This window comes from Streptomyces sp. HUAS YS2, from assembly GCF_033343995.1.
Lineage (GTDB): Bacteria > Actinomycetota > Actinomycetes > Streptomycetales > Streptomycetaceae > Streptomyces > Streptomyces solicathayae.
This window is the reverse complement of sequence record NZ_CP137573.1, coordinates 113674-168666: the sequence shown is the minus strand read 5'-3', so window position 1 is coordinate 168666 and position 54993 is coordinate 113674. Positions and strand designations below refer to the sequence as shown.

At 69.0% G+C, this 54993-nt stretch carries 50 protein-coding genes and 7 pseudogenes (1 of these 57 only partly in view); 30 read left to right on the top strand and 27 right to left on the bottom strand.

The window, feature by feature from the left end; translation table 11 throughout:
- A protein-coding gene (locus tag R2D22_RS00790; protein WP_318100144.1) for a M60 family metallopeptidase crosses the window boundary here: on the bottom strand, positions 1-1274 show its 5' portion. 100 nt of this gene lie to the left of the window's left edge; the window shows 1274 of its 1374 coding nt (coding positions 1-1274); its start codon is at positions 1272-1274; its stop codon lies beyond the left edge, outside the window.
- A gap of 178 nt (positions 1275-1452) precedes the next feature.
- On the opposite strand from R2D22_RS00790, the gene R2D22_RS00785 reads away from it, so the two are divergent.
- Positions 1453-2568 (top strand): LacI family DNA-binding transcriptional regulator, encoded by a 1116-nt coding sequence (locus tag R2D22_RS00785; RefSeq protein ID WP_318100142.1) that lies wholly within the window; start codon positions 1453-1455, stop codon positions 2566-2568.
- Positions 2569-2670: 102 nt separating this feature from the next.
- Here the strand turns inward: R2D22_RS00785 and R2D22_RS00780 are convergent, their stop codons facing one another.
- Together R2D22_RS00780 and R2D22_RS00775 are read right to left on the bottom strand one after the other, a co-directional pair.
- Positions 2671-3552 carry a crotonase/enoyl-CoA hydratase family protein gene (locus R2D22_RS00780; protein WP_318100140.1) on the bottom strand — a complete coding sequence of 294 codons (882 nt, stop codon included), beginning with the start codon at positions 3550-3552 and terminating at the stop codon, positions 2671-2673.
- 30 nt (positions 3553-3582) lie between these two features.
- Positions 3583-4557, bottom strand: coding sequence for an NAD(P)H-dependent flavin oxidoreductase (locus R2D22_RS00775; RefSeq protein WP_318100138.1), 975 nt, complete (start codon positions 4555-4557; stop codon positions 3583-3585).
- Positions 4558-4728: 171 nt separating this feature from the next.
- Here R2D22_RS00775 and R2D22_RS00770 point away from each other — a divergent pair, with 171 nt between their 5' ends.
- The 4 genes and pseudogenes from R2D22_RS00770 (at position 4729) to R2D22_RS00750 (ending at position 7476) form a co-directional block, all read left to right on the top strand.
- Positions 4729-4920 carry a hypothetical protein gene (locus R2D22_RS00770; RefSeq protein ID WP_318100137.1) on the top strand — a complete coding sequence of 64 codons (192 nt, stop codon included), beginning with the start codon at positions 4729-4731 and terminating at the stop codon, positions 4918-4920.
- A 167-nt stretch (positions 4921-5087) separates the two neighbouring features.
- Positions 5088-5920: pseudogene (locus tag R2D22_RS00760) on the top strand (IS5 family transposase).
- Between the two features lie 56 nt (positions 5921-5976).
- Positions 5977-6809, top strand: a pseudogene (locus R2D22_RS00755) (IS5 family transposase).
- Between the two features lie 160 nt (positions 6810-6969).
- Entirely contained in the window at positions 6970-7476 is a 507-nt protein-coding gene (locus R2D22_RS00750; RefSeq protein WP_318100135.1) for a DinB family protein, read from the top strand.
- A gap of 162 nt (positions 7477-7638) precedes the next feature.
- Here the strand turns inward: R2D22_RS00750 and R2D22_RS36070 are convergent.
- Positions 7639-7731 (bottom strand): annotated as a pseudogene (locus R2D22_RS36070) (IS5/IS1182 family transposase); the annotation flags it as partial.
- Between the two features lie 205 nt (positions 7732-7936).
- Here R2D22_RS36070 and R2D22_RS00745 point away from each other — a divergent pair.
- The gene (locus tag R2D22_RS00745; RefSeq protein WP_318100133.1) at positions 7937-9208 is read left to right on the top strand and encodes an alpha/beta hydrolase; all 1272 of its coding nucleotides are present in this window, start codon (positions 7937-7939) and stop codon (positions 9206-9208) included.
- A 139-nt stretch (positions 9209-9347) separates the two neighbouring features.
- On the opposite strand, the gene R2D22_RS00740 is transcribed toward R2D22_RS00745, so the two are convergent.
- The gene (locus R2D22_RS00740; protein WP_318100131.1) at positions 9348-10268 is read right to left on the bottom strand and encodes a hypothetical protein; all 921 of its coding nucleotides are present in this window, start codon (positions 10266-10268) and stop codon (positions 9348-9350) included.
- Between the two features lie 347 nt (positions 10269-10615).
- Between R2D22_RS00740 and R2D22_RS00735 the strand changes: the two genes are divergently transcribed.
- On the top strand, positions 10616-11344 hold the full coding sequence (locus tag R2D22_RS00735; RefSeq protein WP_318100130.1) for a GbsR/MarR family transcriptional regulator: 729 nt from the start codon (positions 10616-10618) through the stop codon (positions 11342-11344).
- An 85-nt stretch (positions 11345-11429) separates the two neighbouring features.
- Positions 11430-11713 (top strand): annotated as a pseudogene (locus R2D22_RS00730) (IS5 family transposase); the annotation flags it as partial.
- Positions 11714-11743: 30 nt separating this feature from the next.
- Here R2D22_RS00730 and R2D22_RS36065 read toward each other — a convergent pair.
- Positions 11744-12165: pseudogene (locus R2D22_RS36065) on the bottom strand (DUF6924 domain-containing protein).
- 307 nt (positions 12166-12472) lie between these two features.
- On the opposite strand from R2D22_RS36065, the gene R2D22_RS00720 reads away from it, so the two are divergent.
- The 3 genes from R2D22_RS00720 (at position 12473) to R2D22_RS00710 (ending at position 14523) form a co-directional block, all read left to right on the top strand.
- Entirely contained in the window at positions 12473-13324 is an 852-nt protein-coding gene (locus R2D22_RS00720) for an RCC1 domain-containing protein (protein WP_318100126.1), read from the top strand.
- A 173-nt stretch (positions 13325-13497) separates the two neighbouring features.
- Positions 13498-14199: a bleomycin resistance protein gene (locus R2D22_RS00715; RefSeq protein WP_318100124.1), complete on the top strand. Its 702-nt coding sequence runs from the start codon at positions 13498-13500 to the stop codon at positions 14197-14199.
- 96 nt (positions 14200-14295) lie between these two features.
- The gene (locus R2D22_RS00710; protein ID WP_318100122.1) at positions 14296-14523 is read left to right on the top strand and encodes a hypothetical protein; all 228 of its coding nucleotides are present in this window, start codon (positions 14296-14298) and stop codon (positions 14521-14523) included.
- 169 nt (positions 14524-14692) lie between these two features.
- Here R2D22_RS00710 and R2D22_RS00705 read toward each other — a convergent pair whose 3' ends face one another.
- Entirely contained in the window at positions 14693-15511 is an 819-nt protein-coding gene (locus R2D22_RS00705) for an SDR family NAD(P)-dependent oxidoreductase (protein WP_318100121.1), read from the bottom strand.
- A gap of 182 nt (positions 15512-15693) precedes the next feature.
- Here R2D22_RS00705 and R2D22_RS00700 point away from each other — a divergent pair.
- Positions 15694-15879: pseudogene (locus R2D22_RS00700) on the top strand (IS5 family transposase); the annotation flags it as partial.
- Between the two features lie 444 nt (positions 15880-16323).
- Here R2D22_RS00700 and R2D22_RS00695 read toward each other — a convergent pair.
- On the bottom strand, positions 16324-16908 hold the full coding sequence (locus tag R2D22_RS00695) for a DinB family protein (RefSeq protein ID WP_318100119.1): 585 nt from the start codon (positions 16906-16908) through the stop codon (positions 16324-16326).
- 739 nt (positions 16909-17647) lie between these two features.
- Positions 17648-18187: a GNAT family N-acetyltransferase gene (locus R2D22_RS00690; RefSeq protein WP_318100117.1), complete on the bottom strand. Its 540-nt coding sequence runs from the start codon at positions 18185-18187 to the stop codon at positions 17648-17650.
- A gap of 426 nt (positions 18188-18613) precedes the next feature.
- Here R2D22_RS00690 and R2D22_RS00685 point away from each other — a divergent pair, with 426 nt between their 5' ends.
- Entirely contained in the window at positions 18614-19645 is a 1032-nt protein-coding gene (locus tag R2D22_RS00685) for a hypothetical protein (protein WP_318100115.1), read from the top strand.
- 228 nt (positions 19646-19873) lie between these two features.
- Here R2D22_RS00685 and R2D22_RS00680 read toward each other — a convergent pair whose 3' ends face one another.
- On the bottom strand, positions 19874-20704 hold the full coding sequence (locus R2D22_RS00680; protein WP_318100113.1) for a class I SAM-dependent methyltransferase: 831 nt from the start codon (positions 20702-20704) through the stop codon (positions 19874-19876).
- 61 nt (positions 20705-20765) lie between these two features.
- On the opposite strand from R2D22_RS00680, the gene R2D22_RS00675 reads away from it, so the two are divergent.
- Positions 20766-21362 (top strand): TetR/AcrR family transcriptional regulator, encoded by a 597-nt coding sequence (locus tag R2D22_RS00675; RefSeq protein ID WP_318100111.1) that lies wholly within the window; start codon positions 20766-20768, stop codon positions 21360-21362.
- Between the two features lie 292 nt (positions 21363-21654).
- Here R2D22_RS00675 and R2D22_RS00670 read toward each other — a convergent pair whose 3' ends face one another.
- Entirely contained in the window at positions 21655-21882 is a 228-nt protein-coding gene (locus tag R2D22_RS00670; protein ID WP_318100110.1) for a hypothetical protein, read from the bottom strand.
- A 486-nt stretch (positions 21883-22368) separates the two neighbouring features.
- Here R2D22_RS00670 and R2D22_RS00665 point away from each other — a divergent pair, with 486 nt between their 5' ends.
- The 4 genes from R2D22_RS00665 (at position 22369) to R2D22_RS00650 (ending at position 30104) form a co-directional block, all read left to right on the top strand.
- The gene (locus tag R2D22_RS00665; RefSeq protein WP_318100108.1) at positions 22369-23559 is read left to right on the top strand and encodes an FAD-dependent monooxygenase; all 1191 of its coding nucleotides are present in this window, start codon (positions 22369-22371) and stop codon (positions 23557-23559) included.
- 511 nt (positions 23560-24070) lie between these two features.
- On the top strand, positions 24071-26404 hold the full coding sequence (locus tag R2D22_RS00660) for a discoidin domain-containing protein (protein ID WP_318100106.1): 2334 nt from the start codon (positions 24071-24073) through the stop codon (positions 26402-26404).
- Positions 26405-26517: 113 nt separating this feature from the next.
- Positions 26518-28953: a glycoside hydrolase family 84 protein gene (locus R2D22_RS00655; RefSeq protein ID WP_318100104.1), complete on the top strand. Its 2436-nt coding sequence runs from the start codon at positions 26518-26520 to the stop codon at positions 28951-28953.
- A gap of 176 nt (positions 28954-29129) precedes the next feature.
- Entirely contained in the window at positions 29130-30104 is a 975-nt protein-coding gene (locus R2D22_RS00650) for a GlxA family transcriptional regulator (protein WP_318100102.1), read from the top strand.
- Positions 30105-30122: 18 nt separating this feature from the next.
- On the opposite strand, the gene R2D22_RS00645 is transcribed toward R2D22_RS00650, so the two are convergent.
- From R2D22_RS00645 to R2D22_RS00610, 8 genes are all read right to left on the bottom strand, one after another.
- On the bottom strand, positions 30123-30536 hold the full coding sequence (locus tag R2D22_RS00645) for a nuclear transport factor 2 family protein (protein WP_318100100.1): 414 nt from the start codon (positions 30534-30536) through the stop codon (positions 30123-30125).
- Between the two features lie 2 nt (positions 30537-30538).
- Positions 30539-31021: a hypothetical protein gene (locus R2D22_RS00640; protein ID WP_318100098.1), complete on the bottom strand. Its 483-nt coding sequence runs from the start codon at positions 31019-31021 to the stop codon at positions 30539-30541.
- A 158-nt stretch (positions 31022-31179) separates the two neighbouring features.
- Complete coding sequence (locus R2D22_RS00635; RefSeq protein ID WP_318100097.1) at positions 31180-31968, bottom strand: SDR family NAD(P)-dependent oxidoreductase; 789 nt, start codon at positions 31966-31968, stop codon at positions 31180-31182.
- A gap of 15 nt (positions 31969-31983) precedes the next feature.
- Positions 31984-32361 carry an aminotransferase class V-fold PLP-dependent enzyme gene (locus R2D22_RS00630; protein WP_318100096.1) on the bottom strand — a complete coding sequence of 126 codons (378 nt, stop codon included), beginning with the start codon at positions 32359-32361 and terminating at the stop codon, positions 31984-31986.
- A 394-nt stretch (positions 32362-32755) separates the two neighbouring features.
- Positions 32756-33097 (bottom strand): cupin domain-containing protein, encoded by a 342-nt coding sequence (locus R2D22_RS00625; RefSeq protein ID WP_318100094.1) that lies wholly within the window; start codon positions 33095-33097, stop codon positions 32756-32758.
- A gap of 1177 nt (positions 33098-34274) precedes the next feature.
- Positions 34275-35333 carry a hypothetical protein gene (locus R2D22_RS00620; protein ID WP_318100092.1) on the bottom strand — a complete coding sequence of 353 codons (1059 nt, stop codon included), beginning with the start codon at positions 35331-35333 and terminating at the stop codon, positions 34275-34277.
- A gap of 207 nt (positions 35334-35540) precedes the next feature.
- Positions 35541-36830 carry an FAD-dependent monooxygenase gene (locus tag R2D22_RS00615; RefSeq protein ID WP_318100090.1) on the bottom strand — a complete coding sequence of 430 codons (1290 nt, stop codon included), beginning with the start codon at positions 36828-36830 and terminating at the stop codon, positions 35541-35543.
- 19 nt (positions 36831-36849) lie between these two features.
- Positions 36850-37707, bottom strand: a complete 858-nt coding sequence (locus R2D22_RS00610; RefSeq protein ID WP_318100088.1) for an alpha/beta fold hydrolase — start codon at positions 37705-37707, stop codon at positions 36850-36852.
- Positions 37708-37784: 77 nt separating this feature from the next.
- On the opposite strand from R2D22_RS00610, the gene R2D22_RS00605 reads away from it, so the two are divergent.
- Positions 37785-38633 carry an AraC family transcriptional regulator gene (locus R2D22_RS00605; RefSeq protein ID WP_318100086.1) on the top strand — a complete coding sequence of 283 codons (849 nt, stop codon included), beginning with the start codon at positions 37785-37787 and terminating at the stop codon, positions 38631-38633.
- A 133-nt stretch (positions 38634-38766) separates the two neighbouring features.
- Here the strand turns inward: R2D22_RS00605 and R2D22_RS00600 are convergent, their stop codons facing one another.
- A complete protein-coding gene (locus R2D22_RS00600; protein WP_318100085.1) occupies positions 38767-39648 on the bottom strand; it encodes a hypothetical protein in 882 nt (293 codons plus the stop codon).
- 262 nt (positions 39649-39910) lie between these two features.
- On the bottom strand, positions 39911-40756 hold the full coding sequence (locus R2D22_RS00595; RefSeq protein ID WP_318100084.1) for a YhjD/YihY/BrkB family envelope integrity protein: 846 nt from the start codon (positions 40754-40756) through the stop codon (positions 39911-39913).
- A gap of 442 nt (positions 40757-41198) precedes the next feature.
- On the opposite strand from R2D22_RS00595, the gene R2D22_RS00590 reads away from it, so the two are divergent.
- From R2D22_RS00590 to R2D22_RS00575, 4 genes are all read left to right on the top strand, one after another.
- Positions 41199-41939 carry a class I SAM-dependent DNA methyltransferase gene (locus R2D22_RS00590; protein WP_318100083.1) on the top strand — a complete coding sequence of 247 codons (741 nt, stop codon included), beginning with the start codon at positions 41199-41201 and terminating at the stop codon, positions 41937-41939.
- 136 nt (positions 41940-42075) lie between these two features.
- A complete protein-coding gene (locus R2D22_RS00585; protein ID WP_318100082.1) occupies positions 42076-43122 on the top strand; it encodes a hypothetical protein in 1047 nt (348 codons plus the stop codon).
- Positions 43123-43273: 151 nt separating this feature from the next.
- Positions 43274-43657 carry a hypothetical protein gene (locus tag R2D22_RS00580; protein ID WP_318100079.1) on the top strand — a complete coding sequence of 128 codons (384 nt, stop codon included), beginning with the start codon at positions 43274-43276 and terminating at the stop codon, positions 43655-43657.
- A 242-nt stretch (positions 43658-43899) separates the two neighbouring features.
- Positions 43900-44637, top strand: a complete 738-nt coding sequence (locus tag R2D22_RS00575; protein WP_318100077.1) for a dienelactone hydrolase family protein — start codon at positions 43900-43902, stop codon at positions 44635-44637.
- A 250-nt stretch (positions 44638-44887) separates the two neighbouring features.
- Here R2D22_RS00575 and R2D22_RS00570 read toward each other — a convergent pair.
- A pseudogene (locus tag R2D22_RS00570) lies at positions 44888-45254 on the bottom strand (transposase); the annotation flags it as partial.
- An 89-nt stretch (positions 45255-45343) separates the two neighbouring features.
- Between R2D22_RS00570 and R2D22_RS00565 the strand changes: the two are divergent.
- The 4 genes from R2D22_RS00565 (at position 45344) to R2D22_RS00545 (ending at position 48588) form a co-directional block, all read left to right on the top strand.
- A complete protein-coding gene (locus tag R2D22_RS00565; protein ID WP_318100075.1) occupies positions 45344-45847 on the top strand; it encodes a GNAT family N-acetyltransferase in 504 nt (167 codons plus the stop codon).
- A gap of 331 nt (positions 45848-46178) precedes the next feature.
- Positions 46179-47060, top strand: a complete 882-nt coding sequence (locus tag R2D22_RS00555) for an IS5 family transposase (protein WP_318100073.1) — start codon at positions 46179-46181, stop codon at positions 47058-47060.
- A gap of 53 nt (positions 47061-47113) precedes the next feature.
- Entirely contained in the window at positions 47114-47638 is a 525-nt protein-coding gene (locus R2D22_RS00550; protein ID WP_318100070.1) for a P-loop nucleotide/nucleoside kinase family protein, read from the top strand.
- A gap of 118 nt (positions 47639-47756) precedes the next feature.
- Positions 47757-48588, top strand: a protein-coding gene (locus tag R2D22_RS00545; protein WP_411977117.1) for an IS5 family transposase whose coding sequence is annotated in 2 segments (ribosomal slippage) — positions 47757-48094 and positions 48093-48588 — 834 coding nt in all. Because the reading frame shifts where the segments join, the coding sequence is not laid out codon by codon here.
- On the opposite strand, the gene R2D22_RS00540 is transcribed toward R2D22_RS00545, so the two are convergent.
- Entirely contained in the window at positions 48581-48937 is a 357-nt protein-coding gene (locus R2D22_RS00540; protein WP_318109518.1) for a transposase, read from the bottom strand. The genes R2D22_RS00545 and R2D22_RS00540 overlap by 8 nt on opposite strands.
- 59 nt (positions 48938-48996) lie before the next feature.
- On the opposite strand from R2D22_RS00540, the gene R2D22_RS00535 reads away from it, so the two are divergent.
- Positions 48997-50448: a hypothetical protein gene (locus tag R2D22_RS00535; protein ID WP_318100069.1), complete on the top strand. Its 1452-nt coding sequence runs from the start codon at positions 48997-48999 to the stop codon at positions 50446-50448.
- Between the two features lie 320 nt (positions 50449-50768).
- Here R2D22_RS00535 and R2D22_RS00530 read toward each other — a convergent pair whose 3' ends face one another.
- From R2D22_RS00530 to R2D22_RS00515, 4 genes are all read right to left on the bottom strand, one after another.
- Complete coding sequence (locus R2D22_RS00530) at positions 50769-51029, bottom strand: hypothetical protein (RefSeq protein WP_318100068.1); 261 nt, start codon at positions 51027-51029, stop codon at positions 50769-50771.
- Between the two features lie 396 nt (positions 51030-51425).
- The gene (locus R2D22_RS00525) at positions 51426-52223 is read right to left on the bottom strand and encodes a hypothetical protein (protein WP_318100067.1); all 798 of its coding nucleotides are present in this window, start codon (positions 52221-52223) and stop codon (positions 51426-51428) included.
- Positions 52220-52591, bottom strand: a complete 372-nt coding sequence (locus R2D22_RS00520; RefSeq protein ID WP_318100065.1) for a TraR/DksA family transcriptional regulator — start codon at positions 52589-52591, stop codon at positions 52220-52222. The genes R2D22_RS00525 and R2D22_RS00520 overlap by 4 nt, the downstream gene beginning before the upstream one ends.
- Before the next feature lie 67 nt (positions 52592-52658).
- The gene (locus R2D22_RS00515) at positions 52659-52991 is read right to left on the bottom strand and encodes a TraR/DksA family transcriptional regulator (RefSeq protein ID WP_318100064.1); all 333 of its coding nucleotides are present in this window, start codon (positions 52989-52991) and stop codon (positions 52659-52661) included.
- Positions 52992-53374: 383 nt separating this feature from the next.
- Between R2D22_RS00515 and R2D22_RS00510 the strand changes: the two genes are divergently transcribed.
- Both R2D22_RS00510 and R2D22_RS00505 read left to right on the top strand, forming a co-directional pair.
- Positions 53375-54325 (top strand): HAMP domain-containing sensor histidine kinase, encoded by a 951-nt coding sequence (locus tag R2D22_RS00510; protein WP_318100061.1) that lies wholly within the window; start codon positions 53375-53377, stop codon positions 54323-54325.
- A complete protein-coding gene (locus R2D22_RS00505; protein WP_318100059.1) occupies positions 54322-54987 on the top strand; it encodes a response regulator transcription factor in 666 nt (221 codons plus the stop codon). The genes R2D22_RS00510 and R2D22_RS00505 overlap by 4 nt, the downstream gene beginning before the upstream one ends.
- Positions 54988-54993 lie beyond the last annotated feature (6 nt).

Here is a 54993-nt window from a genome sequence, read left to right as displayed (position 1 = left end):
AGGAAGAACGCGGTGAGGTCGCGGCCGGCGACGCGGCTGGAGTACGTCGAGAGCGCGCGGTACCGCTTGGCCGTCTCCGTCCAGTCGGACTGCGGGTTCTCCTCGCGGACCAGCCGGTGCATGCGCGGCCAGAAGTCCTCGCCGAACGCCAGCTCCAGCTGACGCAGCGGGACGAGCTTCTCGTACGCGGAGAAGGACCTCTCGTACGCCAGCCCCGCGCTGCCGAACTTCGCCTGCGCCGACTGGAAGGGGTTCAGCCCGGTGGCGGGGTTGACGGTGAGCAGGTTCGAGGGCTGGCCGAGGGTGCGCTGGGCCGCCAGGGAGTAGATGTTCACGGTCACCTCGGTGAGCCCGCTGGGCTTGTACGCCATCTGCTGATGGAGGTGCCCGAGCTCGTGGTACAGCCCCCAGCCGCGGGTGCGCAGACCCTCGACGGTGGTGAGGCGGTCGAGATAGGCGCGCGGGAAGCCGTTGTAGCCGTGGGTGGCGTAGGCCCCGACGCCACTGGGCACGCGGGAGACCTCGGTGAAGTGGTACGGGCCTGCCTTGCGGCGGTGCACCGGGGCGGATCCGTCGAGGCCGCTGATCGCCGCGTGCGAGTCGATGACGGTCTCCAGGAGGCGCAGGAGCGCGTCGTGGTCCTGGTCGCGGTGGAGCAGCGCCCCCTCACGGGTGAGGGTGAGGATCGTGTGCGGGGCGGTCAGTTCGACGTACGGGACGTCGGTGAGCGTGTCGAGCCGGGCCTGGTACTCGGCCTCGGTGGTGCGGCCCAGGTCGAACGTGGCCATCGGGACCGCCCCGGACCGGAACATGACGGCAGCGCGCTGACCGGCGCCGGTCAGGGTCAGGTAGACGGGTCCGCCGTGCGGGTCGGCGACGGTGTTGGCGCCGGGCTTGAGCGGATAGGAGCGCGGCTCGGTGAGCGTGCCGTAGTAGTCCCACAGACCGACCCACAGGGTCGGCACGGCGTCGTCGTACGGGAGCACGTTGAGGGTGAGTTCGGCACCTGGGGGGACGTACAGGCCGGTCGCGGTGAACTCGCTGCCGCGCAGCGCCTGGGCGAGACGTAGCCGCTCGCTCTCCGCGCTGGGGACGGCGGTCACGGTGACGGTCACGGGCAGATCGGCGCTGCCGGCGGGGGAGGTGCCGGCGGGCGAGGTGGCGGCGCGGGGTGCGGCGGCGTGGGCCGGGGCGGCGCCCAGGAGGGCGGCCGTGCCGGCGCCGGCCAGGCCCGCGAGCACGGAACGACGGTCGACAGCGGGGCGGTTGGGCATCCGGTCTCCTCGGGGAGGGGGGCCTGAACAGACTGCCCGACAGGATGTAAGCGTTTGCTATCTCAGGCAAGGGCGGGACCAGAGTTTCTAAGATTTACTACGATGGTGAACGGGAGTTGCCGGAATGCGGAGCAGTAAACGCTCTCCGTCACAAGGCACACAGGGAGAGGCGGTACCGATGAAGGGGAGCGGACAGCAGGCGGCGGGGGAGCCGCGGCGCGCGACCATCCGGGACGTGGCCGCGCGCGCCGGCGTGTCGACGGCGACGGTGTCGCGCGTGCTGAACCGCAACTATCCGGTGGCGGAGGAGACCCGCGACCGGGTCGAGGGCGCCATGCGGGAGCTCGGCTACGTGGTGAACGCGCACGCGCGGGCGCTGGCCGGCACCTCCAACCGCACCGTCGGGATCATCGTCAGCGAGATCGTCGACCCCTTCTTCGCGTACATCGCCCGCGGTGTCGAGCGCGAGGCGGCCCGTACCGGACGGCTGTGCCTGGTCTGCTGCACGCAAGGCGACGCGAAGCGCGAGCTGGCCTTCGTCGACCTGCTGCACGAGCAGCGCGCGGACGCGGTCGTGCTGGTCGGCGGGAGCATCGTGGACCGCGCGTACACCGCCGAACTCACCCGCCGCGCCGAGGAACTGCACGCCGGCGGCTCGTCCCTGGTGCTGTGCGGCCGGCCCTCACTGGGTGGCCGGGTGCCCGCGGCGGCGGTGGAGTACGACAACGAGGGCGGCGCGTTCGCCATCACCGACCATCTGCTCACCCAGGGGCACCGGCGGATCCTCTACCTCGGCGGCCCGCCCGCCGTGTCGACCACCTTGGACCGGATCGCCGGCTACCGGCGCGCCCTCGACCTGCGCGGCGTCCCCTCGGACGACGCCCTGGTGCACACCGGCGCCTTCAGTAGGGCCTTCGGGTACCGCAAGACCCTCGAACTCCTCGGCGATCAGCTCGACTTCACGGCAATCTTCGCCGCGAACGACATCGTGGCGGCGGGTGCGGCGCAGGCGCTGGAGGAATCCGGGGCCCGCATCCCCGAGGACGTCTCCCTCGTCGGCTACGACGACGTGCCGGTGGCCCAGGAGATGCGCCCGAGGCTGACCACCGTGCACATCCCGCTGGAGGAGATGGGCCGGCAGGCCGTCCGGCTCGCCACCCCCGGCGAGGACGGTGACGATGCCTGGCGGGCGCCCACCACCGGCACCCACCGGGTGGGCACCCACATCGTCGTCCGCGACTCGGTGGCCCCACCGAAGACCCCACGCACCCGGCGTGCGCGCACCGCGGGCTGATCGGCGCCGGTCGGTACGACGCCGGGTTGGTATGGCGCCGATGGGTACGGCGCCGGGTCGGTACGGCGCCGATGGGTACGGCGCCGATCCCGTGCCGCCCGCTCAGGAGGAGGCGGTCCATTCGTCGTAGAACGGCGGCATGGTGGAGGCCTGCCGGGTGAAGTCCGGGGAGCGCTTGTCGCGGAAGGCCGCCACTCCCTCGGCGCCGTCGCCGATGCTCGTGTAGAACATGGCGAGTGATTCCACCCGGTGCGCGTCCTCGGGCCCGTCCAGGGACGCATGGCGGTACGTCATCTGCCGGATGAGCGCGGTCGACACGGGCGACCGCCCCAGGGTCCAGCGGTCCGCCAGCTCGCGTGCGCGCTTCAAGAGCTCGTCGGGGGCATGGAGTTCGGTCGCGAGGCCCACATCCCGTGCGGCCTGCGCGTCGAGGATCTCGGCGGAGTACAGCAGGTCAAGCGCCCGTGGAAGGCCGACCAGGCGCGGCAGGAACCAGGTCGAGGCGGCCTCGGGTGTGATGCCGAGGCGGCCGAAGACGAGGCCGAGCCGCGCGTCCGTGGACATCAGCCGGGCGTCCATGGCCAGGGTCATCGTCGCGCCGATCCCGACGGCGGCGCCGTTGATCGCGGCGATCACGGGCTTGCGGCAGGCGTGGATCGCCAGGGTTACCCGGCCCCCGGTGTCCCGGACCCGGCTGATGTCTGGATGGCTCAGATCGGCGAGGTCGGCGAGCGTGGGCGTGCGCGACTCGTCGAGGCCGAACACGTTGCCGTCCGCGCTGAGGTCCATGCCGGCGCAGAAGGCCCGGTCGCCGGCGCCGGTGACGATGATCGCCCGCACGTCGTCGTTCTCGTTGACCTCGGTGAACGTCCGCTCCAGTTCGGCGGCCATTGTCGGGGTGAAGGCGTTGAGGTGGTCCGGCCGGTCGAGGGTGACGGTGAGAACGCCGTCGTCGACGTGGTGGCTCAGGGTGGTCCAGGTCATCGGTCGCGTGCTCCTGTTTCCTCGGTCGCTTCAGCCGCGGAGGTCGGCGAGCCGACCGATGATCTTCTCGGCGTCGGCCACGATTCCGCTGACGATCTCGTCGCAGGTGGCCACGGACTCGATCAGCCCCTGGGCCTGCCCGGCCCACCACAGGCCGTCGTCCATGTGCCCCTCCTGGAGCACCCGGGTGCGGCCGCGGACACCCGAGGCCAGCTCGGCCACGTCCTCGAAGACGGCTCCGGGCCGCCGCGACCGGGTGACGATCTCCTCGGATATCGCGTTCCGGGCGACACGCCCGGTGTTGCCGAACTCCCGGAAGACCAGCTGGGTGGCGCGCTCGTCGTTGGCGACGATCTGCTCCTTGACGTTGCGGTGCACCGGCGCTTCCGCGCTGGCGACGAACCGGGTGCCCATGTTGATCGCACAGGCCCCCAGGGCGAGGGCGGCGGCAAGCCCACTACCGGTCGCGAAGCCGCCGCTGGCGATGACCGGGATGTCCAGCCGCCGTACGGCGGCGGGGACGAGGACGAGGCCGGGGATGTCCTCCTCGCCCGGATGCCCCGCGCACTCGAAGCCGTCGATGCTGACCGCGTCCACGCCGAGGCCCTGCGCCTTGACGGCGTGCCGTACGGCCACCGCCTTGTGGATCACCTTCACACCCGCGCTCTTGAACGCGGCCACGTGCTCCGCCGGGTTGCTGCCGGCCGTCTCGACCACGGTCACGCCGCTCTCGATGATGGCCGCGCGGTACTCCGCGTAGGGCACGGGCGTGAGGGTGGGCAGGATGGTCAGATTGACGCCGAACGGCTTGTCGGTCATCTTCCGACACCGGGCGATCTCGCGGGCGAGGGCCTCCGGGGTCGGCTGGGTGAGCGCGGTCAGGAACCCGAGGGCGCCCGCCTCGGCCACGGCGGAGATGAGCTCGGCTGTGCCGACGCCGGTCATGCCGCCGCAGACGATCGGATGGTCCACGCCGAAGAGGTCGGTGAAGGGAGTCGAAATCATGAGCGGGGCCTGCCAGGGCCCTCTCCGTTCTTGCGGGCGCCGTACGCACACGGCGACCTCCGTGTCGCGGTCGGCGTGGCGGGCCGAGCGCTAGACTCGAACTCGAATCCATTCGAGTTTAATGAGTGCGGGCACGGGGCTGTCAATCCCGCTCGCGGGAGGGAAGCTGTCGTGAGCGGCAAGAACCGTGACGAGAACCGTGACGAGAACCACGACGAGAACCACGACGTGGACCGCGGTGTGGACCGCGTCAACGAGAGGTGGAAGCTCAAGGGCGCCGCATGGCGCGTGTTCTTCTACGTCTTCGGCGCGTACGCGTTCCTGACCGTGGTGGGCATGCTGGGGGAGCACGCCCAGAAGTAGCGCGCCGGGGGCGGCGGCCGGCCGACTGTCGGCCCAGGTGATCGCGTCCTCCAAGGACTATCAGAGCCCGTCGCCCGCCGCGATCAAGGCGTGGGTGATCGGCATGCTGCTCATGCCGCTCTACTAGGGCGTGTCCGCAATGTCGATCGGTCGTTACTCCGTTCGTGGTGCGACGTCATGAACTGACTGATCAGGCCTGGGAAGTGATCGGGCCGTTGCTGGCTCCGCCCCGGATGGGTCGTCCGGTGCGGGACCGGCGGCAGGTCCTCAACGGAATCCTGTGGAAGCTGTCCACGGGTGCGGCCTGGCGGGACCTGCCCGAGCGGTACGGGCCGTGGAAGACCGTCTACGAACGGTTCCGCCGCTGGTCAGCGGACGGAACCTGGGACCGGCTCCTGGCCCACGTCCAGCAGCACTCGGACGCGATCGGCGAGGTCGACTGGTCGATCGTCTGCGTCGACTCGACCATCGTGCGGGCCCATCAGCACGCCGCCGGGGCCCGAAAAGGGGGCCCTGGACCGGCGAAGCACTCGGCCGGTCCCGCGGCGGACTGAGCACAAAGATCCACCTTGCCTGCGACGGACAGGGCCGGCCGCTCGCCTTCACGATCACCGGCGGGAACGTCAACGACTGCACGCAGTTCGAACCGGTCATGGCCCGCATCCACATCAAGCGATACGGGCCCGGCCGGCCCCGCACCCGACCGCTACGGGTGGTCGGCGACAAGGGCTACTCATCCCGCAAGATCCGCTCCTACCTGCGCAGACGCGGTATCGCCTGCACCATCCCCGAACGCGTCGACCAGATCAACGGATGCCTCCGGCGAGGCGAGAGCCTGTGCCGTCTCGACCGCGAGGTCTACCGGCGCCGCAACGTCGTCGAACGCTGTTTCAACCGGCTCAAGCAGAACAAGGCCCTCGCCACCCGCTACGACAAACGAGCCCGCCACTACAAAGCCCTGGTCACCCTCGCCTGCCTGCGACTATGGCTCCCTAGCTGACATTGCGGACAGGCCCTAGGCCGTGTCCGTAAAGTTGTTGGCTCGTTACTCCGTTTGTGGTGCGTCGACATGAACTGACGGATGAGTCGTGGGCGTTGATCGCTCCGTTGCTGGCGCCGGGCCGTATGGGCCGGCCCGTGCGGGACCGGCGCCAGGTGGTCAACGGGATCCTTTGGAAGCTGTCCACCGGGGCCGCCTGGCGTGACCTGCCCGAGCGGTACGGGCCGTGGAAGACGGTCTACGAACGCTTCCGGCACTGGTCCGCCGACGGCACCTGGGACCGGCTGCTGGCCCACGTCCAGCAGCACTCCGACGCCGTCGGGACCGTCGACTGGTCGATCGTCTGCGTGGACTCGACCACGGTCCGCGCGCATCAGCATGCGGCCGGGGCCCGAAAAGGGGGCCCTGGGAAGGCGAGGCACTCGGCCGATCACGCGGCGGGCTGACCAGCAAGATCCACCTGGCCTGCGACGGCCAGGGCCGGCCACTGGCCTTCACCCTGACCGGCGGGAACGTCAACGACTGCACCCAGTTCGAGGCGGTCATGGACCGGATCCGCGTCGCCCGGCCGGGGCCCGGCAGGCCCCGGACCCGGCCCCAGCGCGTGGTCGCAGACAAGGGCTACTCGGCCCGCAAGATCCGGGCCTACCTGAGGCGACGCGGGATCGCCTGCACGATCCCGGAGCGGATCGACCAGATCAACGGGCGCATCCGCCGCGGCGAGACCCGCTGCCGCCTCGACCGGACCGCCTACCGGCGCCGCAACGTTGTCGAACGCTGTTTCAGCCGGCTCAAGCAGAACCGGGCCCTGGCCACCCGCTACGACAAACGCGCCGTCCACTACCAAGCCATGGTCACCCTCGCCTGCCTCCGACTCTGGCTCCCATGACTTTCCGGACACGACCTAGGGCCGTCTCCGGCAGATCAGGCCGGTCGGCCCCGGCCTTGAGTCGGTGTAGCTGTCCGCACGGCATGGATCTGGGGGAGCGGGTTGGGGTCGTCGATAAATGCCTCGACATCGGTGGCGGTGATCGGGGACGCTTCGCGTGATGATCAGAATCGACGACACGCCGCCCGCGTGGGACGAGCGCACCCAGCTCACCACGTTTCTCGACTACGCACGTGACACCGCCCGCGCCAAGTGCGTCGGCGTCTCCGCGGAGAACGCCCGCAAGGCGCTCCTGCCGGGCTCACCGCTGATGACCATGAGCGGATTGATCAACCACCTGCGCTGGGTCGAGTACTACTGGTTCCAGGTGGTCTTCCTCGGCGAGGAAGACCGGGGCCCCTGGACCGACGAGGATCCCGACCGCGAGATGCGTATCGCCGTCGACTTCCCGCTCACGCAGTTGCTCGACGAATACGCCGAACAGAGCGCCCGCTACCGCGAACTGGTCGCCGAGAACGGCCTGGACAAGCAGGCCCAGCGAGCCGTCCGCGACGGTCTCCATGTCGACCTGCGCTGGATTCTCCTTCACCTCACCGAGGAGACGGCCCGCCACAACGGCCACCTGGACATCCTGCGAGAGATGCTCGACGGCACGACCGGCGACTAGAGCCTGTCTCTCAGATCGGTCTGTGGCACCGTCATGCTCGTGATCGGGTCATGGTCGACTCGGCGATTTCCAGGGCGGGCACCGCCTGGCGAGCCGAGCGCCTGGAGTGGGCGGCCCTTCAGGCAGCGCACAGCTCCCGCTGACCCGAACCTGGTCTCGCGTTCAGATCAAGATGGCTGCGAGGTGGAGTGTGCCCCCGTAGGCGATGGCGAACTTGTCCGTTCGCATGGCCAGGCCGCGCCACTGCGCGCGTCGTCAGCCTGACCAGCGGTGAGGGGACACAACAGCAGGCCGCCATCTCTACACGCGAGCTGGGCATTTGGCTCATGCGCGACCGGCCGGCGGCCCAACAGGCCTTCGCCTGGGGGGATTCCCTGGTTCCGCGGTGGGGCCCGCCCCACCCCTGACCCGGGGGCCGGTCGGATGTCCCGGCGATCTACGGCTCCGTAGCGTCGTCGTCATGGAGCACACCATGACCCGCATCCCCACCCGACAGGCCGCGCGACGCAGGCGAGCGCGCCGGTCGCTGGCCGCCGCCACAGTCCTCGCAGCCCTGGGCGCCCTGACCGTCGCCCCGGCGGTCGCGGCGTCCGAGCTTCGCCCGGCGGCCCAGCAGAGCACCGGACGCGGGACCCTCCTCGGAGTCACTCCCGTCGCCGACCTGAGCCGGGCCGAGGTCGCCGCGTTCCTCAAGGGCGCCGACATCGACCCGGCGACAGTGCGCCACGGCGTGCGCGGCTACCGGCTCACCTACCGGACCCTGACCCCTCGGGGCCATTCCACCACCGCCACCGGCCTGTTGGTCCTCCCCAAGGGTGGCGAGCGCCGGCTCGACCTGGTTGCCGACACGCACGGCACGATGGTCCACCGCGACTACGCGCCGTCCGTCGCCGAGGACTTCGGTCTCTACGCGCCCTACTTGCACGCTGCCGCAGGCCGCGCCGTCGCCGCTCCCGACTACCTCGGGCTTGGCAAGGGGCCCGGCCTCCACCCGTACATGGACACCGCCTCCTCCGTCTCCGCCTCGCTCGACATGCTGCGCGCCTCACGCACCGCCGCGCGCGCACTGGGCAGGCCGCTCACCGGCGACGTGTACGGCACCGGGTTCTCGCAGGGCGGCCAGGTCGCCATGGCGCTGGGCCGCGAGCTGGCACGCGGCGCTGACCGGCACTTCCGGCTGCGGGCACTCGCACCGGTCGCCGGACCGTACGACCTGCAGGGCGCCGAGATCCCCGCCCTGCTCGACGGTCGTGTCAACGGCATCAGCGGCGTCTTCTACATGTCGTACTTCCTCACCGCGCAGAACCGGCTGCACCCCGTCTACGGCAACCCGGCCGAGGCCTTCCGACAGCCGTACGCCGGCTACGTGGAGGAACTCTTCGACACGCGGCACACCGAGGAGGACATCGTCACGAAGCTGCCGGGCTCGGTGAAGGAGCTGCTGACCGACGACTTCTACGAGCGGCTGCGTCATCCGGACGGCGGCCTGCTGGCCGCACTCGAAGCGCAGGAAGGCACCTGCGACTGGAAACCCGACCTCCCCGTACAACTGCACAGCGCGGCCGGTGACACGGACGTAGCGATCGCCAACTCCGTCAACTGCGCGGCCGATCTGGCCCGCAACGGTGTCACCGCCCCCGTCGTCGACCACGCGAAGGCCGATCACAACACGACCTTCAAGCTGGCAGGGCCCCAGATCGTGCGCTGGTTCGACACGCTCGCACGCCGCTAGGAACAGCCGCCCGACGAGACGGCGACCGGCGGGAACGGCCATGGCCGTTCCCGCCGGTCGGCCGCCGTTGCGGTCGTCGTGCCCGCCGGTCGGTTCGCGCCTGGCGGTCGGTTCGCGCCTGGCGGTCGTAGGCCCGTGGTCAGAAGTCCACGGGGGCCGGTGACTTCGGTGCTCGCGCCGCTCGCTTGGCCGTGCTGACGGTCGTGACGAGGGCGGCGGATGTGAGGAGCAGGACGGCGGCGAGGGCCCCGAGGGTCGAGGTGTCGGGGTGGGCGAAGGACTGGCCGCGGCCGGCCTGCCAGGTCACGACGGCGACGAGCCCGGTGTACCCGTAGGCGGCGCAGCGGACGAGACGGGCCTGTACCTGCTCGCTGCGCAGCCAGGCCTTTCGGGCGGCGAGGGCGGCCAGCACGGCGGCGAGGACGAGCAGGACCTGGATGCCGTGCAGGGCGAAGAAGTGCGGGACGCGGAAGTCGCCGCCGGTGACGCTCCAGTGGGTCAGCGGCATGCCGTTGCCGTCGGGGTCGCCGATGCCGTGCCCCTGGTACATGGGGACGGTGTGACCGTTGGCGTCCGTGACGGTGCGTTCGTTGATCTCGGTGACCATCCAGTAGACGGGGATGAGCATGCCGGCGACGGCGAGGCCGATGCCCGCGCGTATGGCCTGGTTGAGGGCCGGGCTACCGGTGCGCTGGATCAGGACGATGACCCCGATGATCAGCTGGGCGATCACGATGACCATCACGCCGAAGGTGAGGACGGGGGTGAGGGCCAGGGTGATGGGGTCGCTCTGGTCGGCGTTGAAGTGGCTGATGGTGCCGCGGGCCGCCTGGACGGTGATGGCACCGACCTCGGCGACTGTGGTCACCGCGAAGACCGTGCCCAGCCACCGGGCGAGGCGTCTGCCCTTGCTCAGCCGCGCGAGCAGCCATGCCAGCGTGGCGGTGTAGAGGCCGAAGGCGGTAGCGAACTTGAGGGGCTTGTACCAGACAGGTTCCCCGAGGAGCAGTCGGTCGTCGACGGCCAGGCCGACGCCGCAGGCGACCACGAGAGCGGCCATGAGTCCCGAGCAAACCAGCAGAGGCCGGTGCCAGGTGGAGATACGTGCGAGGGCGAGCGTGGAGGTCATCGGAGATCCCGTCCCAGGTGGCGAAGGGCGGCCCGCGCTGGAGCGGCGACCGCGGCGGTCAACGTTTACGTACTGGCGAACGTAACTTGCATTCACTAAATCGTCAACGCTGGAAGACGCAAGAAGGGCGCATTTCCAGGCAAATTGAACGAGAATTGCAATGAGAGTGAAGCTGAATGCAAGTCGCTGCCTTCGATACTTGCAATGACATGTCGGCGAACGTAAGACTGTCCGGCAACTTCGCCGTACCGAGCGGGGAGAAGCTCTGGAGGTGCCCCATGCCAGGAGGCCGGCTGACGCGTCAGGATCGAGAGGGGATCGCCGACGGGCTCGCCGACGGGCTCACGTACACGGAGATCGCCGCTCGGCTCGACCGTCCTCTGTCGACCGTCACGCGGGAGGTGAGCCGTAACGGCGGCCCCGACGGCTATCGGGCCGACCAGGCGCAGCAGGCCACCCAGGACCGAGCCCGACGAAGCCGCCCGGGACGCCAGTCGTCAGCAGACACTGGCCCAGCCCGGAGGGTCGCCGACCCTGACGCCGTCCAGGAACTGGAAGATCGCTTCACAGACGTCATGGTCGGCACCGGACTGTCCCGGATGGCCGCCCGTGTCCTCTCGGCGCTCTATCTCACCGACAGTGGCAGCCTCTCGGCCGCCGAACTCGTCGAGCGGCTGAAGGTCAGCCCCGCCTCGGTCTCCAAGGCCATCGGCCAGCTCGAACAGCAGGAACTCCTCCGCCGCGAACGCGACTCCCACCACCGTCGTGAACGCTACGTCATCGACGCGGACGCCTGGTTCCGCGGCTGGACGGCCAGCGCCCGCCAGAACTCCGCGCTGGCCGACTTCGCCCACGAGGGAGCGGAGACTCTCGGCGCCGCCTCACCGGCCGGTGGTCGGCTCAACGACATCGGCGACTTCTTCCAACACGTCGGACAGGCCATGCTGCACGCGGCCGAACAATGGCGGCAGGACCGCACCGCACGCCGCACCACCGAGGAGCTCTGACTCCCGCAGAGCCCAGCCGGTGCACAGCCTCAAGAGATCACCTCATTCGGCTGGCTCGGTGGGCTGCGGGCCGTGGTGGGGACTGGCCTGGACGGACACCGGCGACCACACCAAGGCCATTGACCACGGCGCCAGCCTCGGCATCGACGTCGAATTCGTCCACCGCGACCCCGGCCGGAAGGGCTTCAAGGTCATCCCACGGCGCTGTGTGGTCGAGCAGACCTTCGCTGGCTCATGCGCCACCACCGCCTCGCCCGCGACTACGAAGCCGTGCCTGTCCGAGCCGAAGCGGGGATCAGCCTCGTGGTGATCGACCTGATGAGCCGTCGCCTCACCCGCGAAGCCACGCTGAACTGGCGTGGTACATAGCCCGCCCAGGCGGGCCGCAACGAGAAGGCATCAGCCCTCGTCGAAGCCGCGGAAGGTCCCTGTCCCATCCGCGGCGTCGGCGAACTCCGCAAAGTCCATGTTGGCGATGCTGAGGTTGGCCGGACGTTGGGGAACCACTGAGCGGGGACCCTGAACGTTCGCCCTGGCTCGTCCGAGAGGTCCACGGCCAGGAGCGGGTGACCCGGATCCTTCATCGTGGCTGCGTCCGCCAGAAACATGTTGACGATCTGGTCGTTCTCGTCCGCAGCAACCTCTTCAGCTATCAAGGCCTGGACCCCCACGCCGGCGAAGCGAAGCTCGCTGACAAACGTGGCAAAGGGGTACTCGTCGGCCGCGTCGACTGAGGCTCGAACCGAGTCCCAGGCTCCCTCGTCACCGAAGTCAGTACGCAGGACCAGCGAGGTCAGATCATCAGGCTGAGGCAGAGGCATCTCGCGATCCTCTCACCTGACAGTGACATCGACTTAGCGGCTGCGACCGCAACGGCGTAACCCAGCGGATCCCACTGTTCCGAGGCTCGGCGGACACCGCAGGACTGTGGAAGGGCGCCATCGCACGACTGCACTGGTTTCCGCCGCCAATGCATCCACTAGGCGATCCGCGACGACATTCATCATGCCTTCATCACGCTCGGTTGTGCCGTCATCTGCTGTCGACGACTGAGGACCTCGCTCTGTTTCCAGTCCAAGTAGGGTGACATCCCATGTCGCGAACTCGCGCCGAGGTCAAGGAGGCGGAATGCTCGCTATCTCGTCGGCGCTGGCGGCCGGAAGGCGCCATTCGGTCGGACGGCGCTGGGATGGAACCGTTCTCGCTGTGGGCAATACCGCCTCTGCTGAATGTCGTGTCGAGCGATGGGAAGACGTCGTCGCGGTGGCAGCCGGGAATGTCCATACCGCGACGAACACGGGCAGGTCTCACACGGTGGGACTCCGGTCGGACGGCACAGCGCTGGCAACTGGATGGAACGGCGATGGGCAATGTGATGTCGCCGGATGGCGAGGCGTCACGGCCGTGGCCGCAGGTTGGCGCCGCACACTCGGGCTGCTCGCGAATGGCCGCGTGCTAGCGACTGGCCGGAGTTCAGAAGGACAGTGTGACGTGCAGTCCTGGCGCGAGATGGTCGTCGTCTCGTGTGGTGACTGGCATTCGGTTGGCGTTCGGTCGGACGGTACTGCCCTGGCCACGGGGAACAATCGACGAGGGCAGTGTGCCGTTGAAGGGTGGCGTGACCTGGCCGCCATTTCGGCTGGGTATCTCCATACCGTCGGCCTCAGAGCCGACGGGCGGGCGGTAGCGGCCGGAGACCGGTCAACCGGGGTGTGCGAGGTCGATGACTGGGAAGACGTGGTGGCGCTCAGTGCGGGCAGCTACCACACTGTCGGGGTCACTGCGTCGGGCCGGGTCCTTGCAGCGGGAGACAATAGCTACCGACAGTGCGAAGTCGGCGATTGGCGCGACATTGTCGCCGTGGCGGCCGGGTCCACGCACACCCTCGGCCTGCGCGCCAACGGCACAGTCGTGACCGCGGGGAACAATGCCGACAGGCAGTGCGAAGTCGATGCCTGGTCCGGAGTCCAGCTTCCATAGCCCTGAGGGTCGAGCCAACGGGAACTGAGTTGCCGTCCCCCCAGCCTTCGACCGGCCCCGCCCCCTCGGCCCCTGTCCCGTATGCCGGGCCGGCGTCGCTCCGGTACTCCGGTATGCGTCAGGTGGCAGACCGCTGTGGACCCGCTACTCAAGTTTGACTAGAGTGCGTGTGTATGGCTGAGAAAACCATTCCGATCCTCCCGTGCCGGACCATTCAGCCCGTGCTCGAGTTCTACACCGCCCTCGGGTTCGAGGTGACCTTCCAGCAGAAGAGCCCCAACCCGTACGCGGTTGTGGAGCGCGGCGGCATCGAGCTCCAGTTCTTCGGGTTGAAGCAGTACGAGCCGGCTGAGTCTGTCAGTACGTGCTTCGTCCTGACCGATGACGTCGACGGACTGCATGCTGTCTTCCGGGCGGGGCTCAAGAAGGCGTACGGGAAGGTCCCATCCCGAGGGCTGCCACGCATCGGGCCGCTCAAGGACATGTCGTACGGCGTGCGGCAGTTCCTCATGACCGATCCCGGTGGCAACTGCATCCGCATCGGGCAGCGGACGAGCGAGGACCAACACCATCGTCGAGCCCCCGAGGAGACCTTCGCCCGTGCCCTGCACCACGCGTCCCTCCTTGCGGACTCGAAAGAGGACCCGGCGGGCGCCGCGAAGGTCATCGACCGCGTGCTTGGCCTGGAGGACGAGCGGCCCACGCCCGTACAACTGCTCCGCCTCCTCGTACTTCGCGCGGACGTCGCCGGGCGTCTCGGTGACGACGAAACCGCGACGACGACGCTCACGAAGGCCACCGCGGTCCAACTCTCCCCCGAGGACCGAGAGTCGGTTCGCGACGACGTAGACCGACTCGAAGACCTGCGCAATTGAGCCGGGCGATCCTGATCCGGTCCATGACCGCTTCGAACCGGGTGCAGTCGTTGACGTTCCCGCCGGTCAGCGTGACCCCCGATTGCCGGTCGGATCGTGGACGGATCTCTCGATCCCGCTGCCGGCACTTGTCTGATCTGGGCCGATGTCGCCTATGACCTCAACTATCCCGAAGACCTGCAGCCTCTCGTCTCGTGTGCGCTCAACCTGGATGAATGGGACGCGAGCTGGGGTGTCTCTGTCGAAGCGCTGAAGGAAGAAGCGATCGAGGCCGCTGGACGACTCCTGAGCAAGCAGCGGCCGGGAGAGCACAAGACTGACTGACGGGCCATGCGCCGTTGAAAGGCGCGTTCACTCGGCAGCAGTCGTCGCATTCCGTGCGCGCGCCATGGAATCTGAGCCGGAACCCATTCTCGTGAACATCGCCCCCGAGAGCTCCAGCAGTGCCGTCGGCCGGTGGATCGTGACCGGGCACTTCGGCAGTGACTGTCGGTCAGGCCCGCGGGGTGCGTGGGTCGAGCCGGAACTCGAAGCCGAGGGTGCCCGGGTCGAGTGCGGTCGCGCCGCCGTCGACGGTGAGCACCGCGCCGTTCACGAACGAGGCGGCGGGTGACAGCAGCCAGGCGATGGCCTCCGCGACCTCTTGCGGCTCACCGGGCCGCCCGGCGGGCAGGACCCGGGTCACCTCCTCGTATGCCGCGTCCAGACCGTTCCCGTCCAAGCCCGCCTCGTCGGCGAACCGGCTCATTCGGCGGTCCGCCATGTCGGTGCGCACCCAGCTCGGGCACACCGTGTTGGCACGCAAGCCTGCGCCCCCGTAGTCGACCGCGAGCGACCGGCACAGCTGGAGCAGCGCCGCTTTGGAGGTGGCGTAGGCGGCGTTCCCGACGCCGTTGCGCAGAGCGGAGACCGAGGCCACCGCGACCACCGCGCCGCGGGCGTCGAGCAGATGGGGGAGCGCGGCGCGCAGCAGCAGGAACGGACCAGTGAGGTTGGTCCGCATGACCTCGTCCCAGTCCTCCAGGGTCACCTCCCCCACCCCACCGCCTCGCCCGATGCCGGCGTTGAGCACCAGACCGTCGAGCCGCCCGTACGTGCCCAACACCGTCTCGACGAGTGAGGTCACCGCGGCGGGGTCTCCGATGTCCGACGGTACGGGCAGGGCGCCGATCTCCTCGGCGACCAGCCGCAGCGGCTCGGGGCGACGCCCGGACACCGCCACCTTGTGTCCCGCCCGGGCCAATGTACGCGCGGTCGCCGCCCCGATCCCCGTTCCGCCCCCGGTCACCAGGTACACGCGTTCGTCCGCCATGTCCGCCGCTTCTCCCGTGCTTCGTCCGCCGTTCCTCGTCTCGATGATCTTAGGCCCGCGCCGCTCCCCGGGCCGGCCTGGCCGACGAGCCGCACGGCAGGGCGTGGCGGTCGGGGGAGTGGGGCCGAGAGCTCCTCCACCCCGTGGAGCAACCTGTCATCGTTGACCAACCCGCCCGGCTGGGACATCACCGCCGCGGCGAAGCCCGCTGCCGCCTCGACAAGACCGCCCACCGGCGGCGAACCGTCGTCGAGCGGTGCTTCAGCCGGCTCAAGCAGCACCGAGCCCTGGCCACGCGTTACGACAAACGAGCCAACCACTACCAAGCCATGGCCACCCTCGCCTGCGTCCGACGCGGACTCCCCTGACTGTCCGTGCCCGACCTAGTGCTGTGACCGGACGTTCAGCGGGTTTGACCGGGTTCTGGCAAGATCTCCTCGTGAATCCTTCCGCCGCCCGCAGCAACTCGTCGACCGAGCGGAGCTCTGCGTAGAGGGAGACGCTGGTGTACTCGCATTGACCGAACTCCATGAGATGGCGCGCGGTGCTCAGGGCGAGTATGGGGTCGGGGCACGGAAGACGGGGTGGCGATGTCATTGGACATGCGGAGACTGTGCCACGGTCCGTCACCGCAGGTCATCGCACTTCCGGTCCGGCCTGCGCACCCATCCACCCGTGACGTGAACGCTCGGAGGGCAGAGGCAGGGCTACCTCTGCTCGGTCACCAGATCAAATGCTCTCCAGCCGGCTGAGCGGCCAGTCGCCGGTCTCAGTGCATCTCAGCTCTCACTAAGATCATTTTGCTACGAGTTCTAAGCCTTGATCGGTGCGGCCGACCTGGCGGCCTGCTCGATCTTCGCGCAGTAGGCTGCACGGGCTTCCTCGTCGATCTGCTGCTCGTGTTCGGGGCGCACCCCGGTCCGACCGTCGAGGCCCTCGCGCAGGATATCGGCGTGGCCTGCATGCCGGTTGGACTCGCCGAGGACATGGACCATGATGGCGAACAGGTTCGTGTTGGTGTGAGGCTCCGGCCACCATGGCACGTGGCCGGGGGAGTCGAGGGCGAGCTGGGTGATCGTCGCGTCCGAGTGTTCCCACGTGCGCCGGTAGAACCCGACGATCTGGTCGCGGGTCTCGTCCTCGGTCGCCCACAGATCGCTGCCGTTGTGGTCCTGCCACCGGGGCAGCGGTTCCGGGGAAGGGCGGTCGAAGACCTCGCCGAAGTACCTGGCCTCGACGGTGGCCACGTGTTTGACCAGGCCGAGGAGGTTGGTCCCGGTCGCCGTCAAAGGTCGGCGGACATCGTATTCGGACAAGCCGTCGAGCTTCCAGAGCAGCGCCTTGCGGTCCCGTCGCAGTCTCTCGTGCAGGTTGTCTTTCGCGAACTCATCGATCATGCGGCATGAGCCTGCCATGTACTGCTCGTGCTCTCAAGATCCCGTACCTGGTCCGCGACGTCCGGCGGAGCCGAGGTACGGCCATGGCTGCCGCCCTGACCTGCTCCAAGAAGCTCGCGGGACTTGCACGTGAGACAACCTCTCCACCTTGCCGTCTGGAATGGCGAGAGGCCAGTGGAGGACAAGACCGCCGGCCAAGTCTTCAGCGGCCTGTACGACCGCTTCATCGACCGCGAGGCGGACCGAGCCTCCGTCCGTCGGTCCGTCCCGCGCTGATGGGGCAGGAGCACGGTGGCTCTCCTTGATCGATGTTGATGAGAGTGGGCACTGCCTCGGTTCTTTGTGGTCGATTACCGTGGGCGATGCAGGTTCGACCCATCAGAGAGTGAGCGCGCCCGATGATGCCGCCGCTGTGTGTCATATGCCGTGTTCCGTACCGGCATTCGGGTCTTGAGTACGAGGACTTCACAGTCGTGAGCTTTCGGCCCGCGGAACCGTCTGCGGATGACTGGGCTGGTGACCCGGAGCACTGTGCGTGGTTCTGTCCCGCACATCTCCCTCTCGCGGAGGGTCTGACGCATCTGCTGGCGGCCGAAGCCCTGGCGCACATCCGGGCGAGCCTGCGCGAGGGGACTGACCAAGGAACCTAGAGATCGCCCGAATTGGCTGCATGGCAGATGTCGGGCAGTGCCTGAGTGTGAGAGGCGCCTCATGGCTGATGGTGGGGTTTGGTGTCTGCTCAGGTGTCGGACGGGTCCGGGCCCCGCATGGCGCCCGTGAGCGGGGCCAGTGTGCGCCATCCCATCGTCTCGTACAGGGCTCGGCCTTCCGCCGTCGCGCCCAGAACGCCTGCCGTGGCACCCTGCTCCGCGGCAGCGGCGGTGAGGCTGCGCATCACCAGGCGTCCCAGGCCGCGCCGTTGGTGGGCCGGATCGGTCTCCACCTGGTCGACGACGGCGCCTAGGCCGGTGACGGCGACCTGGCCCCGCGCGGCGAACGCGCCGTCGGCTGTGCGCACCAAGGCGCGGGTGACACTGGCACGCGTCCAAGTACTCAGGACGTAACCGTCGGGCGTTTCGGCCGGGGCTTGGGCGTGGGCCGTGGGCACCGAGGCGGTCATCAGGTAGCCGATTCCGCCGGCGAGGTGCCAGCCGGGGGCGAGCCAGGGCTCAAGCGTTTCCGGTGGGACGAATGACTTCAACCAGACACCAGGCGCGGTGACGTGCTCCATGACCTTGCGGACGGTCGCTTCGTCCGCCGAGTGCAGGACGTGCCGCATTACGTGTCCAGGCAGGCCGACATCGATGGTGAAACCCCAGGAACGGGGCGCGGGTTCGGATGCACTGCGTGAAACGGCCCAACCATGGACCCATGCTCGTGCGGCCTGGGACGTGTGTGTGAAAGGCAAGATTCCCCCCGAGTAGGTAATGGGCGTACCTTCAGGGCGATTATTACATCAGGCATGGGCGTGGATCACGGAGGACGCCGCGCTCCGCCAGGCCGAGCAAGCCCTGCAGGTTTCCACTCTGCGCCGCTGTGGCCGATCGCCAGCTCTGCTTCATCTGCCTCGGAGAGCGGGGCGCGTCCAAAGATGTGTTGGTGGTGAGGGGGCCGGCCGGACCAGCGCCCAGGCGCCCCGGGGGAACTCGCGGGAACTCGGGGAACCGTCCGATCTGCGCAATCGTCGGTTACGGATGTGACTGAAGTGACGCCCACTCTGCCTGCCGACCACCGCGAACTGATCTCCGACCTGTCCGGGATCGTCTGCGACTACCCCAGCACGGATCCCGAATCGACCCTTGCGGTCCTTGCCGACGACGCGGCCCACGCGCTCGGTCGCGACGCCACCTCGGAGGGCCGCCGGGAGCGGGCCGGCTACACGATCCTCCTGCACGCGACCTGCTGGTACGTCTCCGCACGGGTCTTCAGCAAGTCCCTGTTCGCGTCGTACGTACAGGTCCTGGACGGGATTCGTGTGCAGTTGGACCGGTCCAACTGCACCTGCCCGGTCGATAGCCATCCCTCGCAGCTGGACTCTGAGTACCAGGTCGAGGCCGGGGTCAGCATGCTGACCGAGGCCGGACGGGCCGCCTTCGCAGAGGACTACGATCTCGACGAGGCAGAGGTGGCGGTGTTCGACTGCGAGGGGTTCCTCGCGGACCTCGCCGATGAGGCTGCGGGCCAGCTGCGCGAGGCGAGCCAGGAGCTCTTCGGTACCGTCGACGTCTCCCATCTGGACGCGCAGTTCGTCGGCGACGACGGGCGCCTCGACCTCGTCGCCATGCAGGACGCGATCCGCCGTACTTGGGAGAACAACACCGGCCCGGTGGCCCTGTGGTCCGCCCGCCGCTGGCTCGCCGGGCAGGTACGCGACGAGGAACGGATCGGCCTGTTCCTGTGCCTGTGGATGGGCATCGCCCAGACGTACGAGGGCCTGCCGCCCTCCTTCGCGCGCGACCTGGCCACCGCGCTCGCGACCATCGACCTGGACGTCTCCTGCGACCACCCGCAGCACCCCTGGTCCACCGCCGACTCCACCGTCCAGTCCCGCTACCTCGCCGTGGTCCACCTGTACGCGCCCGAGGACCACCCCGACACTCCCGTGCCCGCCGAACTCTCCGCCCGTGAGCTGTGGGAATGCCCGGTGCAGTACGCCCAGTTGGCGCGGAAGGCGCTGCAAGACCTCGAGGGGTGGCGCACAATGCGCGGCGGCGACGACGAGGACTGGGAGAACTGAGCGATACGCGGCCGCTTCGGCTTTGCCGTCCGTCCTGATCCCAGCTGGCGCATCCCGGCGGACTCCATCCCGTCCGCAACGTCAGCGCACGGCCAGGCGGTCCGGCCGCGGCCCTCGCCGGGCACGCCGGTCTGCTCGGTTCGGCGACGCCCGGCGACCGACGCCCGGCGACCGACGCCCGGCGACGCCCGGTGACCGACGCCCGGCGACGCCCGGCGTCTGCGGCGGTCAGGCCGCAGGGGAGCGGGTCGAGGTGATCACGACGGATGTGTAGGGCATGGTGGCGTGGCCGCCCAGCATGTCGATCGCGGTCCCGACGCTGTCCAGGACCTCCGCCATGGTCTCGGCGGGAAGTTGGGTGAGGCCTCCGAAGGTGGGGAGCTGATCGAGCCACTCCTCCCGGGAGTAGGTGCGCTCCCATGCGAAGCGCCACTGTTCCGGCTCGCTGAACCTGCCCGTCTGCCGGATCCCGTCGGTGATTCTCGCGAACAGTGGCTGGTACGCGTCCACGGCCGGTCCTCTCAGCAGGCCGGGGTCGAACGGGGAGTCGGGGGCGAGGCGCCGGAGTGTTTCGGCGAGGGCGTCGATCACTTCGGCCGGGAGTTGGGGGACGTGGTGGAAGGGGGCGAGCCGGCCGCCGGGCCTGAGGACCTGGGCGGCCTTGGCCGCGCCGGCGACGGGGTCCACCCAGTGCCAGGCGGTGCCGGCGATGACCGCGTCGAAGTGTCGTCCGGCCGGCTGCCAATCCTCGAACCTGGCGACCTCGACCTCGACATGGGTGCGTCGCGCGAAGGCGGCCATCCGTTCGTCGGGCTCGACACCGAGCACCGTGCAGCCGGCCGCCTGGAACTGTCGGGCCTCGATGCCGGTGCCGGCTCCGACGTCGAGGACGTGCCGACCGGGGCTTGCTGCGACGATCCGGTCCACCAGGGCCTCGGGATACGGCGGTCGGGCACGGTCGTAGCGTTCGGCGTCCACGCCGAACGACTCGGCGGTCTGCCGGTGGCGGTGGGGTTCGGGTCCGGACTCGTTCGACTGTCCCTGCGATAATGTGGGCATGCGCCCACACTAATGGGCGCACGCCCACTTGTTAAGTGCGGCCGGCACGGAGAGGAAGAAAATGCCGTCAGGGGTACACATCCATAACGTGCGCGGCCAGTTGTTCGAGGCCGCCGAGCGCGTCCTGCTCAGGGACGGGCCCGACGCGCTGACCAGCCGGGCGGTCACGGAGGAGGCGAACTGCGCCAAGGGCGTGCTGCACCGGCACTTCGCCGACTTCGACGCCTTCCTGGCGGAACTCGTCCTCGACCGCATCCGCGGCATCGAGGGCCGAACCACGACTCTGCGCGCCGCCGCCGGTACGGGGAACGTGGTCGACAACCTCGCCGAGGCGCTGCAGGACCTGTTCGGGCCCGTCACGGTGTCCGTCATCGCGCTCATCACCTTCCGCGACGGCCTTCGCGCCCGACTGCGCGAGGCCGGCCTGACCGGCATCCCGCTGGCCGTGCAAGGCACCACCATGATCGCCACGTACCTCACCGCCGAACGAGAGTTGGGGCGCCTGGCCGGCGACGCCGACATCGACACGCTCGCCCCCACCCTCGTCGGGGCCGGTCACCTGCTTTTCGCCGACCGGGCGAGCGCCCCGCCGCGGACGGTCGCCGTCCGAAAGATGGTGACCACCGTCATCGCCGGCGCCCTGCGCCCCGTGTCGTGACCTGAGCGTCCAGCTCGCACGCCGCACCGCCTGCCCCGCCCCCGGATCCAGTGGTTCACCGAACCGAGTCGACCGAGGCTCTCGGGTGAGGGCGGCGCAGAGCGCCGTGATGTTGGGTACTGGGGCCGCGCCACCCTCCACCGGGCCCGTGACGAGCGGCGAGCTCGGCGCCGTCCGGCGACCGGCCCGGACCGGAGCCACCACAAGGCCGCCCGCCGGGGGCACGGGCCGCGCGGCGGCCGGCTTCGACCGCCATGACACGGGGGAGGTCCCGGGGCGCAAGGCCCGCCGGTCAGGCAACTCCATGGCGCTCGGCTGCTTTTCGCGTCTTCACCCCGCCGACGATGAGCGCCAGACCCGCGACGACGATGCCGAGGTAGGCGATGGACGGAAGGTCGACGACCTTGTGCATCCAGCCCCACTCCGTGCCGAAGAGCGTCTGCGAAGCGAAGCTGACAAGCCCCTGGGCTCCTACGACGTAGCCGATGCTTTCAACGGTGTATCCGATGGTTGCTCGCACGGATCAACCCTCTCGCGGCGGTGCCGCAAGATCGTCCTACGCAGGGTCGAGAACACGGTAGGCCAAAGGATGCAGTCGCTCGCGGCGCCCCGGTTGCGATGGGCATCCTTGCCTTCGCGGCGAGATCGCGTGCGGCGCCCTGGCCGAAGAACTCGCGGGCTTCGACCCGGCCGTGACGGCGCCCATCTCGTCGGGTGCGGTCGCATGGCATCCGTCCTGCGCGGCCACGGTCGAGCCGCCCTTCACGGCCACTCTGCGGCCAGGCTCCCCATTGATGCCCAAGTCCCGTCCCCCAACGTCGATTCGGGCCCCGGGCTGCTCCTGGCCGTCGGCTCGCCACCGAGTGGGACGTGGTCGCCCGCCCGCGAAGCCGGGCGGGGCGGTGTGGGCAGAACTGGAGTCGCACCCATCTTAAACAAGTGTCTTGTACGAGCGTCCTATACGCATGTATAGTCTCGTTCATCAGCCCGATCGAAGGAGCGCACGATGAACGTCCTGATCTCCGGAGCAAGTGTCGCCGGTACCACCCTCGCCTACTGGCTGCGTCGCCACGGCTACATCGTGACCGTCGTCGAGCGGGCCCCGGCCGTGCGCCCGGGCGGCTACAAGGTCGACATCCGGGGTGCCGCGCTGGAGGTCGTCGAGCGCATGGGCCTGAGGGACGGGGTCCGTGCGGCCCGTACCGATGTGCGTGCCGGCTCGGTCGTCGACGCGAACGGCAAGCGTGTGGCCGCCATGGACGGTGACACGTTCGGTGGCCGGCAGCACGGTGACGCGGAGCTGATGCGAGGCGACCTGACCACACTGCTGTACGAGGCGAGCCGCGAGGGCGTGACGTACCTCTTCGACGACTCGATCGAGAAGCTGTCCCAGCAGGCCGAAGGTGTGGACGTGGTGTTCGCCTCCGGGCGCACCGGCACGTACGACCTGATCGTCGGCGCGGACGGGCTGCACTCCAACACCCGGGCGCTGGCCTTCGGTTCGGAGGATCAGTACGTGCGCGACCTCGGCTACTACGTGTCGATCTCCACCGTTCCCAACCACCTCGGACTTGACCGCGAGGAGTTGACGTACGTCGGGCCGGGCCGTACCGCGCTGACGTACAGCACCGCGGGCGAGACGACGGCCAAGGCCATGTTCCTGTTCGCTTCGGAGTCACTGTCCTACGACCGGCACGACCGCGCCGCGCAGCAGGGGTTGCTCGCCGACGCGTACGCCGGGGAGGGCTGGGAAGTACCGCGCCTGCTCGAAGCCGCCAGAGTTGCCGAGGACTTCTACTTCGACTCGCTGTCGCAGGTGCACATGGAGCGTTGGTCGACGAACCGGGTCGTGCTGGTGGGTGACGCCGCGTACTGTGCCTCGCCCGCCTCCGGCCAGGGCACGAGTCTGGCGCTGGTCGGGGCGTACGTGCTGGCGGGCGAACTGGCCGCCGCGGCAGGGGACCATGCCGCAGGTTTCGCCGGGTACGAGCGCGCGATGCGCCCGTTCGTACAGGCCAACCAGGACCTCGGCCCGGCGAACATCAAGCGGATGGTGATGCGCACCAAGGGGCAGGTGCGGATCTCGATGATGATGCTGGGGCTGCTCAACCGGATGCCCGGCAAGGACCGCATCATGGCCAAGGCGATCGAGCCCATCCACAAGGCCGCCAACGCGATCGCGCTGAAGACGTACTGAGGACTCGCCGTGCTCGCCGTCAGCCTCCCAGGGGCGGCGAGTCCCCCAGGCCGAGGGCCCAAGCCCGCGAGGGGCATGCAAGCTGGCTTCGGGGTCCTCGGCTCCGGTACCCGCCTCCGGAGCTGTTGAACCCATCGATCCAGTGATCCCGTGTGTTGCCGGTCCGAATCCTGTGTTCGCGCGGGGTGTTCGCCAGCGGAGGCCGTGCGCAGTACCGACATCGTGACGTCGCCGATCTGTGAGCCGAATTGGCAGACCCTTGACCCGACGCCGAACGTGCCGACGCGCCGTCACGGCGCAAGCGCGGAACGTCGGATGACCAGGGGGATCGTCATCCGACGGGGCGTCCACACCTCCGCCGGCGGGGTCGGAATCCCCGACACCGGTTACGTTGAGGTCTAGACCAAGTGGTCTAGACCGCTGCGTGAATCTCGGGTATACGTTCTTCAATCCCGCTCGAAAGGTGGTTGGAGTGCGCATAAAACGACATGCCGCTCGGCTGGCCAGAGGCATGGCACTCGGGTTGTTGGTGCCTTTGCTGGCCGTACCGTCCGCAGCTGCCGAACTCGTCCCCGCGAACACCGAAATCAACGCCCGGCCCACCGTGGTGCCCGCCCTTCAGCAGTGGAAGGGCGGAACGGGCTCGTTCGAGCTGCGCAAGCACAGCCGGATCGTGCTGGCCAAGAAGCAGGCCGACGAACTCGACGACCAGGGCGAGCAACTCGCCGCCGATATCGCACAGGTGACAGGGCACCAGCTGGACGTCTCCCCCCGGATCCCGCAGGACGGCGACATCGTCCTGTCGATCGATCCCTCCCTCCCCGACGCTGCGGGTGGCGCCCGCTACGCCGAGGAGGGCTACACCCTCACGGCCACCGACCGCAACGTGACGATCACCGCGCCGACCGAGAAGGGTGTCTACTACGGCACGCGCAGCCTCCTGCAGATCCTGCTGCTCGACGACGGCCGGGATTCCGTCCCCGTGGGCACGGCCGTGGACTGGCCCAACTACAAGGTGCGCGGCTTCATGCTGGACGTCGGCCGGCGGTTCTTCACCCCCGACTACATCCGCGACTACCTGCGGGTGATGGGCTGGTTCAAGCTCAACCAGCTGCAACTGCACCTCAACGACAACGGTTTCAAGGGCGGCAAGCCCTGGAGCGAAGTCCAGGCCGGCTTCCGGCTCAAGACCGACAACCCCGAACTGGCCGGGCTCGCTTCCCGGGACGGGGCCTACGACCGTGCCGACTGGGACTCCTTCGAGAACACCGCTGCCGCGAACGGCGTCACGATCATCCCCGAGATCGACGCGCCTGCCCACTCACTCGCGTTCATCCGCTTCCGCCCGTCGCTCGGACTCAACAACGGCGACTCCGACCACCTCGATCTCTCCAAGCCGGAGACCACCGCGTTCATGAAGTCGGTGTTCGACGAGTTCGTGCCCTGGTTCCGTAGCCCCGACGTGCACTTCGGCGCCGACGAGTACACCGTTGACAAGCCCCGCTACAAGGGCTACTTCAACGAGATGGCCGCGCACATCCGTGCGCTCGGCAAGCAGCCGCGGGCCTGGGGCAGCCTGTCGGTCATGGCGGCCAGCAGTGACGGCTACGACCGCGACGTGACCATGAACAGCTGGAACAACGGCTGGTACGGGCCGCAGGCGCTCAAGCGGGACGGCTACTCCTTCATCAACACCAATGACGCCCTGCTCTACATAGTCCCGTTCGCGGGCTACTACCACGGCCGCGGGCTGGACGGTAAGTACCTCTACGACCAGTGGGAGCCGCATGTCTTCCCCGGCGGGCAGAGCGTGGCCCCCGGTGACCCGCAGTTGCTCGGAGCCATGTCGGCGGTTTGGAACGACCTGACCGAGGCCGACTACTCGGAGCTGGACGTGCACGGCCTGGTCGAGCCCACGTTCGGCACGCTCGCGCAGAAGATGTGGAGCGGAGCCAAGGCCGGCGTGCCGTACAGCACCTTCCTGGACACGGTCCGCAAGCTCGGCGTGGGCACCGGACTGACGAAGGTCTCCACCACGCTTGCCGCGTCGGCGTCCGGAGAGGTGAGCCTGGGCAAGGAGGCGACTGCCTCCGCCGGTGACGCGGACGCCGCCTTCGACGGGGTGCGCACCACGACATGGGCCAGTGGCCCAGGAGACGAGGCATGGCTGCGGGTCGACCTCGGCAAGCCGGTGGCGATCAGCAACGTCGAGTTGGACTGGGCGCTCGCCCACGGGCGCTCGTACGAGATCCAGGTGTCACGCGACGGCGAGCACTGGACCACCGTCGCGAGCCGAACCGGCCGCGGATCCGCGGGAGTCGACACCCTGACGTTCGAGCCGGTCACGGCACGGCACGTACGGCTCGTCGGTACGCAGGCGGGTACGAAGCAGGACGGGTACGCCCTGTGGAGCATGCGTGTGTTCGAGGTCCCGGACCTGGCACTGCACCGGCCGACGACGGCCTCCTCGTCCGAGGTGGCGAGCCTGGGGCCGGAGAACGCCACCGACGGCGACGGCAAGACCCGGTGGGCCAGTGCCTACCGCGACGGCGAATGGATCCAGGTGGACCTCGGTTCCCGGCAGACCGTCCGGCGTGTCCTGCTCGACTGGGAGGCGGCTTCCGGTCGTGACTACGACATTCAGGTCTCCGACGACGCCGCTGATTGGAAGACGGTGGCCTCGGTTCGGGGCAAGCCGGCCGGCGCCCGCCTGGACGAGCTCACCTTCGACCCGGCGACCGCCCGGTACGTGCGGATGCAGGGCATCAAACGGGCGAGCGGCTTCGGCTACTCGCTGTGGCGCCTGGAGGTTCGTTCCACGAGTCCGGACCCCGACCCCGCGTAGTGCGTATGCAGTGCGCCGGAGAATCCGTCTCAGCGTCCCCCGCCTGACCTTCTTACAGGTACACCGCCGGCGGTGACGTGTTGGTCGCCGCCGGTCCGGACCACGGAGATCCCATGAGAAATCGCAAGATCACTCCCAGAGCCTGCCTCGCGCTGGCCGCGACCCTCGGCATCGGGGCGCTCCTGCCCGTGCCCGCGGCCCATTCCGCTTCCGCTTCCGCCTCTGCTTCCGCCTCCACGTCCGCTTCCACTTCCGCTGCGCAGTCGTCCGTTCCCGCGGTGTCTCCGACCCCGCAGTCGCTCGTCAGCAGTGGTGACGCCGCCGTCCTCACCGACCGGGTGCTCGTGGTCGCCGACGACCGGACCGACCCAGCGGCCCGCGACCGCCTCGTCCGGGAACTCAAGGCGCACGGCGCCGACCGGGTGGACATCGTCGGCCCTGACCAGATCCCCGCGGCCGCGGCCGGCCTGCTCACGGTGCGCCTCGGGCCGGCGGCACGCCCGGACATCGCGCGGGCGCTCGGCGACACGGCCGTTCCGGAAAAGTCCGAGGGATACGCGCTGCGCGTCTCGGGCGGCAAGCCGGACGCGGAGATCGCTCTCGGCGGCAGCGACGCAGCGGGCCAGTACTACGCGGTGCAGACACTGCGCCAGTTGTTCGTCCGGTCCGACGACGGCTGGAAGGTGGCGGGCGCCCAGGCGAGCGACTTCCCGTCCATGCCGCTGCGCGGCACCATCGAAGGCTTCTACGGCGCACCGTGGACGCACGCCGAGCGCCTCGACCAGATGGACTTCTACGGCGACGTCAAGGCCAACACCTACGTGTACGCGCCCAAGGACGATCCCTACCACCGCGACAAGTGGCGCGATCCCTACCCGGCGGACAAGCTGGCCCAGCTGGGCGAGCTCGTGGCACGGGCCGGCGCCAACCATGTTCACTTCACCTTCGCCGTCTCCCCGGGCGGTTCGATCTGCTACTCCGACGCCGCGGACCGCAAGGCCCTCAAACAGAAGCTCCAGGCCCTGTACGACCTGGGTACCCGGTCCTTCTCCATCCCGCTGGACGACATCAGCTACACCCGGTGGAACTGCGCGGCGGACCAGGCGGCGTTCGGCGCGCCCGGACGCGCCGCGGCGGCCAGGGCGCAGGTCGACCTGCTCAACGACCTGCAGCGGGACTTCATCGCCACCCACCAAGGCGCCCAGCCGCTCCAGATGGTGCCCACGGAGTACGGCGATCTGACCGACACCGCCTACAAGCAGACCATGCGGGCCACCCTCGATCCCTCGGTCGTGGTGATGTGGACCGGCACCGACGTCGTCCCCCCGGAGATCACCAACGGCCAGGCCGACAAGGTGTCGGCGCTGTTCGGGCGCAAGGTCTTCGTGTGGGACAACTACCCGGTCAACGACTTCGGCAACACCAGCGGACGCCTGCTGCTCGCGCCGTACGACAAGCGTGAGGCCGGCCTTTCGGCGCACCTGTCCGGCATCGTGGCCAACCCGATGAACCAGCCGTACGCCAGCAAGGTCGCGGTCTTCGGCACCGCGGACTTCACCTGGAACGACAAGGCGTACGACGCGAGCACGAGCTGGCCGCGCGCGATGGCGTATCTCGCCGGCGGCGACCGCGCGGCCACCGAAGCGCTTCTCGTCTTCGGCGACCTCGAGCACATGGCCCCGACCTTCGGCAGCATCCCCTGGCAGCCCCAGGCGCCCGTACTCGCGGCACGTGTGGCCGAGTTCTGGCGGGCGTGGGACGACGGGCGACGCACGCACGCGCTCACCGCGCTGCGCTCGTACGCGAACGCCGTCGCCGCGGCCCCGGCCACCATTCGCGGCGGAGCGGTGCAGAAGGGTTTCACCGATGACGCCGCGCCCTGGCTGGACGCCACCGAGCTGTGGGGCAAGGCCATGGGCACCATGCTCGACGCCTTCGAGGCCCGGCAGGCCGGGGACAGGACGAAGGCCGAAGCGCTGCTCGCCGATGCGCGGGACCTGCAGCAGCAGGCCCGCGCCGTCCGGGTCACTCCGCCGCGCAATACGTGGGGTTCGGTCCAGCCCAAGGTCGGCGACGGGGTACTCGACGTCTTCCTCGTCCAGGCCGACGTCCGGCTCCAGCTGTGGGACATCGCCGGCGGCGGCAAGAACCTGGCCGTGGACGGCACGGCGACCGCGTCCAGTGTTGAGCAGGGCCTCGACCGGCTCGCCGCCCGGAACGTCAACGACGGTCTGATGGGGACGCGTTGGGCATCCGGCTACTCCGACAACGAATGGGTGCAGGTCAAGCTCGCCGCCCCCGCGAAGGTCGCAGCAGTCACCCTCGCCTGGGAGAACGCCTGCGCGACGGAGTACACGATCCAGACCTCCGCCGACGGAACCAACTGGACCACCGTCTCCACCCAGCGCCCGGACACATGCGGCAACGACGTCGTCCGGCTCACCGCGGACGAACCCGTGCAGTACGTCCGTATGCAGGGCGCGAAGCGGAAGACGACGTGGGGGTACTCGGTCTACGAGATGGGCATCTACGGATCCCCCGTGTCCTGACCGCGATCGAGATCGAACCGGGGGAGGGGAGGGCCGGGACACCCGGACCTCCCCTCCCGTGCGCGGTCGGCGATCAAAGCCGACACCGGGCGTGCGGCCGACTGCGAAACGAGACATTCGCGGCTCCAAGGCAAGAATGGCTCCCCTGGGGCCAATGTGGCCGGTACGGTGGCGACATGAAAGGCCACAAAGTGGTCGCGCTCCTCAACGACCCACACCCGCCGTTCGAGCTGGCCTGTGCTGCGGAGGTCTTCGGGGTCACCTGGCCCGATCTCCCTCAGTACTACGAGTTCGTGATCTGCACCTACAAGCCCGGGCCCGTCAAGAACACCCTCGGTCACTCATTGCTGGTCGAAGAAGGTCTGAACGCCCTGCGCACGGCAGACACGATCGTCATCCCCGGTTGGGAGCCGGTGGGATCGACGGTCGAGAGGGAGGTGCTGGAAGAGCTCCGGGCCGCTCACCGTCGCGGAGCGCGAATTGCCTCCATCTGCAACGGTGCCTTCGTCCTCGCCCAGGCCGGCCTTCTCGATGGGCGCCGTGCGACGACCCACTGGCTGCGTACCGCACTGCTTGCGGCCAGATTCCCGGAGATCGCTGTAGAGGCCGACGTGCTCTTCATCGATCACGGTGATGTCATCAGCAGCGCGGGCAGCGGCGCCGGTATCGACATGTGCCTGCACCTGGTTCGCAAGGACCACGGTGCGAGCTATGCGGCGCAGATCGCCCGACACATGGTCCTTCCCCCGCACCGCGAGGGCAGCCAGCTTCAGTACGCCGTGCGCGAGATTCCCGCAGGAGAGCGGGCGGACGACTCCCTGGCGCAACTGTTGGACTGGGCCGTCTCGAGACTGGACGCTCGCCTGACACTCGAGTCCATGGCCGATCATGCGGGGGTGTCGAGCCGTACTCTCGCGCGCCGCTTCACCGAACAACTCGGCATCAGCCCCGGCCAGTGGCTGCTGGCGCAGCGACTCGACGCCGCGCGCACTCTGCTGGAGCAGACAGACCTCCCCGTCGAGGTCATCGCCACCAGAGTCGGACTGTCCTCCGCGCTCAACCTGCGACGCCGGTTCAGAACTGCCTTCGGGACGACCCCCGGGGCGTACCGGCGGACCTTCGCGCCACCACCCGTGCCGGTGTCGGCCTGACTCCGTCATGGACGGCGGTCAGGCTCCAGAGGGAGGTGCCGGAAGGCTGCGGGAGTTCGTGATGTCCGCGTCGACCTTGCGGTAGGCGTCCTTCACGCGAATCCGGTCGCCTTCGAACCGGAACAGGTCGCAGCCATGGACCTCGTGGACCGTGCCGGCTTCGTCGGTACGGACGTAGGACCACTGCGGCGCACCCTGATCGCCGGAGATGAAGGCTGTGCCGCCAGGCCGGGATTCGTAGCCTTCGTCGAAGGCCATCATGAGCGCGAATCCCATGCGTACTTGGTCGTGGCCGCGGAAGGTCGTTCCCGGTTCGTTCCCGACGGAGGCCCGGAATTCGCAGTCCTCGGTCATGAAGTCCATGAGCGCGTCGAGGTCTTTTCGGCGCCATGCGTCGCCGAACTGCGCGAGTCGTTCCAGCGTCATCGCCATGGTCAGACCGTCCCTTCGTAGGCGGCGTTGAGGTATGCCTTGATGTCCGGGCCCTGGGGGTTTGCCAGTACGTGGGTGAGCCAGGCCCTGCGCTCGAAGTCGGTGACGGCGAGTTCCCAGACACAGCCGATGGCTCGGGTCTGGTGCTGCCGCAGCTCGCCGGGACTTTCCAGGGGAGCGGAGAACATGTGCTGGTGGATCTCGTTCTCTCCCTGCCACCAGTCCACAAGGGCGAAGCAGTAGTCGGCTGCATCATGGGCGATCACGAACCCGACGCCATAGCGGTTGTCGGTCTGGGGTGATGGCAGTACTGAGGCAGCGGCTTGAAGGGCTGCCGTGATCAGTTCCTGGCGCGCGGAGGCGGTGTGCGCGCTGATGCTGTACACCTTCAGGATCCAACCGCGCACCGTCGAGGTGCCTTGGAACGTGATGGAGCGAACGCGATGAGGTCCCTGGAGGGATATCTCGGACGGTTGGGAGGTCATGTGAGCCTTTCATCGTCCCGGGCTACTGTCGTTGGGGACGTCGCAATGCCGTTGGTGCAGTACGTCGCTGGGATCCGGCTGGTCCCGCTGCAGCGCGGGGACCAGCCGGAGGAGCTTGCTTTCCAGACGTCAGAGGAGCGAGCAGACGAGAAGACGGATCAGGGCATGAGCCGCGGGGCGCGGGCAGCCGAGGACCCCTCTCTCACGACCTCACCGGTCAGATTGCCGTTGGCTCCCGAACCGAGGAACACCACGAGCCTGGCGACGTCGTCCGCGGCTGAGAGTCGGCGTGTGGGGATGTTGGACGTGAGCGCGTCGGCGACGGCCCGTGGGACGGGCGGGCGGCTTTCCGTGAGGGTGAAGCCGGGGGCCACGACATTGACGAGGATGCCGTCCCGGCCGGCTTCCCAGGCGAGGCTTCGAGCCAGGCCGTGCAGGCCCGACTTGGCCGTGCCGTAAGGGCCCGGCCCCGGCAGGCCCTCCTCGGCGATGCCAGAGGAGATCAGCACGATGCGTCCCCACGTGCGCTCTCGCATACCAGGCAGGACCGCACGAGCCTGCGCCGCTGCTCCCACCAAGTTGGCGATGATCATCGTCTGCCACTCCTGCAGCGGCACGTCTTCGAAGCGGACGCTCGGGTCCGGCGGGCCGGCGCTGCTCCAGCGAACGGCGTTGGCTACGAGGACATCGATGCCGCCCCAATGGTTCGTGATGGCGGTCACCGCGTGCTCTACCGTGCTCAAGTCCTCCAGGTCCAGACGTACCGTGATCGCCTCGCCACCTTCAGCCTCGACGTCCGATGCGACCTGGAGTGCCTTCTCACGGTTGCTGCGATAGGTGAGGGCGACCCTTGCACCTTCGCGTCCGTACGCGCGTGCGGTAGCGGCGCCGATACCGCTGGACGCGCCGGTGACGAGGGCTACCCGGCCCCTGAGTTGGGTGTCCATGTGCGAGGGTCCTGTCTACGCAGTTGTGATGTGGAGTTGGCGAGCGAGCCGCGAGCTGCCCTGAATCCGGAGAAAGTCGTCAAGGCCGTTGAGCAGCCGGGCGATGTCGCTGCTGTCGCTGTAGAGGGACAGGCCGATTCGTAGTCCGCCGGCACTCCCGAGCCCCAATCGTTCCGACGCCTCGACGGCGTAGAAGGACCCGGCCGGGGCCTGCACGAGTCTGGAGGCCAAGAAGTGGTGCGCGTCCTGAGCGTCGCGGCCGGCGAACGTCACGAGGGTCGTGGGGGTGCGCTGCTGGGCCCGAGAGTGCACAGTGACCGCCTCACCCAGTTCGATGAGTCCGGCGTCGAGCTCGGTGCGCAAGGACTGCTCGTGCTTGCCGATGAGATCCATCGCAGCAACGAGGCGCGCACGGCGGCGAGCCGTCGAGGCGTCTCGCTTCCCGCACGATCAGGTCTGCGTTGCGTTCGCCCATGGTGATGGTGCCGCGGTTGGACAGGGGCTGGGCCAGTGCCTCTGCCATGGCGGCGATCACGGACGCCGGCGTCTGTGTTCCGCCCGGCCCGTCGAAATGCGCGATGCCGGCCTTGAGAGCAGGTATGGAGGTGCGGGTGGTGTCGATGTTGAACATCGGGGACGCTCCGGGCTGTGGGACGGGCCGACTACGGCGCTGAGGGCCCAGGGTGCAGGATGATCGCGGCTGCTCACGGCAGCAGGTCGTCCTTAGGGGGACACGGACCCCGGTCTCTCCCCGAGCTCCACGAGCCGGGTCCGTGGTCGGATGCGGTCAGTCAGAGAGGATTGAGACGCCGATCATCTGCGCGCCGATCTCGGTCCGCGGCTTGTGACTGCTGCCGGGCGCGAAGACGACATAGGTCCCTGGACCGTGACGCTCGTCCCCTTCGATCACTTCGCCGCTGAGGACGTAGTAGCGCTCCTCCGTGGTGTGCTCGTCGACGGCCGGCCACTGCGTACCCGGCGCGAAGTCGATCAGCCAGCCGCCCGCGTAATCGGTGATCGGCAGTTGCCGACGCGTGATTCCGGGGGTGACTTCCTTGCGCTCGAGATCGTCGACGTTGACGACGGTGACGAGGGACGTGGAGTTGGTGGTGTCGGTGGTGTCGCTCATAAGCCCAGGATGATTTTTCAGTCACTCCTTCGCCTAGAGTCTAGAAAGACTCTGGTGGAGCTTTTCTGGACGCGTGCGTGCTCGGAGACTGAGGTGATCGAGCCGCCGCTCCGGCAGCCGAGCCGCCGGCCCGCCCCCGGCCTCACGCCAGGCCCGGTGCGGCCCCCCGTTACCGTTTTCGGTGCTCCGCAGTGGGGCCTCCGGCCTCGACGGACCGTTGATGAGGGCGTGAGCACCGGCTTCGCGCGAGCCGGAAGAGCTCTCCGTAACGTGGATGTGGCAGCTCGGGGCCGAGGCAAGGCCGGACGAGAGCGTGATGGAGGGGCCTGAACGAGATCGACACCAGCGACATCGACGTCCTCGGCCTGGACGTCGGCAAGGGCGAACACCCCGCCACCGCCGTCACCCGAACGGGAAGAAGGTGCTCGAATAGCGCCTGGGTCCTGCTCTGCCTCGCCCGACGACGGGTCGACGTCCTGTTCTCCATGCTCCGCGACGGAACCTTCTACGAACCCCGGCCGGCCGCAGCCGGTTGATCCTCAGCAGCCTCGCCGCACGTGGGACAGTGCCGCTCGTCGACCGAGTCCATCACGACCGGTTGGCCACAGAAGTCGCACGGCCGCATGCCCTCGCCTGCTGAATCTCGAACAGGCACGTCATCACTCATGACAGCCGCACTGCCACCCGGCCACCTTGACCAAAGACATAGGGGCACCTTTTCGCCTGCCAGTGATCGCTCCCGCGGCGCCTAAGAACTCCTAACGGAATGACCTCATGGCGCCTGTTGGTGAGCGCGGTTGGTACTGTCCGACCGTGTCTTTGATTGACCTGAGAGACGGCTTTCGCGACGATGGCCAGCGGCAGTGCGTCCAAGCAGTCGTTCACAGTCGCCTCGCGGATGACCGAGAGCCGCAGGAGTGTCGCTACAGGTCGGTTCTGCCACTTGCCGGTGAACAGTTCTTCCGGGGCCGCAGCGTCGGCGAGCTGCTTGACGGTCCGCCAGGTCATGCCAGGAACACCGCGAGCTCCGCGGGGACACCCTCACCAACCTGATCATCAGCATGCACGGAACCATGGTTCCAGACGTCCCGAACTCGCACCCGACCAGCTCGACCAAAGACATTAGGGGCACCCCCCCGGGCGGTCTGTGCGCGGCGGGCGCGGGGCGAGCGGGGTGTCAGGGCTGGGCCAGGCGCTGGTAGAGCGTGCGGATCGCGGCCTGGTCGGCGACGAGGGGGAGTGTGTCGAAGGTCAGTTCCCATTCGCCGTCGGGGCCGAAGCGCTCGACGATCCCGAAGGAGACCTTCTCGTTCGCGAGGGTGGTGACCGTGCCGTGCCACTCGACGTACGCGGTGGTTCGCCCGAACGCAGCCTGACCCGCCTTCAACTCGAAGCGTCCGTGCGCGAAAAGCCGGTTGAGGTAGTCGGCTTGGCCTTCGGCCGTGGTCAGGGGCGTGGCGAGGCCGGGGCCGTTGAGACGGCCTCCCCTCATGCGTTCGGTCAGCGCGGTGGCGTCCTCGCCGTTCCATGCCGCGAGCCGGGCGGTGATCTCGGCCGCGGCGAAGCGGGCCGGCTGCACGGCTTCGGGGATGTCGCCGGGGGAGTGGGCAGGGTCCGCGACGCCGTCGAAGAGGTTGCGGAGTTCCGGGGCGGCCGGCCCGAATACGGTGACCCGGTCGTAGTACCGGCGGGCCTGGATCGACTTGCCGTCGTCGGAGAGGACGTTGCGGGCGATCTGCGGGTAACTGACCTTGTGCCCCTTGATGGTGGCATCGTTCCACTGGCCGAACATCACGACCGCCCCGTCCGCCACCACGTCCCTCCCCGCGTACCGCAGGTCCGGTACCAGGCCGAGCGATCCGATGATCGACGTGCCGATGACACCGTGCCCGCGCTGCGGGGCGCTGCCCGCCTCCCAGAGCGTGGCTTCCGGGTCGAAGATGTCGAGGTACGCCTGGACCCGGGGGTGCGTGACCTCGCCGGCCTGAGGCGGGGTGCCGGTCGGGATCTCGCCGAAGGCGATCTGCCGCCGCATGAACGCGCAGGCGTTCGGGGTGATGTCACCCTCCAGCCGTTCCACCGCATCCCGGACCTCCGCGCACTCGGCGGGCAGTCCGGCCGCCGGCGAGGCGACGGCCGACAGCGACGGCCCTCCCGCGACGGCCCCGAACGTCACGCCCGACACCAGCGCCGCGGCGACCGCGCCCGTCCGTACCACCCGACCGTTCTTCCCCATGTCCGTTCCTCTGCTTTCCGCTCGCTCGTCTTGGCCGCCGGGACGGTGTGCCCGCCCCTGACCTGGCGTGACGTACTCTGCCGTGGCCGATCGTCGTGATCGATTACCTCGGGGGTAATGCGATGCCCGGCAACCGGTGGAGTTTGAGAGCGTGCGCCCCGGGCCGGCCGAGTTCTCCCTGCGCGGCGAACAGGTTCGAGCTGCCGGTCAGGCAGACGGCGGCAAGTACCCCTCCCTCCACCCCGAGCCTCCTCCGCAGTCGCCCGCGAGGCCGCCGTGGCCTCGGGATGCGGTGGGCGACGGCGGGTAGTCGTCGACCGTCATCGAGTTGTAGAGGCGGGCGCTCTTGGTGGTGAGGCGGAGGAGGGCGCGGCTGGGCCTCGGGGGCAGGGTGGAGATCAGGCGGGCGCCGTGGGCCAGTCCCCGTACGCCGAGGTGTGAGGTGGGGATCAGGGTCCTCGCCGCGCTGAGCGCGGCCGCGCGGCTGCCGAGCACGTGCTCCGCCATCGCGCGCTCGTAGGCGGGGAAGGCGCGCTCGTGGTCACCGCCCGCCCGCGCCAGCTCCCCGGCGAGGACGTACGCTCCGACGACGGCCAGGGTCGTGCTGCCGCCGACGGCCGGACCGGGGCAGTAGCCCGCGTCACCTACGAGCGTCACCCTCCCTCGCGACCAGGTATCCATGCGGAGCTGGGTGATCGAGTCGAAGTAGAACGCCGGGGTGCGGTCGAGCTCGTCCAGCCAGCGGTCCACTTGGGCGTGCATGCCGTCGAACGCACCACGCAGCAGTTCCTTCTGCCGGAGCACGTCGCGGTGGTGGTAGTCGAGTTCGTGCTCGCTCCGGAACAGGAACAGCGCCCGTGCGTCGCCGAGGTGCCGGGCGCCGTACATGCCGGCGGTGCGGCCGACGCCGACATGGATGAGGAGTTCACCGTCGAGCCCGGAGACGTTCGGCAGGCTCAGCACCCCGAGGTGGGCCCCGATGAAGGCTCTGAAGCGGGACTCGTCGCCGAAGACGAGGCGGCGCACGTTGGAGTGCAGCCCGTCGGCGCCGACGACAAGGTCGAAGCGTTGTGGCGCGGCGTTCTCGAACCGCACCTCGCCGTCGGGCGAGATCGCGGTGATGGAGTCGCCGAAGAGGTACTCCACCTCGTCGCGCGTGGCGTCGTAGTAGATCTCGCTCAGGTCGTCGCGCATGATCTCGACGTGCCGGTCGGAGGTGGCACTGAAGATTTTGGAGAGGTCCACCAGGAGGGGGCGGCGCGCCTTCTCCCGGTGGACAGTCATCCGGCTGGTGCCGGTGGCCCGCTCCTCGATGCGCGGGAGCACACCCATCTTCTCCGAGATGTTCATCGCCGGCCGGAACAGGTCGACCGCGTGGCCGCCGGTCTGGCGCAGAGTCGGCGCGCGCTCAACGACAGTGACGCAGAAGCCATGTCTGGTGAGCCAGTACGCCAGCACCGGACCGGCGATGCTGGCGCCGGAGACGAGAATCCGCATGACGCCCCTCCATTTCAGTTCAGTTGACCTGTACGGCGTGGATCGCGGTGAAGGCCAGCAAGGCGTCGGCAGTCCGCGGTGGATCCTCGAGGAGGGGCGAGTGCCCGAGTTCGCGCAACAACTCGACCTTCGCGCCTGGAACGACGCGATAGTCGGCGGCGGATGAGGATCGCCATCTGCGGTCGTCCTCGCCGAAGACCACCAGCAATGGCTTGCCCAGGACGGCCAGCCGATCCGGCAGCGCCCGCTGCTCCAGGTAGGAACGGGTGCCCCGCATCGTCGCGGCGAACGTGTGGGCGGTCATACCGCGCACGTCGTCCAGGAGCTCCTCCGGGATCTGGTAGTCCACGCGGCTGAAACCTGTGCTCGCGAACCGCCGGAGCTGCTCGTCGGTCGGCGGCCACTGCGAGGGGCCGGTTGCGGCGGACTCCGGTGCGATGAAGGCGTCCAGACTGGGCCCGGTGTTGATGAGCGCGAGCGCGGTGACCAGGTCGGGCCGCTGTTCGGCGAGCGCGGTGGCGACCACGCCGCCGCTGGAGTGACCGACGACCACAGCGTGCTCGGCGCCGAGTCGGTCCAGTGCCATGCCGGCCCGGCGTGCCTGGTCGTGGATCGCGTAGCTGCGGTCGGCCGGTTTGGCCGACCGGCCGTGTCCGAGCAGGTCGATCCGGATGACGCGGTGAGTTCCGGTCAGCAGCGGAAGCAGCGGGTTCCACGAGCGGGTTGATGATGCGGACCCGTGGATGAGCAGGAGGGCGGGGGCGTTTCGGGGGCCGTCCTGACACACGTGGATGTCGCCGTCGTCCAGCGACAGAATCGAACTCTCGGTGGACTCGGGGCTGCCGCTCGCGTGCCGTCGGCCGTCAGAATCAGTCATGAGCCCACTGTCGCCGCCGGAACCCACCGGCGGCTTGGATGAATGTTCCCTTCGCTGGCTCACGTAGCATCGGGACCATGCGGACTTTCACGCACGGTGCGGCTGTGTGGGACGTCGCATCCCCGCAGCGGCGCAGTCGGGTGGCCGGTCTCACCATGGCCGGATTCCGCGTCCCTGACCTGGATGCGCTCCGGATGGTCCCGCACCCGGCCGTGACCCTGCTCCTGGAGTTCGGCGCCGGCTCGCCCGTCGTTGACTTTGCGCCCGGGCAGCAGCAGCGGGGAAGCATCGTCGCTGGGGCGGGGCTCGGGTCCGGCGGCGCGGTCTGGGCTCGGGGAAAGAACGTCGAGTGTGTGCAGGTACGCCTGTCCCCGGTGATCGCACGCGCAGTTCTGGGCTTCTCTCCCGCAGACCTCGACGGCGCCGTCGTGCCCTTGGGTGACCTGTGGGGCCGGGAGGTGTCCCGGATCCGCGAGCAACTCGCGGATCTCTCGTCGTGGCAGGATCGCTTCGCGTTGACGGACGCGCTGCTCGCCCGCCGACATGAGGCGGGGTCGCCGGTGGACCCGGAGGTGGCATGGGCCTGGCACCGGATCGTCAGCAGCCGTGGTCTGATCCGGGTCGACGGACTCGCGGCCGAGGTCGGATGGAGCCGTAAGCGGCTGTGGTCCCGCTTCCGGTCGCAGCTCGGCCTGCCACCCAAGCGCGCCGTGAATCTGGTCCGCTTCGACCACGCCGCCCACCGCCTCGTCACAGGTGAGGGCGCGGCCCGAGTCGCGGCCGACACCGGCTATGCCGACCAGTCACACCTCCATCGGGAGGTCATGGCGTTCACCGGGACGACCCCGTCGACCGTTGCCGACGAGCCGTTTCTCGCCGTCGACGACATCGCATGGCCCAACCGCGGAGCAAACACGGCGGTGTGAACCGGGTGACTGGTGCTTCGGCGGGGCTAATCGACGGCCGGTACTGCGCGGGGGCGGGGGCGGTCGCGGTGGCGGTCGCGGGCGGGGCACCGGACCTGTCGAAGCGTCTGGTCGACCCGCCGGCAGGGCACGCTCAGGGAGGCTGTTCGGTCCCGGTCTGGGGGCTGTTCTCAGCAGGGCGGGTGCCCGGTCGGCGGCGTTCTTCCTCGGTGCGCTCGGGAAGGAGCAGGACGGCACCGATGAGGAAGCAGACTGCGCCGATCAGGGTCTGGGTGTCGGCCCGGTCGATGTTGTTGACCTGGCCGGTGACCGGGTCGATGTAGCCGGCGACGGCGGAGATCCCGAACGCGATGGACCCGATCAGATTGAGCAGCGTGATCCACCACGCCCAGGACCGCACACGCCAGGCGAGCCAGCCGTGGCAGGCCTCGTACCAGGCGAGCGCGCTGGCCACGAGGAAGCAAAGGGAGCCGATGGCGTCGGGCCGCCACACGTGTTGGTGCGCGGCCTCGGCGGACAGATTGTCGGCCATGGCGAGGGCGGTGCTGACGTTGAAGTAGACGGTGCCTGCGAGTTGGACCGCGGTGGCCCACCAGTCGATCCGGCTGGGCTGGAAGGTGAGGAACCGCCGGTGGTGGGGGTTTTGTACGGGTGGTGCGGCATCGACCGCCTCGCGGTAGCACAGGAAGGACGCAGCGGTGAAGAACAGGGAGCCGACGAAGTAGGTGATCGTGTCGCCTCGGCTCCCGACGGCGTCGGCGTAGGCCGGGATCGACCCGACTGCGAACAGCGTCGATCCGATGGCGAACAGGACGGCGATCCACCAGCCGCGCGCGGTGGGTGCCCACCACGTCGATCCGGCGGCCGGCTTCTGGTGCTTGCGGTGACGGCGCGATCCGCGGCGGACGACGACGCCGTCCGCCCGGACGTGGTCGACGAACGTCGCCGGCGCCCAGCGACGCGGGCGGCGGCCGTCGCGGCTTCGTCCCTGCGGTGTCCTCACTGCACGGTTCATGCTCTCTCGTTCCGGTGCTGGGGCGGATCCTGCCGCGGCCGGCGATGCCGTACGGCGCCCATGGCGAGTGTGACCGCGAAGCCGGAGGCGGCCGGGCCGACGCGTGTCTGCACGGCGGCTGCCGGTCGTGCGGCCGGTCGTGCGGCCGGTCCTGAGGCTGGCGACCGCGTTATCGGACGGATCTGGGAGCGGACCAGCGCGGCGAACACCGCGGGCGCGCCGAGCGGGATCGTGACGCCGCGTGCCGTCGTGGCCGGGCCGGTCACGATTTCCGCCGCAGTCTGCTCACGGCGCTCCTGAACGACAGGCCGTGCTCCGTCCAGACCAGGCCGAGCGCCGCTCCCAGCACCAGCACGACCCCGATGGCGATGAAGAACGACATGAGGGCGAAGACGGTCCCGATCACCCCGTATCTCTCGTCGTAGCTGACGATCAAGTCGGAGAAGATCGCCGAGAACACCGCGATCATGCCCACCCAGCACACAGCGGTGGCGACCGCGCACGGCAACAGCCCGCGCCAGGGAACCGCCCCGGCGAGCAGGAACTGCATCGACAGCCAGAAGAAGCCGATGCTCAGCACGAGATGCATGATCCAGAACAGGACCGGCTGGCTCTCGCGCAGTCCCGGCCCCGCCGCGGAGACCGCGAACAGCACGCCCACGACCAGGGCCAGCCAGACCAATGCGCGCACCGTGTCGCCCACGGCCCGGGCCCTGACGTCGAAGACCCTCTGGTACAGCTGCTGGACCGCCTTCGCTCCGGCCAGACCGGCCAGGACGAAGAAGACCCACGCCGTTCCGGTCACCGCGCCGGAGATCGCGGACGATGACGCGAATAGCTTGCCCACGTCGGCTGCCGCCTCCTGGCTGAGGCCCATGCGATGCGACAGTGTCGAGGCGGCCGACGCCCCGGCCAGAGCGGTCACGATCAAGAAGAACGGCACCACGCACAGCAGCAGCGTGGCGGCCAGCACCATGGCCTGGCTGATGAAGTCCACCGCGCCCAGCCGCCGCCACAGGGAGTCGGCCCACGACCCGGAGTACTTCCCTCTGCCCCACTCGGCCGCCCGCCGCGCATGCCCGGCGCCGCGCCTGGCCGTGGACGTCACGCCCGGCGCCCGCGGGCCGGCAGGAGCCGATCGCCCGGTCTGGTTGCTTCTTGAACTTTTGCTCGACGAATTCATGGTCCCTCTCCCGGCGGCAGCCGCCTGGAAGCCGCCGATCCACCCGACCGCGCGGATCCAAGGCCCGGAACCCGGCGACCGGCGGGGGCGTCCTCTCCCTCGATCGTCCCTCGCCCCTGCCATCCGCGCAGAGTCCGGGCGGCCCCCGCGCCCTGACCGGATGCCCGGCTGGTCCGGCCAGTGGGCGAGGCGCAGGCCGCGCCGAGGAGTGCGCAGGCCGGTCCGGGCGGACTGACCTGCAGCCCCGCCGGGGTGCTGACCGAAGCCGTGGGAAGTGGGAAGGCGACGACGAGTTGTGGGCGGTGCACGCTGCCGGGGAACGTAAATGCGTCGACAGTCCCCACGGCACCCGGCAAAGTGGCCGTCCGTGACCAGCAGTGAACTGTGGACCCGTGCGACCGCCGACCGTTACGACGCCGAGGAGACCGAGATGTCTTCGGCCGCCGTTGTCGGACCGACTCTCGCCTTCCTCGCCGAGCTCGCCGGAGACGGCCGGGCACTGGAGTTCGCTGTCGGAACCGGACGAGTGGGAGTCCCGCTCCGGGAGCGCGGCGTGCCGGTAGTGGGCATTGAACTGTCCGAGCACATGGCAGCGGTGCTGCGGCGCAAGATCGACGAGGACACGCTCCCGGTTGTCATCGGGGACATGGCTACCACCGTCGTCCCCGGTGAGTTCACCCTGGTCTACCTCGTCTACAACACCATCACGAACCTGCTCACTCAGGACGAGCAGGTCGAGTGCTTCCGCAACGCCGCACGGCATCTGCAACCCGGGGGCCGATTCGTCATCGAGCTGGGCGTGCCGCCGCTGCGGTTCCTGCCGCCCGGCCAGGTCGCGGTGCCGTTCGATGTCTCCGATCAGCATCTCGGCTTCGACACCTTCGACCTGGTCGAGCAGATTCTCGTCTCGCACCATTTCACCCGCGACGGCGACGACGGCCGCTACCGCCGCGAGAACTCCCGGCATCGGTACGCCTGGCCGGCAGAGCTCGACCTGATGGCACGGATCGCTGGTCTCGAGCTGGAACGTCGCGTCGCGGACTGGGACGGGGCTCCGTTCACCCAGGACTCCGCGAAGCACATCTCTGTGTGGCGCAAGCCGGCTTGAGGTCCTTGGTCACCCTCTCTGACCTCAGTACCAGACCTGAAGCGGATTGACAGGTGTGCAGTCTCCCCCGTGTGAGGGAGGCGGTTTGGTCCGGCGGGGGAGGTGGCGCGCTGCCGCGGCCAGAAGACTTCTGAGCATGAGGATCAGACGAGACGGTCTGGCACCGACCGGTGTGGCTCCGGGGCGGGGATGGACCATTGCGCGCACGGCTGCAGGGTTGACGGCCGCCGGCACGCTGTCGCTCTACCTGGTGGTCAAGGTCATCTGGGTGACCGTCGCTCTCTTCGGTGACGGGCCACGGGAATCCGACGGCAGCACAGCCGAGTGGGTCATGCTCAACGCGGTCACGGTGGTGATGGCCACGACCGGCATCGCGCTGGGGCTGGCCCTGGCACAGCAATGGGGGATGCGGCTTCCCGCGCCACCGGTGCTGTTCTTCTCATGGATGGGCAGTGGCTTCCTGGGGTCGCTGCTTCCCTACGGAGTCGTCGCTGCGGTGCTTGGTGCCGCCGGTGTGCCCCTGGGGAACGAGGATGGCTCGGGGGCAGGCGGATCGGCAGGCGGAGACGGCGCCGGGATGCCTGAATGGGAGACGGTCTTCATCTCCGTGGGCTTCGCGGGGATGGCGGTGGGACTCGCCATCGCGCTCCCGGTCTACCTGCGGGAGCGCTGGCCACACGCCTTTGTGGGCCGGGTCGGGGACGGGCCCCTGGGAGCACCCCCAGGACGGCACCTGCTGCTGGTGCCCGTGGCGACCACGATCCTGGCCGCGCTGTGGCTGTTCTGGGCGTTCGGGGGAACGCTCGGCCTCAATACGGCCTTCCACGCCTGGGATCTCAACGGCCGTCTGCTGATCGGAAGTGGCGCGCTCTGGGCGCTGCTCGGCGCCTGTAGCGTGCGGGTGCTTTCAGGCAACACTGGTGGTCGACTTCCGCTGTGGCTACCCATGATGACCGGATTCGTCGCCTCAGGGTCGCTGTTCGCCTGGAGTTCCTGGAGGTTCGTCTGGGCCGTTCTGCGCCCTGGTGACTACGAGCCCCTCGAGCATCCGGCGGTCGCCGTCGTCGAGCACGGGATCGGCATGGCTGCGGGCATCGCGATACTTGGCCTGCTCATACGGGTTCACCAAGAGCGTGCGGCCACACACGCGGCCAGCAGGGCGAACCCTGCCGGAACGGGCTGATCAAGTAGCAAGCTCCGCGACGACGCCAGCTTCGGCTACGGGCACCACCGGGCCCGTACAGACACCTCGGGCGGTCGGCTCTTCAAGTTCGTTGCTGAGCATGGTCGAACAGGCTGGCTCGAGCTGAGCGTACGGGTGGGAGGATCTGGCCGTGGAGACCCCTGAACCTTCCTGGCGCCGTCGCCTGCTGATGGAAGCGCTCACCGTCGTGGCAGCACCCGTGAGTGCTCAGGAGGCATGGCTGAAGAAGCACGGTGTCGAGACGGACGAGATCGCCCTCGACTTCGATCATGCCTTCCGCATGGTCGAAGGCCTCATGGAGGAGGGACTTGTAAGCCGTGACGTATTGCCCGACCTGCGGATGATCGATTCGATCTTCGACGAGATGAGTCGCGACGAGTCCCCGAATCGTTGGGCGGCGACAGCGTTGAGCAGCGATGCGGAGTGGATTCGTGCGCGCGGGCTTGCGCAACGGGTGCTCACCCGGGAAGGCGTGGACGCCTCCGTTCTGCCGGACATTTGTGTCGTCCGATAGCGGCCTGGAGCTCAATCCGCGGCGTCCTGTGCGGCAACCCGACCCAGTGGATGCCGCTGCTCCCTGACGCCGCCAGTGCCGGTACGTCGGAGAGAGGACCGCTACCGAAGGGCCGCCTGGGCTGGGGCGGAAGCGCCGAGGCGCGCCCGCCACCCCATGATCCCGAATTGGGGCCCTTAGCAGATCTGCCAGCGGCAGAACCCCGGCCGGAGCGGGCTCGACGATCACTACAGTCCAGTCTCATGACGACGATTACGACGTGCACGGTCGAGTATCCGGCCGACGGCTTAACGATGATCGGGCACCTCGCGCTCCCGGCCGGTGTCGACCGCCGGCCCGCGGTGCTGCTCGGACCAGAGGGCACGGGGCTCAGCGACGTCGAGCGCCGCCGGGCCGATGCTCTTGCCGAGCTGGGATATATAGCGCTGGCCTTCGACCTTCATGGCGGGCGCTATTTGGGCGACCCCGAGGAGATGCTGGCCCGTTGCCTGCCACTGCTCGCTGATCCCGACCGGATGCGAGGCATCGGCCATGCGGCGCTCGACGTGTTGCGCACCGAACCGCGGACCGACCCCGACCGGATCGCCGCCGTCGGCTACGGCACCGGGGGCGCCGTCGGGCTGGAACTCGGGCGCGGCGGCGTCAGCCTGCGGGGGATCGGGACAGTCAACGGACTGACCACGGGCCGACCTGGCGAGTCGGCGCGCATTGGCTGCCCGGTGTGGGCCGGGGTCGGGTCGGAAGACCCGATCATGTCGCCCGCGCAACGGAACGCGTTCACAGCCGAGATGCAGGCCGCGGGCGTCGACTGGCGTCTCACGGTCTACGGCGGCGCCTTGCACGCCTTCCACCACCCGACGGTCGACCACCCCGTGGTCCCCGGCGTCGGCTACCATCCACAGCACGCGCAGCGAGCCTGGCGCGACGTCGTCGACCTGCTCGCCGAGTGCCTGCCCCTGACAGGGGATCTGGGGGCATGACCCAGGTAAGCATGCTGGCCCCGCGCACTGACAGTCCACTCCCCTCAAGTCCGCACAGCAGAAACGCATTCGGGCGGCTACTCGATCGCGGAGACGAATTCACAACTACCGCAGTGGATACCGGATTTACCTCGACGGAGCCTGGCCGCGATCGTCGCGACCTACGGCGGAGCATTCCGGGCGCCAGGGCGAGGTGTACGCATTCGCTGCGGCACAACCGCGCTGCCCTTGCGCTAGTCGTAGCCTTTGCCGGCGTGGAGCTTGCCAGGGCCCCCTTTGCAGCCCGCACGCGGACGGAGTCGACCGCGCACCGCGACCAGTCCACTGCCCCGCGAGCGCCGAGTTCATCGAGGATGACGCGGTGGAGCCGGGCCCAGACCCGAGCCGCTCCACTGGGCGAAACGTCGGTAGACCGTCTGCCAACTCGGGCCGAAGACCGGAGGGAGCTGCCGCCAGGTGCACCCCGAGGTCGCCACGAAGGCGATCGCCGCCAAGGCTTCGCGGCCACCCGCTCGACGCCGGCCGCCCTGCGGGCGTATGACCTCCGTCGGCGGTACCACCCGCCGGAACAGCACCCACAACTTGTCCGGCACCAGCCGCTCAACCAGATCCGTCATGCGCCGTTCAACGAAACGATCACGCCAGGGGAAGCGACCTCGAATACTCCAGCTGTAGTTCGTGATGATCCGTGGGGCAAAGTGGGGGCATGACTGCGTACGAGACGATGCCGTTCCACCTTGAGACCGAGCGGCTGATATTGCGACCGTGGGCCGAGTCGGACGCCGCTGAGTTCAGCGCCCTCCTCTCCGAACGCGGCAAGGGGACCCCCACGGTTGAGCACATCCGGACGTCCATCGCGGAGCTGCTTGCCGCGACGGCGACTACGGGGATCGCCTTGTTGCCCATCCAGCGCCGTGACGAAGGCGACTTCATCGGCTACTGCGGGCTGATCATCGGCCGCTCCACCCTGGAGGAGCCTGAAATCGCGTACGAGTTGTTCCAGCGCGCGCACGGGCGTGGCTACGCCACCGAGGCGGCCGGCGCGGTGTTGGATGCCGCTGTTGCGACCGGGCGGAAACGGCTCTGGTCGACCGTCGGCGCGTGGAACACGCCGTCGCTCCGTGTCCTTGAGAAGCTCGGGTTCGAGCGGGATCACGTCTCCACCGAGGACAACGGTGAAGTGGTCTGGCTCACGCGCTCGTTGACGTGACGCGAGAGCACGCTCCCGGGCTTCATGCTCACTTGATCGAGTGCGCTCCGGCGGAGTGCCAGGCGTGCCGATATCGGTTGGTACCCCAGGTGTAGATCGTGATCTTCATGTCTGGGCTGCGGCTTGTCGACGGCAATGGCTGGCCTGTGATCGTGCCCGATGGCGGCGTCGCCAGTCGGATCAGCTGATCCGATGAGCGAGGTCGTTCAGTGGCCTGGCCGGACGGCGGTGGCGAGGAACAGGTGCTGGATCTAGTTGCAGGTCAGCGGGGCTAGGTCGTGTCCGGCGGATCATGTGACGGTCGCCTCGCGTCGGGACCATTGTTCGGTTCGTGGGGCGGGGTGATCTGACGAATGACGAGTGGGCGCGACTTACGCCACATCTGCCGAAGACCGGCGGCCGGGGCGGGCGTTGGAACGACCACCGAACAGTGATCAACGGGGTGCTGTTCCGAGTGCGCACGGGAGTCCCGTGGCGGGATCTCCCGAACCGGTTCGGGAACTGGAAGACGGTCTATGAGCGTCATCGCCGGTGGTCGGCGGACGGCACCTGGGATCGGATCCTGCAAGCCGTCCAGGCCGATGCCGATGCCCGGGGCCGGATCGACTGGAGCATGGTGAGCGTGGACTCCACCTCGTGCCGAGCCCATCAGCACGCTGCCGGGGCTCCGCGCAGGACGCCGCGAGTTCCGAAGCGGAGATCAACACCTCGGCAGCACCGCTCCGACGAAGGGCTCGGCCGTTCACGGGGCGGTCTGACATCCAAGATCCACCTTGCCGGGGAAGGCGGCCTCCGCCCTCTGGCGCTGCTGGTCACTCCTGGTCAGTGGGGCGACAGCCCACAGCTGATCCCCGTCCTCGAACGCATCCGGGTCAAGCGCCTCGGCGGCGGGCATCCACGGACCCGTCCCGACCACTTGGGCGGTGATAAGGCATACAGCTCCCGCCGTAATCGCCGCTACCTGCGCAGACGCCAGATCAAACACACCATCCCGGAACCGAAGGACCAACGGGCCAACCGAAGGCGCCGAGGAAGTCGAGGAGGCCGGCCGGCGAGCTTCGACAAGGAGAGATGCAAGCGCCGCAACGAGGTCGAGCGCACGATCAACCGGCTCAAGCACTTCCGCGCCGTGGCTACGCGCTACGACAAGCGCGCCTACGTCTTCCACGGCACTGTCACCGTGGCCTCCCTCCGCCTGTGGCTCCGCTCGTGAGCGGGCGGATAAAACGGTGGCCGCCTGATTGGCTTCCCTGCCACGATCTGGGTGTGACCACGTTGTTCCTGATGGTCGGCCTGCCAGGGGCCGGGAAGACCACGCGGGCCCGACAGCTCGCCGCGGAGCACGGCGCGCTGCGTCTGACGCCCGACGACTGGATGATTCCCCTGTTCGGCGAGGTGGAGGCCGACGGGAAGCGCGACGTGCTGGAGGGGCGCATGCTCTGGCTCGCCCTGGAGGCGGTCAGGCTGGGCACCAACGTCGTCGTGGACTACGGCTGCTGGTCACGGGACGAACGGTCCGCGATCCGCTGGCTCGTGGAGGCCGAGGGGGCGTGCTTCCGCATGGTCTACCTGCCGGTGGACGAGGAGACCCAACGCGCCCGGATCGCCCACCGCTGGGCGACCACCCCCGAAGAGACACTGCCGGTGTCCGAGGCCGACGTCCTGCACGGGCGGGCGCATTTCGAGGAGCCCGGCGCGGCGGAGCTGGAGAGCAGCAGGGTCGCCGGCCCGCCGCTCGGCTGGATCGACTGGCGGGAGTGGGCTGCCGACCGGTGGCCGTCGTTCGCGTGACCGCTGCGGCCCACGACGACTCAGCCGTACCAGCCGTGCCCTGCACCAGCCCGAAATGATCCGCCGGACAGGGCCTAGGGCGTGTCCGCAATGTCGATCGGTCGTTACTCCGTTCGTGGTGCGACGTCATGAACTGACTGATCAGGCCTGGGAAGTGATCGGGCCGTTGCTGGCTCCGCCCCGGATGGGTCGTCCGGTGCGGGACCGGCGGCAGGTCCTCAACGGAATCCTGTGGAAGCTGTCCACGGGTGCGGCCTGGCGGGACCTGCCCGAGCGGTACGGGCCGTGGAAGACCGTCTACGAACGGTTCCGCCGCTGGTCAGCGGACGGAACCTGGGACCGGCTCCTGGCCCACGTCCAGCAGCACTCGGACGCGATCGGCGAGGTCGACTGGTCGATCGTTTGCGTCGACTCGACCATCGTGCGGGCCCATCAGCACGCCGCCGGGGCCCGAAAAGGGGGCCTGGACCGGCGAAGCACTCGGCCGGTCCCGCGGCGGACTGAGCACAAAGATCCACCTTGCCTGCGACGGACAGGGCCGGCCGCTCGCCTTCACGATCACCGGCGGGAACGTCAACGACTGCACGCAGTTCGAACCGGTCATGGCCCGCATCCACATCAAGCGATACGGGCCCGGCCGGCCCCGCACCCGACCGCTACGGGTGGTCGGCGACAAGGGCTACTCATCCCGCAAGATCCGCTCCTACCTGCGCAGACGCGGTATCGCCTGCACCATCCCCGAACGCGTCGACCAGATCAACGGACGCCTCCGGCGAGGCGAGAGCCTGTGCCGTCTCGACCGCGAGGTCTACCGGCGCCGCAACGTCGTCGAACGCTGTTTCAACCGGCTCAAGCAGAACAAGGCCCTCGCCACCCGCTACGACAAACGAGCCCGCCACTACAAAGCCCTGGTCACCCTCGCCTGCCTGCGACTATGGCTCCCTAGCTGACATTGCGGACAGGCCCTAGGTCGTCCGGACCAGTGCGGGTGCGTGTCTGGCGCTGGCCCCCTACGGTGCGGGTGCCCTTCTTCATGTCGCCGGTTTTGTCCACGACCAGGACCGCCTCCTCGTCGTGGAGATGCTCCACGCCGTACTCGCGCACATCGTCACGCACCGCATCGGCGTCCCAGGACGCCCTGCACAGCAGATGCTGCATGCAGTGCCGGGACTTCTCCCCCGCCCGCTCCGCGATCGTCCAGCAGTTCTTGCGGGGCAAGGCCGACAGCAGCCCCAGCACCAACCGCCCGGCCCGCAGCCGGGGTTCGACCCGGGCGAAGTGGCCCGCGATTCGGACCATCACCACCCAAGTCGGTCCATTTGCCGCCCCGCGCAGCGGCGTTGGTACAGTCCGTGATCATGGCGAGAAGCACCTGGCTGACCTGGACTTCGTATGAGGGCGGGCTGCTGTTCGCAGTGCTGGCGATTTGGACACTGCTGCTGCGGGCGGGCATGTCCGTGTACCGGCCGGACGTGGCCGTACTCGGGGCCGTGGCTCTGGTCCTGGGCGCCGTATGGGTGTGGTCGGGTTCCCGGCCGGTCCGCGTTGCGGCCCCTCGGCAGGCCGATCCCACGCCACCGCCCGCGCGCCTGCCCGTCGAGTCGCAGTGGATCCGCCGCATCACACCGTGGCTGCTGGGCGTGGCCGTGATACTGCCCTCCCTGGCCGTGGCGACCGAGCTGGCGATCCGGCCGGACGGTGACGACCTCAGGCGCATCGCCGCGATACAGAAGGCCGGCGCCGAAACCGCCGAGGGCACGATCGTCGCCACTCACCGGCTGACGAGGGACGACCCGAGAGTCGACATGTTCAGCGGTGACGTGACGGTCGAAGTCCCCGTCCTCGCCCCGGACGGTCACCGGGTCACCGGGCGGGTCGAGGTGCGCAACGGCCACTACCCGGTGCAGGGAGGAAGCAGGCGCAGCGAACCCAGACCCACGATCGTCCTGTACGCCCCCTCGGCACCCGAACTCGGTGGTGTGATCGACTACACCGGCCAGCTCGGCCGGTACGCGAAGAAGGACTCTCCGTTCGCGTTCTCCCTGCCGCCCTATCTCACGGTGACCGCCTTCGTTCCCGGCGGCCTCCTGCTGTTCGTCTGGGTCATGCGCGTGACCTGGTACGCCCCGAAGGCCGACGCCGCCGCCCGGACCCTCCGCGAGGACGCGGCCGCCGGGTCGGCCCTGCCCGCCGTCCGGGCCAGCGTCACCTCGGCCCGGCGCGGCGACCACGTGTCGCTCGGAGACATCGACGGCACCGTCCGCGTGACCTCGGACCACAAGCTGTGCTTCGCACTGGAGGACGGCACCGAGGTACTGGCCGCGAACCGCGGCGGCCCGCCCCACGCGCTCGCCCTGCTCGCGGCCACCATGGGCGAACGGCCGGGCTGGCTGTGCGGCGCCCGCAACTGGCGCCTGATCAGGAACAACCAGCCGGTCGTCTTCGTCACCGACGAAGGCGAAGTGGCGTGGCTGGAACTGGACCGTGCCGACTTCGAGCGCATCCTCGCCGCCGCGACCCCCGTACAGCCAGATCCGAACCGCAGTACCGTCCTCGCCCCCACCCCCACCACCGTGCTGCCAGGCGCCCACTGGCCCTGGCTCGGCGGCCTGCTGCTGTCTTACGCCCTCGCCACCTACGTCCTGATGGTCCCGATGTCCTGGGGCGCCGCACTGTCCACGACCGCAGCCGCCGCAACCACCGCCGTCGCTGCCTTCGTCTTCCTGGCCCGCCGCCGAGCGGCCCTCACGGACCGCCTGGGCCACTGGGAAGTCCACGAAACCCGCGACCCGGAACTGGGCCCGGCCTAGTACTGCAACTGCGGTTGTGGTGACGAGGTCGGTCGCGCGGTTGAAGGCGGCAACTTGGTCCAGGGGCCCGGGGGAGTGCGGCGCATAGCCGTCGGTGGCCGTCGTGATGGTCTCGGCGACGATGATCCGGGTCTCGGCCTCGGTCAGCAGCTCGTCGATGACACGATCTGCCCAGTCGTGGGGCGGAGCTCGTCGTCGAGATCGGCGCGGATCTCGCCGATTGCCTGACCGCCGCCCCGCGATGGAAACCAGTACCGCGCTGCCGCCCTGATCCGCGGGTCACCGCCCGTTGCGGAGGGGCGGGGAACGGCGGAGTTCGGTCAGACGGGGTAGTGCGTGTGGGCCGGGTCGTTGCAGATACAGCCGGTCGAGGGGATCGACGGGTCGCGCGAGTAGCCGGGGCAGGGGCACACGAGACAGGGGAAGTCGATGCTGGGGAGCAGATCCAGCCCGGCGTCCGCCAGGCGTGCCTTCGCGGTCTCCTGAAGCGCCTGCAGGCGTTGGTTCAGGACGGCGAAGTCGGCCGCGTTCTGTTCGTAGGCGAGCTTCAGCTCGTTCGAGAGTTCCTGCTGCTGGCTCATCTTCCCTCCGGACGAAGATCGGACGGCCCCTTTCAGTTTCCCTCCGCAGGCAGGCGCCTGCATACCGGGGACGCGGAACGGCCCCTGATGCCGATCCCGGATTCTGGCTGTGACCGCGCTTCCGTGATGACTACGGCTGGGGGAGGAGGGCTCTCAGCACGGGCAGCGAGGCTCGGCCATACATCGGCCGCCTGTTCGTCTTGGTGACCTGGAGTTGGACACGTCGCAAACCGAGTCCCTGCCGTGTGGGCGAACCATCGCTGCCCACGTCAGCTGATCGCCGATCGGTTCTCGGCTGCCGGGCAGACAGCCACAGGCCGCTCAGGCTCCGTCGGTGCTGAGGTGGCCTCCCCAGTTCGATGGGGTTGACCAAGGTGGTGGCAGTTCAGCGGGCGTTCAGAAGCGGTGCTCTGCGGGTGCGAGGCTCCCCGTGGTCGAGGGGTGGGTGCGCGCGGCGTCCAGAATTGTTGCGGCGCCGCGGACCGCTGCGTTGTGGGGGGCGGGCACTGGCCTGGCGGAGGCGTGCAGCTGTTGGGTGAGGCGGTCGGTGATGTCGGGGCGCAACGCGCCCCCGCCGGCCAGGAGGGCGCCTGCCTGCAGGGCGTCGAGCATTTGGGAAGTGGAGTCCTGTTCAAGCATCGTGGTCACCATCGCGACGACGGCGTCGGTGATCTGCGTGGGGCGGGTGAGGCTGGCGAGGTCGCTGGTGCCCAGGGCGGTGTGGCGGGCGTCGGTCACCGCGCCGTCGGTGAGAAGGGTGACCTCGGTGAGGTGGGCGCCGAGATCCACGACGAGCAGGGGACGGGTCAGGTCGGCGCCGGCAGCCATGGCCACGGCTCGCGCGGTGGGGACGGTCAGCACGGTGGACGGCCGCAGGACCTCGACCGCGATGCGAGCCTCGTTCCGAAAGGCGACTCCGCCCAGAGCGGGGGAGGTCAGGACGATCAGGCGGCGGCCGAAGCGGGGCAGGCGGTGGCCGAGCAGGCGGTCGAGCATCCGGGCGGTTCCGGGTGTGTCGACGATCGTGCCGCGCTGGATGGGGTAGATGGCGCCGTTGCCGGGGAAGGTCACCGTGGGCACGTCGACGACGGTCTTTCGGCCGGAGATCCAGGCACGGGTGCGTGCGCTGCCGAGGTCGAGGGCGATGCCGGAGCACTGGCGGTGCAAGGGCCAGGGCCGGTGCGGCGTGGTCATCGTCCTGCCTCCCTGACTTGCTGGCAGCGGGCGCAGTAGCGGGCTTGCGGCACGATCATCAAGCGCTCGCGGGCGATGGGCTTGCGGCACAGATGGCAGGCGCCGTAGCGGCCCTGGTCCATGCGCGTGAGGGCCGCTTCGACGTCGGCGAGGACCATGCGGGCGGAGGCGGCGAGCTTGAGCCGTACCTCGAACTGGGAGGCGGCCCGCCGGGCGAGCAGCGCGTCCGTGCGGGGCGTGGCGGCGCCGGCGATCTGCCGCAGCTGGTCCTGGCGGAAAAGGCGCTGCTCGTGCAGGTTTTCGCGTAGCGCATCGAGGTCCTCGTTGGACAGGGTCGTGTTGCGGTCGCCGATGATCTGGTGGTTCATCACATCACCCCTTGGGCAGGGCGGGAGAAGGAGACAGGGCGGGAGAGGGAGACTGGGCGGGCGGTTGTCAGGCGCAGGCTGTGGTGCGCTGGCAGGGGACGCAGAACCGCGTGTAGGGCAGGATTTCCAGGCGCTCGACCGGGATGGGCGTGGCGCAGCCCTGGCAGATTCCGTAGCTGCCGTCGTGGACGCGGGTGAAGGCGTCCTCGATCTCCTTGATGACGCGCTTGATGGTGTCCTTCTGCGCTGACAGCATCTGTTCCTCTGATCCGTGCCCGGCCTCATCGATGGCCTGCAGCTGTGTCAGTCGGGAGTTGCGTTCGTGTTCGAGGCGCTGGCGGGCCTCGTGCGCCGTCAGTCGCTCGGGACGAGACTCGGTCCGGGGCGTGTCAAGCGACATGGTGGGTCCATTTCTCCACACAAGACGGTGGGTGTACGGGTACGCGGTGTGAGGGGGCGGGGCCCGGCTCGGGGCGAGTGGCGAGTGGCGAGTGGCGAGGGCCGGGAGGCCGGGATCACGTTCTGTGTGTCATGCCCCCACCGTGAGCGATACGCCGCGTAGATCCCATCGGGCGCGATACCCATCTGTGGGAGTCCCAGGGCCCATCGCGCTGGGGGCAGTCCATGGTCCGGAAATGGGCATTGGAACCCATCGACGAAAGGAGTGCCCGACGGGCAGGCTGGCGGCGGGCCGGTCAAGATCAGTGGCCGCATTTCACGCTTGGGGTGCGCGGTGACCGACAGTAGAGGCAAAGCCGTGTCACGAAGGAAGGCGTCATCCCTGTGTCCCTGTTCTGGCGGATCTTCGCGCTCAACGCGATGGTGCTCGGTACCGCCACCGCGCTGTTGCTGTGGGCCCCGGTGACCGTCTCGGTGCCGGTTCTGCTGACCGAGGCGGTCATCCTCGTGGCCGGCCTGGCGGTCATGCTGGTCGCCAATGCGGCCCTGCTGCGGATCGGACTGAGCCCTTTGGGCCGGCTCACGAAGCTGATGACCACCGTCGACCTGCTCCGCCCGGGTCAGCGGCTGCCTGTGCACGGCCGCGGCGAGGTCGAGGACCTCATCCGCACCTTCAACGCCATGCTCGAGAGGCTGGAGCACGAGCGTGCCACCAGCAGCGCGCGCGTCCTGCTTGCGCAGGAAGGCGAACGGCGTCGCATCGCCCAGGAGCTCCACGACGAGGTCGGTCAGAGCATGACCGCGATCCTGCTCTCGCTGGAGCGGGCGGCGGACGAGGCGGACGACCCCCTGCGCGGTGAGCTGCGGCAGGTTCAGGAGATCACCCGGGAGAGCCTGGACGAGGTACGCCGCCTGGCGCGGCGCCTGCGGCCCGGCGTGCTGGACGATCTCGGCCTGGTCAGCGCTCTGACCTCGCTGAGCACCGAGTTCGCCACCCACACCGGACTGCGCGTGCTGCGCCGCTTCGACGCCGACCTGCCCTCCCTGGATCAGCAAACGGAACTGGTGCTGTACCGCGTCGCCCAGGAGGCTCTGACCAACGCTGCCCGCCATGCCGAGGCAGACCGGGTCGAGGTGAGCCTGCGCCACACGGACGGCGTGGTGGTCCTGGCCGTGGCTGACGACGGCCGCGGAACAGGGGTCGCGCGCGAAGGTGCGGGGATCCGCGGAATGCGTGAGCGGGCCCTGCTCATCGGGGCCACCTTGGAGATCGCCTCCCAGCCGAAGGCCGGTACAGAGATCCGACTGACCGTGCCCGACCCCAGAGAGCCATGAGCATGAGCGAGACGCAGATGATCCGTATTCTCCTCGCCGACGACCATGCGCTGGTGCGTCGCGGTGTGCGGCTCATCCTCGATCGTGAACCGGACCTCGAGGTCGTCGCCGAGGCCGGGGACGGCGCGGAGGCCATCGCCCTGGCCCGCACCCACGACATCGACCTCGCCGTGCTCGACATCTCCATGCCCCGCATGACCGGTCTGCAGGCCACACCGGAACTCCTCGCGCTCAAACCGGGGTTGCGCGTGCTGATGTTGACGATGCACGACAACGAGCAGTACTTCTTCCAAGCGCTGAAGGCCGGCGCCGGCGGATACGTGCTGAAGTCCGTGGCCGACCGCGACCTGGTCGCCGCCTGCCGGGCCGCCATGCGCGACGAGCCTTTCCTCTACCCGGGCGCGGTCACCGCCCTCATCCGCAACTACCTCGACCGCGTCCGCCACGGCGAGGAACCTCCCGACAAGGTCCTCACCCCCCGGGAAGAGGAGGTGCTCAAGCTCGTCGCCGAGGGCCACTCCTCCAAGGAGATCGCCGAGATGCTCTTCATCAGCATCAAAACCGTCCACCGGCACCGGGCGAACCTCCTGCAGAAACTCGGCCTGCGCAACCGACTGGAGCTCACCCGCTACGCCATCCGGGCCGGCCTCATCGAGCCCTGACCCGTC

What these genes read in the sequence shown, in the direction of transcription:
- R2D22_RS00785 (WP_318100142.1), top strand. Translation starts at nt 1,453, where the DNA reads ATGAAGGGGAGCGGACAGCAGGCGGCGGGGGAGCCGCGGCGCGCGACC.
- R2D22_RS00780 (WP_318100140.1), bottom strand. Translation starts at nt 3,552, where the DNA reads ATGACCTGGACCACCCTGAGCCACCACGTCGACGACGGCGTTCTCACC.
- R2D22_RS00775 (WP_318100138.1), bottom strand. Translation starts at nt 4,557, where the DNA reads ATGATTTCGACTCCCTTCACCGACCTCTTCGGCGTGGACCATCCGATC.
- R2D22_RS00750 (WP_318100135.1), top strand. Translation starts at nt 6,970, where the DNA reads ATGATCAGAATCGACGACACGCCGCCCGCGTGGGACGAGCGCACCCAG.
- R2D22_RS00745 (WP_318100133.1), top strand. Translation starts at nt 7,937, where the DNA reads ATGGAGCACACCATGACCCGCATCCCCACCCGACAGGCCGCGCGACGC.
- R2D22_RS00740 (WP_318100131.1), bottom strand. Translation starts at nt 10,268, where the DNA reads ATGGCCGCTCTCGTGGTCGCCTGCGGCGTCGGCCTGGCCGTCGACGAC.
- R2D22_RS00735 (WP_318100130.1), top strand. Translation starts at nt 10,616, where the DNA reads ATGCCAGGAGGCCGGCTGACGCGTCAGGATCGAGAGGGGATCGCCGAC.
- R2D22_RS00720 (WP_318100126.1), top strand. Translation starts at nt 12,473, where the DNA reads ATGCTCGCTATCTCGTCGGCGCTGGCGGCCGGAAGGCGCCATTCGGTC.
- R2D22_RS00715 (WP_318100124.1), top strand. Translation starts at nt 13,498, where the DNA reads ATGGCTGAGAAAACCATTCCGATCCTCCCGTGCCGGACCATTCAGCCC.
- R2D22_RS00705 (WP_318100121.1), bottom strand. Translation starts at nt 15,511, where the DNA reads ATGGCGGACGAACGCGTGTACCTGGTGACCGGGGGCGGAACGGGGATC.
- R2D22_RS00695 (WP_318100119.1), bottom strand. Translation starts at nt 16,908, where the DNA reads ATGATCGATGAGTTCGCGAAAGACAACCTGCACGAGAGACTGCGACGG.
- R2D22_RS00690 (WP_318100117.1), bottom strand. Translation starts at nt 18,187, where the DNA reads ATGCGGCACGTCCTGCACTCGGCGGACGAAGCGACCGTCCGCAAGGTC.
- R2D22_RS00680 (WP_318100113.1), bottom strand. Translation starts at nt 20,704, where the DNA reads ATGCCCACATTATCGCAGGGACAGTCGAACGAGTCCGGACCCGAACCC.
- R2D22_RS00675 (WP_318100111.1), top strand. Translation starts at nt 20,766, where the DNA reads ATGCCGTCAGGGGTACACATCCATAACGTGCGCGGCCAGTTGTTCGAG.
- R2D22_RS00665 (WP_318100108.1), top strand. Translation starts at nt 22,369, where the DNA reads ATGAACGTCCTGATCTCCGGAGCAAGTGTCGCCGGTACCACCCTCGCC.
- R2D22_RS00660 (WP_318100106.1), top strand. Translation starts at nt 24,071, where the DNA reads ATGGCACTCGGGTTGTTGGTGCCTTTGCTGGCCGTACCGTCCGCAGCT.
- R2D22_RS00655 (WP_318100104.1), top strand. Translation starts at nt 26,518, where the DNA reads ATGAGAAATCGCAAGATCACTCCCAGAGCCTGCCTCGCGCTGGCCGCG.
- R2D22_RS00650 (WP_318100102.1), top strand. Translation starts at nt 29,130, where the DNA reads ATGAAAGGCCACAAAGTGGTCGCGCTCCTCAACGACCCACACCCGCCG.
- R2D22_RS00645 (WP_318100100.1), bottom strand. Translation starts at nt 30,536, where the DNA reads ATGGCGATGACGCTGGAACGACTCGCGCAGTTCGGCGACGCATGGCGC.
- R2D22_RS00640 (WP_318100098.1), bottom strand. Translation starts at nt 31,021, where the DNA reads ATGACCTCCCAACCGTCCGAGATATCCCTCCAGGGACCTCATCGCGTT.
- R2D22_RS00635 (WP_318100097.1), bottom strand. Translation starts at nt 31,968, where the DNA reads ATGGACACCCAACTCAGGGGCCGGGTAGCCCTCGTCACCGGCGCGTCC.
- R2D22_RS00630 (WP_318100096.1), bottom strand. Translation starts at nt 32,361, where the DNA reads ATGGATCTCATCGGCAAGCACGAGCAGTCCTTGCGCACCGAGCTCGAC.
- R2D22_RS00625 (WP_318100094.1), bottom strand. Translation starts at nt 33,097, where the DNA reads ATGAGCGACACCACCGACACCACCAACTCCACGTCCCTCGTCACCGTC.
- R2D22_RS00620 (WP_318100092.1), bottom strand. Translation starts at nt 35,333, where the DNA reads ATGGGGAAGAACGGTCGGGTGGTACGGACGGGCGCGGTCGCCGCGGCG.
- R2D22_RS00615 (WP_318100090.1), bottom strand. Translation starts at nt 36,830, where the DNA reads ATGCGGATTCTCGTCTCCGGCGCCAGCATCGCCGGTCCGGTGCTGGCG.
- R2D22_RS00610 (WP_318100088.1), bottom strand. Translation starts at nt 37,707, where the DNA reads ATGACTGATTCTGACGGCCGACGGCACGCGAGCGGCAGCCCCGAGTCC.
- R2D22_RS00605 (WP_318100086.1), top strand. Translation starts at nt 37,785, where the DNA reads ATGCGGACTTTCACGCACGGTGCGGCTGTGTGGGACGTCGCATCCCCG.
- R2D22_RS00600 (WP_318100085.1), bottom strand. Translation starts at nt 39,648, where the DNA reads ATGAACCGTGCAGTGAGGACACCGCAGGGACGAAGCCGCGACGGCCGC.
- R2D22_RS00585 (WP_318100082.1), top strand. Translation starts at nt 42,076, where the DNA reads ATGAGGATCAGACGAGACGGTCTGGCACCGACCGGTGTGGCTCCGGGG.
- R2D22_RS00575 (WP_318100077.1), top strand. Translation starts at nt 43,900, where the DNA reads ATGACGACGATTACGACGTGCACGGTCGAGTATCCGGCCGACGGCTTA.
- R2D22_RS00565 (WP_318100075.1), top strand. Translation starts at nt 45,344, where the DNA reads ATGACTGCGTACGAGACGATGCCGTTCCACCTTGAGACCGAGCGGCTG.
- R2D22_RS00540 (WP_318109518.1), bottom strand. Translation starts at nt 48,937, where the DNA reads ATGGTCCGAATCGCGGGCCACTTCGCCCGGGTCGAACCCCGGCTGCGG.
- R2D22_RS00535 (WP_318100069.1), top strand. Translation starts at nt 48,997, where the DNA reads ATGGCGAGAAGCACCTGGCTGACCTGGACTTCGTATGAGGGCGGGCTG.
- R2D22_RS00530 (WP_318100068.1), bottom strand. Translation starts at nt 51,029, where the DNA reads ATGAGCCAGCAGCAGGAACTCTCGAACGAGCTGAAGCTCGCCTACGAA.
- R2D22_RS00525 (WP_318100067.1), bottom strand. Translation starts at nt 52,223, where the DNA reads ATGACCACGCCGCACCGGCCCTGGCCCTTGCACCGCCAGTGCTCCGGC.
- R2D22_RS00520 (WP_318100065.1), bottom strand. Translation starts at nt 52,591, where the DNA reads ATGAACCACCAGATCATCGGCGACCGCAACACGACCCTGTCCAACGAG.
- R2D22_RS00515 (WP_318100064.1), bottom strand. Translation starts at nt 52,991, where the DNA reads ATGTCGCTTGACACGCCCCGGACCGAGTCTCGTCCCGAGCGACTGACG.
- R2D22_RS00505 (WP_318100059.1), top strand. Translation starts at nt 54,322, where the DNA reads ATGAGCATGAGCGAGACGCAGATGATCCGTATTCTCCTCGCCGACGAC.